This window comes from Paenibacillus sp. strain BS8-2 (genome assembly GCF_054483835.1).
Genome location: NZ_CM137010.1, coordinates 4,406,531 through 4,464,201, shown reverse-complemented (window position 1 = coordinate 4,464,201; position 57,671 = coordinate 4,406,531). Strand labels below are relative to the sequence as shown.

Genomic DNA, 57,671 nt, shown 5'->3' with positions numbered 1-57,671 from the left:
AACGGATGTGTAGCCTCGACTAATCTCACATAAGGTTTGTCGATTAGACGCGTTCGTTTTCCGCCAATGCTTCTGGCAAATTTACCTCTGGCAACAATATAATCGAAGATGGCCATCGCTTGCACGTTCATTTTGAGCTCTGTCGAATGATTATCTGCTTCATCAGAAAGACGCGATAATACGATTGTCCTCTCTCTTTCCTCCGCCGACTTCCACTGTTGCAGCTCCATATGCAGCTCAGCCACTTCCATTGGCTCAATGAAAAGCGTCTGCCCGCTTGCAGATTCATCAAGCACCGAGCCGGGTACATGTTTGCGCAGCTCACGCTTGACAGATAACACGAATCTCCCAGATCGTTTACTGATGACAGACTCCTGCAGGCTGCTCTTATATTTGTTCATCGCTCCCGTCATCCGTTTCTGGATTTGATCTTCTACAGCATAGGTTTGACGGCGAATATAAGCCAGGTCAGGACTCGCTTCATCAGTCAAGCTGCCGAAACGTATACAGCGCTGAAGATCATCCCGCAACTCCCTGCATTCGTACATGGAGTCCGCATATCCGGATATTGTCGGAGCAAGCTGCTCCTTGGCATTCATATATTTTTTCATTTGAGCAACAGAGGTCAGCCATATACCAAGCTGTTCAAGCTCTTGTTCGTTGTATATCCTGCCTTTGCCAAGTAGAGCGAGAAATGGCTCAATCCCTTCCATCGGCGAGATCGGGATGCTAGAGCCGGCGGCAAGAAGGATTGCTGCTTCTTCTGTTTCCTGAAGCCAAGCATGAACACGCCCGTAGTCAGCACTTGGCTTCATCGATTCAGCAAGCTTGCGTCCTGCATTCGAAACCGTCCTATCGGCCACTTGTTCTTTCACTTTATGAAATTCTAATTTGTTCAACGTATTTTCATTCATGTATGGACATCTCCTTTATTTTGGGGTAAAAAAAATAGACAGGAACAGAACGCGTGGGCGCTCCATTCCTGTCTATATAAAGGTGTAATCGAATCACGACTGTGTTCATGCAAGCAAATGACACGTTTCACATCGGGGCCGATGGAGAAACTGTGCGTATTGCTTAATCCATAACCTACATAAACACAAATCGATGAAAAGAAAGGTAGCCTTCATGTAAACAGTCGGATATCCTCAGGTTCTCAACTCTAGGACGGATATCGAAACAAACCATAACGAATGTTAAAAATAACATTCGCTGGCCTATTCTCGAAATATCCGAATATGATCCTATTTATGAGTTAAGAACACCTGCATACATCAAAATTTCCCCTTCCTAATAAACAGCGGTACATCAAAAATCTAACCATATCATACTCAAAATCATGACTATCCGTCAATATTGGAGTAGCCCGAATTAGATGTCAATCACCATTCCAGTATAAGCAAACTTCATACCATTAGGCAACTCGCCGCATCTCCGAATATCGATATCATGGGACAAATGAGTAAGCACCATCCGTCCAGGCTTCCACCTCTGTGAGAGCTGAATAGCTTCCGTTACATCATATACGGAGCGAGTCTCCATCGGATAAGGCTCTTGGAAGAAACTCGTTCCGAATATGATGAGATCAGCTCCAAACATCGGTTCCTGCTGCTCATCCGTCAGCAGAATGGAATCGGAGCAATATATCCAGCGATACCTCGTCTTCTCATTAATGAACGAGAAGGCGTAGGCATAACCGTTTTTGCCATGGTTAACCCTCCAACTGCTAGCCGTCCAATCGCCGATGCTGATTGCATGATCGAATGTTTTGAATTCAATTCCACTACCGATCCATGGAAACCGTTGCAATATCTCCTCAATCACCTCGGAAGGTGCATATGCGATTCCCTTCTTGCCCGTCCATCGACAGACATCATACCACTCTGGTAAACCGCCGATGTGATCGTAATGCGCGTGGGTAATCAACATACGGTCTATATCGCGCAAGCCCGCCATTTCCATCTGACGTCCCCAATCCGGGCCACAGTCAATCCAAGTTGTGCCCCATTCTGGCTCAAGCCACTGAAGAGTGGGACGCAGACGCCGATTGACGTGTTGTGCCTCTCTTGCTTCGCTGCAAACGCCACATTCGCAATAAGTGCGAGGCACGCCTTGAGAATCTCCAGTTCCACGAAAAATTAACTTGCTCATAGCGGAAGCAGACGCACTTCTTTCAAGGTCTTCAGATGCTCGACCATTTCAATCCATTCTTGCGGTTTTTTCGGCAGAGCCGAATAATATGTCGTTAAGAATTGAACAACCAGCTCGGCAGGTATAGCTTCCAGCTCCTCATCCTTCGGTAAGAATCCAAGATCCAGCTCCGAAACCGCTTCGCCTGTTTGTTCCCAAGAAGGATGGACATACTTGAGCTCCAGTCGTTTGTAACCGATATGAGAAAGCACCTCGCGTCGCACATATGGATTCATAGGTGAAACGCCGCCGAAACCGTGATCGGCTGCGCGGTAAGGGTCATAAATCTCGGCGAACATCCCGATTGGCGCAGTCTTCGATTGTTCCGCAAGACGCTGCAAATCCTTTTCTCGATTTACAAGCAAGAAACGGCCAATACCCATTGCGGCCTTACCGATAATCGTAAAGTCCGTCATCGCGACCTGCATATCGGGATAATAACGGTATTCGGTTGCACCAACTACGACTTCACCCTGCAATGCGACATATACATGGATACTGGGATCTTGCAGAGGACCTGCCCAGTCGTCATATGCGAGCACTTCTTCCGGAGGAAAAATGGTGCCTAGCAGCTCATGCAATTGCCGGAAATAAACATCTTCTATTGTTTGAATACGATAATAAGTCAACATAAATTGAAATTCCTCCTGATTCGGACTCCTAGTTATGGATGCGGACGTTAAGTCTTAAAGGGATTCCGCCACTCCATCAATACAGCGTGGTTTAAGGATTGTTCATCCTCCAAATAGTTGGGCGTGATTCCAACTGGCAGCCTTCCACAGCGTAGAAGAAATGATATCACAGGGTCATTCCACTCCCCTGATAGTACCTTTGCCAGATACTCCTCCGGGCTCGCCTCGTGTGTGCGCGCTCCATAACCCGGCATTCGGCCGCCGCCTAACAATCGTTCAAGACCTAGATGTACCACTGTTTCATATAACGTAAGCATCATCCATTTGCCCAAGCCCGACGAACGATACGCCGGGACAACTGCAATATCAACAACATATAGCGTATTGCCTTGCGAATTATGATTGCGGATATATCCATTATCAGTCACCGCCGCCCAGCTATGGTCGGATTCGTAATCCGCCATATCTACGACCAGCCCTGTCATGGAGCCAACGATAACACCATTCACTTCCGCACAGATCGCTCCCTGCGGAAATAAGGAGACATGCAAAGACAGTTGTTCCTCGTTCCAATGCAGCTCCTCGGGAAATGGCGGCGGGAAACATGCCTTCTGCACATCAATTAAACCTTTAAAGTCACTAACTCCGTAGTTCCGAATGGCCGCTTGGACGAGTCCACTGCCAGACCGTATGTATAGCTCCTTCTTCATTCAGATCTCCAATCGGTGTAGAGATCTGTTCTACGATCACGCCAAGTCATAACCGATCCGTTCAGGCGCACTTCTTCCAGCAAGTCGAGATCCAGATCGCCGACGATTAGCATATCGTCGTTAATAACACCTTCTGCGACAATTCCCGCTGGCGGGAACGGAATATCGTTTGGCGCCAGTATAGCCGCTTGTCCATAGTTCGCGCGCATAAAATCAACCTTGCGCAGTGAGCCTACGGTACCAGTCGTTACGATATAAATTTGATTTTCAATCGTTCTAGCATGGCAGCAATACCGAACCCGATAGAAACCATGTCTGTCATCCGTGCACGATGGACAGAAGATGACATCCGCCCCCTTGGCGCGTGCGATTCGCACGATCTCAGGGAATTCAATGTCATAACAAGTCAACATGGCGATGGTGCCGAATGGCGTCTGGAATACTTCTACTCCATCCCCCTTCGACATTTCCCATTCTGTCACTTCGGTAGGTGTCAGATGAATTTTGTCCTGGGTATCGATCCGCCCATCCGGATGGAACAAGAAAGCACGATTGCGCCGTTTCCCGCCCTCAACCTCAACGACATGCGTGCCTCCGATGATATACATCCCATATTGTTGGGCCAATTCACCAAACAGCTCCGTATACGCATCTGTGAAGCTAGGAAGACGGTCAATAGTCAGCGGGTTGCCCTGGTCGTCGCCAATGGAGAGCAATTGAGTCGTCATAAATTCAGGGAACAACAGAAACTGTACACCATATTCCGAAGCGTTGCGAACATAGTGAGTCACCTGATCCCGAAAGGCATCAAAACTGGTGATATCGGATAGCCGATATTGAACGGCAGCTGTACGAAATTTCATAAAGGACCTCCGATGTCATTATTTGCGCTGCTTGAATTGCAAAGTAATTGTCGTCCCAAGATTAGGAAGGCTGAATACGTCGATTTTGCCTTCGTGCAGATCAATGATCCGTTTAGCGATAGACAAGCCAAGTCCAACGCCGCCAGTTGTCCGACTTCTTGCTCCGTCCACACGGTAGAAGCGCTCGAACAGATGCGGGATTTCTTTTTCCGGAATCCCCATACCTTTATCTTTCACTTCGATTTTGACGATGTTTTTGGATTGGGAGATCGATACATCGATCGGTTCCTTGGAATATTTGATGGCATTATCCAATAGGATCACCAGCAACTGTCTGATCTTGTCTTTATCACCAGACATACGAATGACGCGCGTGTGCGGCTTGATTCGGATCTGACGCTGGAAAGTCGTCTGCAGCATCGTCGCAAGCTCTTCTACTATATGTACGACATCGAACATCTCCAGCTTGAGCCAATCTTCCTGCTCCGCTTCAGCGAGCATCAGCATTGATTTGGTCAAATTCTGCAGTCTCGTTGCTTCCTTTGAAATCGCCTCAACGGCTTCATCACGAATGCTTACATCGTCGCGTCCCCACCTCTTTAACAAGCCCGCATAACTGCTAATAACAGTTAAAGGGGTTTTGAGTTCATGCGAGGCGTCAGCTACGAACTGCTTCTGATGCTCAAAGGTACGATCGAGCCGCTCAATCATTTGATTAAATGCCCTAATGAGCTGCTGAAGCTCTGCCGATTCCTCACGTCCGCTAATATCAATTTGCCGGAGCTTACCACTGCGATCGATCTCCCGCATTGTATTAACCATCTGCTGAATTGGAGCCGTAAGCCTGGATGTGAACCAATACGTTCCGAAAATCGCAAACAATATCGCACCTGCGCTCGTCACACTAAGCGCCGCAACTAACACCTGCAGATAATTGTCCAATTCGTCCAGAATGCGATTGATCTCTAACATCGCGATGACATTCCCGTCCGAATACAGCGGTACCCGCATATAAATGATGCGTTCCCCGCTCTTCGTCACCATATCGGTATGATGATAAGCATCGAACTGCGCGGGCAGCTCGAGCAGAATGGCGTTCGTACCGGTTATATTGAGAACGCGGTTATTGGGACCGATAATTCGAATCATTTCGTTCGCGTTATGATATTCCTTTAATAAATCCGGTGAGGACAACCCTCGACCACTCTGGATCCGAGGATTCTCCAGCATAAGATTCATCTTGGTCATAATGACCTCTTCTTCGCTCTCTGTCGTAATTTTGATGACATAGAAATACACGAAGATATTAAAGAAAATTAAAATGAGGATAAGCCAAAAAATCGTAAAAAGCGTAAAACGTTTACGCAGCGTCATGCATCCGGCTCCTTAATCATATAACCTACTCCCCGAACGGTATGGATCAGCTTATGTCTGTACCCTTTATCCAGCTTTTGGCGCAAATAACGGATATAAACGTCGACGAGATTCGTCTCGCCGATAAAGTCATATCCCCATACTTCCGACAAAATGTCTTCACGTGACTTCTCCTCATTGCGGTTCTCCACCAAATAGACAAGCAGCTCAAACTCACGCGGGGTCAGCTCGATCAGGATATCTTTGCGGTACACTTTGCGGGAACGAAGCTCAATGGTGAGATCACCAAGCTTGATGACATCGGAACCCTCAGATTCCTTAGGATTTTGCTGGAATATACGCAGAATGTTGCGTACCCTCGCCAGCAATTCCTCCATGGCAAATGGTTTCGTAATATAATCATTAGCGCCATGCTCGAAGCCGCTCACCTTATCCGGTACTGTATCTCTTGCCGTCAGCAATATAATAGGCACAGGATTACCAGCTTGACGAATTAAACGAAGCACCTCGATACCGCTCATCTCTGGCAGCATAACGTCGAGGAGAATTAACTGCCATTCTCCTGTTGAAGCCATTTCATAGCCTGTCCTGCCATCTGCCGCCACTCCAACCGAGTATCCCTCATGCTCCAATTCCAATTGCAAGATTCGAGAGATTCCCGCTTCGTCTTCTACGACTAGAACGCGTTCATTCATAACGATGGTACACCTTCCTTCTAGCAAAAATAATACTTTCATCATAAAGAAGGCGCCATTAGATTGCAAGCGAACACCATTCAGCTACGATCTGCTTACCCGCGCTTTCATATCCAATACTTCGAGTAATGGCTGTAGAGACCTCGTCAGCTTCTGGTCCAATTGTGCATAATCGGTTGGCCATTTGCCGCTCCACATGATGTTCCATAATTTCTCTTGCGGTAACAAAGGGACGATCGCAATCGGCCAATCCGGCAGCATGGACAGCCATGTACGATCTTCGCCGAATTTCGTATGTTTATTGGCGATCCAGTGCCATTGCTGCTTCACAGTGGCATTCTCTGATTGCAGTTTATGCAGTCTCTCCCACTTAGCAGACTGCCATTTGTATACATTGGGATCGGCAATAACGACAACATGATCTGATGCCCTGATCAAGTAACCCGCTTCCGAAGTATCCCAATTACTGGATAGATCGATGATCTGAATATCATGCCTGCTCGCATCAAACGTTTGTTCAAGGCGTCCTAAAGCTTTGTCTGCACAATCAACCCATTGTGGAGATGCTGGAAGCCACTCAACTGGACAAGATCGGGCATGCTTTACATCCTCTTTTCTTCCCCCATATCCATCATCCCGCAATCTCCAATATTGTTCGGACTCGGATTGTAAGGAGCGCGGCAGAAGCTCCTCCCACTCTCCTTGTTCACCTGCAAACTCAGCCGCGTGCACGGCAAGTCCGCGACGTGCCATTAATAGCGCTAACGTAATCGACAGGAAGGTAACGCCGGTTCCACTGGACAGTCCTAACACGACAACCCTGTGTTGTGAGTTGTCTACAGCCTGTTTTGCATGTTTATTTGGCGCCAATATATCTGTAGCCTGAACTTGCCAGGCAGTCAGAGCCTGCTCTACTTCTTGCATGGATTGAAATCTAAACCGTACATCCGGCTCTAACATCCGTTCCAATATATTGACATAAGCTCGCGGCCATGTTTCCGGGAGTTTCATTCTTGGTTTGGCACGATTTGGATTCCACTCCTGCATCTCTTTTACCGCACTAGTTCCCGCTAAACTGTATAAGACAGCTCCAAGACTATATATGTCGCTTCGGATATCGCTTTGACTCCCGTAATGCCTCTCTGGCGCTGCATATCCTGTCGTCCCAAGCTGCAATGTATCTCCCTGTTTCCCTTCTTTGTAGTAACGAGAGATTCCGAAATCGATGAGCTTTACCATATCGTTTGTGTCAATCATAATATTGGATGGTTTGAGATCACGGTGGATGATGGGACGAGGCTGTTCATGCAAATAAATCAGTGCCGAACACAGCTGCCTAGCGATTCGCAACACTTGTCCGAAAGGCATAGCTTGGCGCGAATATTGCAGCCATTGGGCCAGCGTATGACCATCAATGTACTCCATTACGAGAACTTCTGGCGCTCCTTCAGCTGATGGCGGGTAATAGTCCGTAATTTGTGGCAAATGTGGATGATCCAATCGCATCAACGTAGCGGCTTCCGAAGAATAGACGCCAGGTTCAATCGGAGCAACAGCAGAACTTGTAACCTTCATAGCCAGAATCCGGCCTGCAAGCTTGATATCCTCCACAGCAAATACGGTGCCCATTCCACCTTGACCTATGATGCGCCTAACCCGATATCTACCCTCATATAATTCGCCGATCCTCGGAATAATTTCCATTTGACCCAAAGAAGTTCCCTTTATCATTATACGATCTCCTTTCACATGAACAAGGTGAAATAACATATCACTTCTTAGCATTTAATAAAAAAATCCCGACCAACATCTGACATGTGTCAGACGCGGGTCGGGATTCTTTCCCTCATTATAGGTAATTGCGATCATTATATCATAGAAGAATTTGGTTGCCTACTTCTTCCGCAGGTACAACGTCATCTCTTCACGGTTGTGGAAAAGCTGCCTTGCACCGAGGATGTGGAAGCCGGTACTCAGTCTTTCTTTCACTTCGCGAATCGTTTGCAGCGGTTTCTTATGCATCAGCTTTATGGTCACAATGGCCGTTGCTTCCGGTTTAAGCGCATGTATCAGATCTAATACGAGACGTGACATCAGCATGGGACTCCAGCTCATATCACACACCAGCAGATCAAAGGAGGAAGGGGCAAGCGACACATCCGACGCATTCTGCTTCAGATGTGTGAGCATCGGATTACTTTTGAGGGAGGGATGCATATCCGCTGGGTCTATGGCCGTCACGCGTAAACCGCGCTCAAGCAGCAGCGATGTCCATCCGCCTGGAGCCGCTCCAATATCTAGAGCGTTGCGATAATCGGTATATTCGATGCCGAACGTACGCTCCGCTTCGAGGAGTTTGAATTTGGCACGAGATATTTGACCTTCTTCGCGTTGGAAACGTACCGCGCCGCCTGGCCAATCAGACAGCATTTCCACTGGGGTTCCGAATCCAACGTAGAGACGATCACCCGCTGTATAGACGGAAATTATAATTTCTGGCATCTGCACAACCGGTTCCGCGTCGATCTCCTCTAGAACGGCATCGAGGACCGCCTTGGTATCGGAGGTCGAGTAGTGAAAATTCGAATTGGTGCTTTTACGTATATGCACTGCGGTTCGGCGATCCATGAAGGATAATCTTGCGTTGCGTATCATATCGGAAAGCTGTTCCAGATCGCCCGCATCACCTTGAGCGATAATCTCTCTGTCGATGGGCTGCAAGTGACGCAAGAAGACAGGGGTCTGTTCCGTAATGGCAGCAAACACAGACTCCTTTGACAGGTCACATCTCATACAGAATACTTCGCCCGGGGCGAGTAGGGTGAAGCTGGCGCCAGGAAACAAACGACGTAGTTCCTCCATCGCATAAGGTGCATAATGTTGATTGGCAGTACCGATCCATTCAGTCACGTTTGAATAGCCTCTTTCGTCATTAATCTATCTTCAATCCAACTTTTGCACGGACATTGGACATTTAGAACTTACGGTTGAATTGAATTCGATCCCTTTTCACGATTCAATCCTGCAATCTGATCCAACAGCTGCTGAGGCATCGGACCACCAAATAATTGTGAATCTGCAGGCAGCGATGTGGAGAGTGCATGATACATCATGGTACGACCCGCTGCGCTGGAAGTATGCAAATAAATGCGTTTCGGGAATCTGCCTGAGCTTATAATATGATTGACGACCTCATCACCTGTTGGCTGCCCCCAGCCCAAATCGTAGTCAAGCGACAACACATCGATTGGTCCTGAATCAATCAATAGCTTGCATTCTTCCGCATTTCGAGCAAGTACAAAGCCGTCCGGGCATCTTCGATAGTCATCCAAATAGACATGGATCATGCGATCCCCTCCACGAATAATGGTTTATAGCTGACAATCTGGACAACGATAGTTTTTGCGTCCTGCAACGGATGTTTTTTTGATTGTGCCGCCGCAACGCCTGCATAATTGACCATCAAGGCCATGCACGGCAAGTCGATCGCGGTATCCGCCCGTAAAGCTGTCGCCGCTGAACAACGGCTGTACTTTGACGCCACCATGGGATATCGCGTCACGCAATATATGCCCCATCGCATGATAAAGCTGCTCCCAATCGGCAGGTATCATCTCGTTCAGCTTGCGTTCTGGACGAATTTTCGCTTCGAACAATATTTCGTCCGCATATACCGGTCCAACGCCTACAATCAAGTTCTGATCAAGCAAAGCCGTCTTGATGGTGCTTCTTTTTTTGGCGTATCGTTCGATGAATCTGGACAATGTAAGACGTTTGTCGAAGGGATCGATACCTCGCCCCTTCATCTGCGCTTCCAATTCCTTCACGGACACCAAGCTGAAATCTGACGTCGTTACGCCCGATAGCGCTAAGGATCGATCGCCGAATCTTAGTCGGATGGATACCGTTTCGCCCATGGTTTCATTGGAAGACTCAACAAACAAAGCAGCGTCGTCCGCTAACCGAATGGTCAACCTCTTGCCATTGTCCAAATGGAACACAACTAGGTCGGCTCTCCGTTCTACGAACCACACATATTTGCCCACAATATTGTCTTGCAGAATATGATCTTCTTCTGACGGCTCTCCCGTCAAACATTCGAGTGCTGTTATTGCTGCACCGGCGAATCGCTCCGCGAGTAACGCTCTGTATATTTCCAGTTCCGGAAGCTCCTGCATCTAGCCGTTAAACCTCCCAGCGAATGTAAGTGATATCATACCTATTTATCTCGAAGACAAATCTGACCTCAATTCGTCTAACGTATCATAAATTTTGTCAGGACTGCAGCCGGCAGAGTTTGCGTAATAATCATAATTTTCTTTGGTCGTCAGACCGGTCAACACGAGTGCCGTACCGCAACCTGAAGCTACACCTGCCGCGATATCCGTTGCTAGATTATCTCCAACAACTAACGTTCCATCAGCCGGAAGTCCCATACGCGACAATGCGTAATCCATTAGGATGGATGACGGTTTACCGATGACGATAGGCTCTACACCGCTCGCCGCGCGAATCATTGCTCCGATGGATCCTGCACCAGGCAGCATGCCATCCGTAGACGGCACTAATAAGTCAGGATTGGTCAATATGGACGGAACACCGTTCCGAATATGATGAACAGCTCTCGCCACCTTGCCGTAGCTTAGCTCCCGATCAATGCCTTGCACCACAAAGTCAGGTTCATCATCCGTTATTCGAAGTCCCGCGTCTGTAAGCGCTTCTAGAAGACCATTCTGTCCAATCATATATACGGAAGCATTAGGCTTCAAACCCGCAATAAGAACCGCAGCCGCTTGAGCCGAGGTGCATACGTCGTCGGGACATGCCGGAATATCCATGCCAATCAAACGGCTTGCTACTTCCTCTGGAGTAGCTGACGAGTTGTTGGTAACGAATCGATATGCGAGGCCCGATTGCTGCAAATAATGAATGAGCCTGCTGGCTCCTTCGATAGGTCGTGACCCGTGATACATCGTACCGTCTAGGTCGATTAATAAGCCTTTTACCTGATGCAATGTGTTCTGTTCCATTATTTCCCCATGACTCCTGATTCACGTTTATTTATCTTAAGCTGCAATCTTTGAATTCGCTTGCGGATATTTTCAACAAAAGTGGTCGCTTTAGCGTCCAGCCTTTTCCCCTCGAACAAATGCTGGCATCTCACTAGCGCTTCGGATGCATAGAACAGCGATCGATTCCAATCCTTGATCTTGTGTTCATAATACATGGATAATTCAATACATGCATCCTGTCCGCTAGGAGACTGCGTAAACTCCGTAACATGTACAACCTTCTGCCACAATAACACAGCCCGTTCCCAATTACCAGCCTTCTTATCTCTTGCGGCCAGCTTGGCGAGAGATGACGGAGTAGGCGATTCATGGACTACTGCTCTGTGGTACAGCTCTTCGATCAGCCGGTCCTTGCCCATACGTTCAAGCCATAATCCGGTGCGGACAAGTTCCTCCGTTTCTACGGGATGAGGAATACGCTTAAATATATCTTCTTTGAGCAAATGCCCGAATCGAATCGACAGGCAAGCCAGTGAGAGTAGATCCAGCTCATTATGGATAAAGACGCCTTCTAAGGGGGTAGGATCTCCATCTGCTAGAAACTGAAAATAAAGCTGTGGCGCAAGCGATCCCGGAACATCGTCCGAACGCACAATGCCAAGTCTCTCCTCTTCGATATGGCTAAGCTTGCAAGAAACTAGCGTGTTGCGCCAAATGGACCTTGAAGGATGAAGGAAGTCGAGATGAAGCGGCTGCTTGAGCGGACGTCCCAGCCCGTTCATGATCATCCGATTATATACTAAAGGCCAATCAAAGGTCTTACCATTATATGTCGCCAAATAACGATAATTGCGCAGACGTTGCCCTAAATCGTAGAGCATGGCATACTCTTCGGCGGGATGTCTGATCAGCGTCTGCTCCACAACAAATCGATCTCCTTGCAGATAAGAAAGTCCAACCATAAACGGAACATTGCCTGTCCCTACGCCAAGCCCCGTCGTCTCCAGATCTAGATACAAAATCTGCTCAGGTTCGATGGCTTCGATTCCAACATGAAATTCAGACAATCCTGCTGCAGCTTCCCTAAGCTCTCCAAGCGCGTGCGTACCATGGTGATGGGATAGATCGAATTGGGATATTCGTACCAAATACTCTCCCTTTTCACCTTGCCTCAGTTTAACGCCGAACGATGACCAAGCTGGATGCAGAACTCCTTCTGTTTCCACAGAATCAACAGTCTCGGTCTCGGCGATTGCAAGCGGTTGTTCGTTGGTTTGGGCGCCATTGCCTCTCAGGCGGTTCATTCGATCTCGCATGCTCATATGGATGCACCTGCTTCTCTCAAAAGTGACAAGGCTTGCTCTTTGCCCAATAAGCCGACCTCCTCGATCGGACCAACGCAAGCAGGACAGCCGCTTTGACAAGAACACGATGTAATGAGCCGCTGTGCACGCGCCACTAGCTCATCATGCACGTCATATAATCTCTCGCTGAGACCAATTCCCCCTGGATAACGGTCATAGAAATAGATGGTCGGCTTCTGAGAGTGGATCGCTTTAACCTGCGGAACTACACGTATGTCGAAGGGGTCACACATCAAATAAAGCGGAGCGATATGCACTAATACATTGGCAATGCCAAGCAGCGCGAATTGCATCTCATTTTTCGAACGTTTGGCCGCCGCTTCGTCGCTGAAGGAGAACCAGTAGCTGCTTGTATGCAGTTCTTCTTCTGGCAAATGGATCGGCCCCGAGCCGATGTTTTCATGCGTTCGCAGCCTAATTTTCTTAAAAATAGTCACTTTCGCATTAACGGTCACTTCGCCGTAATTCCTTACTAACTCGCCAGACACCGTCTCTTTGTCCACATGCAGCACCTTCAGCTCTACAGCCAGATTCGCATCGGTGTAATACTCTACATCCACCTCACGGACGAACGCCTTTTTCTCTGGGTAATCAAGCTTCTCGACTTGAAACTGCACGCCTTCATGGATATATATCGCTTCCTCATGGATTAGCGTAGGCGCACTGAAACGATCGACCTCTCCCAATACACGATGCTCGCTTGTTGTTATATCAATAATGACGAAATTTTCTTGTGCTGCTGACCGAAGCGAGATGTTATGTGCCGGGAATGACTGCTCCATCCAGAACCAGCGATCGCCGGCATAATGCAGAACCTTCTCTTCTACGAGAAATTCCATCATATCCTCCAGCTTTTCACCGCCGAACGTATCGCCCCGCTTAAAGGGAAGCTCATATGCGGCACACTTGACGTGGTCGATTAAGATGAGCAGATTGTCCGGATGAATAAGCGCTCGCTCAGGCGGACGGTTGAAGAAAAAGTCAGGATTCTGGATAATATATTGATCCAGCGGGTTGCTGCTGGCTACCATAAAGGTGACGGAGCTCTCCTGCCTACGACCGGCTCGGCCGGATTGCTGCCAAGTGCTTGCAATCGTACCCGGATACCCATTGAGTACGCAGGCCTGTAGTTGTCCGATGTCGATACCAAGCTCAAGCGCATTCGTACTGACAACACCTCTGATTTCGCCGCTGCGAAGACCACGCTCGATCTCGCGTCTAAGCTTGGGCAAATAACCGCCTCTGTACCCTCGTATACTTTTGTCTCCGATCTTGTCTCGTACCAATTCTTGCAGATAAGTTAAGAGCAGCTCGACTCGAACGCGGCTTCGCGCAAATACGATCGTCTGCACGCCTTGCTTGAGAAGCATGGCCGCTAATCTACGAGTTTCCAACACGCTGCTTCTACGAATGCCTAACTGCTGGTTTACCACTGGAGGGTTATAGAAAACGATATGTTTTTCCCCCATCGGCGCTCCGTTATTGTCAACAAGCGTCACCTGTTCTCCGATTAGTTTCTCGGCATGTTCGCGCGGGTTATCAATCGTAGCAGACGCACATATAAATTGCGGATTCGAACCATAAAATTTGCAAATACGTTTGAGCCGGCGAATAACATTGGCAACATGGCTGCCGAAGACGCCGCGATAGGCATGAACTTCATCGATTACGATGAATTTAATATTCTCGAACAGCTTTACCCACTTCGTATGATGAGGCAGAATCGCTGAGTGCAGCATATCAGGATTGGTAACCACGATATGTCCAGCATTACGAATGGCCGTACGTACTGTGGGCGGTGTATCACCATCGTAGGTATGTGTTTTGATATCGACACCCATCAGATCAGCTACCGCTTGTAGCTCTGCCACCTGATCCTGTGCAAGCGCCTTAGTCGGGAACAGATACAGCGCCCTGCCCTCGTCGTTTTCAAGCAGGCTCTGCATCACTGGCAAGTTATAACAAAGCGTCTTACCCGATGCCGTCGGTGTTACCGCCACGACATGATCGCCGCGCCTCGCGGCCCTATACGCGTCTGCCTGATGCACATATAGCTCTGAAACGCCTCGAAGTCTAAGCCCTTCCTTCCAAGTAGCATGAAGATCATCCGGCAATGGTACGCTAACGGACGGACGGGACGGGATAGTACGCCAATGGGTTACATTAGCCATCAGTTCCTCGTCCGCCTTTAGGTTATTGAGCCATTCGCCGAGGCTCTCCGCCCTTCCCGTCCAAGCATTCATCCGCTATCACTCCATTCCTTGAGTTAATTCCGCTTCCATTCTCGTTTAGCCATTTTATCATACTATCAAGCATAAGAATATACGTTCGATCAATGATACAATCTGATGAATGATCAATCACTGGATATGCTTGAGTAATTACTCGGAACAACCGTTCACCGGGCCGCTTCCCTTCCGCTCGATCTCATAGCTTGCAAGATCCAGAGCGGCATAACTATTCGAAAATATTGTCCTCGCCTCAAGCTCTAACAAGGCCAGCTCTTCATTGTTATATCTGCCGCTGAAATGAGTCATCACGAGAAGCTTTGCGCCTGCATCACGTGCCGCCGTTGCCGCTTCGATCGTTGTACTGTGTCCGAACTCATGCGCCTTCGCTTCCATACCGCCAGCGAACGTAGCTTCATGGACGACAAGATCCGCTCCGCGTGCCAGCTGCACGGCATGATCACATGGGCTAGTGTCACCGAGAATAGTCACGATACGGCCAGGTATAACGCCATCCGTCACAGACTCTGGTGTCACGACTCGCCCGTCAGCAAGCGTCACAGCCTCGCCGCGCTTGAGCTTCCCATACATGGGTCCCGCTTCCAATCCGAGCTCCTGCAGTTTTTCGGTGAGTAAGCGCCCCGGTGCATCGCTTTCGGTAATGCGAAAGCCATAACAGGGTACACGGTGGACAAGCGACAGTATTTCCACCTTGAAACATTCATCCTCGAAGACCGGCTGTGTTTGATCATGATCATCCAACTCATGAATGACAAGGTTATAGTCAAGCGTTGTTCCCGTCAAACGGAATACCGTCTCGATGTAAGCCTTAAGACCGGTAGGCCCATACATATCAACCTGGCTAACACCACCGTCAAATGAACGCGTGCTAAGAAGACCAGGCAATCCATATAGATGATCTCCGTGAAGATGAGTGATAAATATTTTTTCCAGTTTGCTCAGCTTAAGCGGCAACTTCATTAATTGATGCTGTGTCGCTTCGCCAGCGTCGAACAACCACCAACCGCAATGTGGATCCGGAAGCTGCAGGGCTACGCCGGTTACATTGCGGTGTTTGTTCGGACGACCAGCGCCTGTGCCCATAAACCAAACCTTCATTTGCATTGCTCCTCACTATATCCCGTTTCGCGATTTCCTGCCGCTTGCAAAGGAGCCCTCCACGCCGCGGTAATGGTGCACCGGTTCGAGGAAGGCTCTCGCTATGGTTATTTGAGATCAACTAAACTTTTTCGACGTTAAAATACTGAGCTTCCGGATGCGCGAACACCATTGCCGACACCGAAGCCTCCGGCTCCATCATAAATCCTTCTGTCAGCTCGATGCCGATATCCTCCGGTTTCATCAGCTCGAAGAGCGGTCCTTGATCTTCCAGGTTAGGACACGCGGGATATCCAAAGGAAACGCGAATCCCTTGATAACGTGCACCATGGCGCTGCTTCATCGTCATCTCAGCTGGATCCGGATAACCGCAAATATCACGCATCATATGATGGACACGTTCTGCAAGTCCTTCCGCCACCTCAAGCGCGACCGATTGGAGCGCGTGGGAACGCAAGTAATCTCCGCTATCCTTCCACTTGCTTGCCAATTCACGGATTCCTTCGCCTGCTGTAACAACCAAGAAGCCGACATAATCCATAACGCCGCTATCCGTCGATTTGAGGAAGTCCGCCAAGCAGAGATAAGGTTCCACTTGCTGGCGCGGGAATGTAAACCGCTTGACTTCCTTCGAATGATCCGCAGGATCATAGATAATAACATCGTTGCCAGAAGATTGTGCCGGGAAGAATCGGTACATACCATGAGCACGCAAGAATCCATCTTGTGTCCCCTCACGGAAGATCCCATCAACAGTCTCCTTCAATTGCACTGCTTTTGCGTTGCCTTCGGCTAGCAGCTTATCAACCGTACCTTTCAGCCCCAAGTGATGACCAAGAAGCATCTGCATATTGACATACGGTACAATTTGCGGAATCGGCACATCACGCAAGACATGACGTTCTGTATCAGGCGGCGCAAACACCGGAGCATCCGGCGAAATTTTGGAACGAACGGCACGCGTCAGTTGTGGCAGCGACTTCTCCGTTTCTTCGAGTGCCGCACCGGATGCTTTGTACGCTGCAAGCTCCTCCTCGAGCCTCGAACGATGCTCGGGGTCCATCAACTTATTCGCGATGTCGAGACCGTCCATGGCATCCTTGGCATACAACACAAGTCCGTCATACTCCGGGCCAATTCTTGTTTTGGTGAATTTCCGCGTAAGAGCCGCTCCGCCTACCAGAATCGGCGCATCGATTCCTGCATTACGCATGTCTTGTGCCGTAATTACCATCTGCTGCGCTGATTTCACAAGCAGGCCTGAAAGCCCGATTGCATCTGCTTTTTCGTTGCGGTAGGCTTCGATCAACTGCTCAGGCGGAACCTTGATCCCGAGATTAATGATCTTGTATCCGTTGTTAGACAATATAATTTCCACCAGGTTTTTGCCGATATCATGAACGTCGCCTTTAACTGTCGCGAGAATGATCTTGCCTTTGACAGAGGATTCATTCTTCTCCATGAACGGCTCCAGATAGGTTACGGAAGCCTTCATTACTTCGGCGCTCTGCAGCACTTCTGCTACGATCAATTCGTTATTGTTGAATAGTCTGCCGACCTCTTCCATGCCTCGCATCAGCGGACCGTTGATCACCTCGAGCGGCGAATATGTTTTGAGTGCTTCTTCCAAATCAGGAATAAGCCCTTCTTTTGTCCCTTCGACAATATAGGAACCCAAGCGTTCTTCTAACGACAGGTTAGAGATCTTTTCCTTTTTCTCGACCTTCTTATTACGGAATGCGGCTACAAACGCTGCCAGTGTCTCGTCGGTCGTATTATAGATTAGATCCTCGGCCAGTTTACGCTCTTCATCCGGGATGGAGGCATAACGCTCCAGCTTCTCCGTATTTACGATCGCGTAGTCTAGTCCCGCCTTTGTCGCATGGTACAGATAAACAGAGTTCAGAACTTCTCGGCCAGCGTCCGGCAATCCGAATGAGATGTTACTCAGACCCAATATCGTCTTCGCTTTCGGGTACTTCTCCTTGATCATCCGGATACCTTCCAGCGTCTCGACCGCAGAACCGATGTATTGCGGGTCGCCGGAGCCAATTGGGAACATATTCGGATCAAAGATAATATCCTCCGGCTTCACACCGTATTTGTCCACCAACAAGCCATAGGAACGATCTGCAACTTCCATCTTTGCTTCTCGGGATACCGCTTGACCACGCTCATCGATCAGAATCATGACAACCGAAGCGCCATACTGGTGAATCAGCGGAATGATCTTCTCGAACTTGGATTCACCATCCTCCAAGTTAATGGAGTTAATGATCGCCTTGCCTTGCGAATATTTGAGACCCAACTCAATAATATGATCATAAGTGGAGTCCAGCATGATCGGAGCCTTGATCTTCTTGACTACCTGAGGTAGAAATTGATGAACGGCGTAAGCTTCATCGATGTCTGTATCCTGCAAGTTAATATCTATGACATGCGCTCCGCCCTTGACCTGCGCACGCGCAATCTCGGAGGCTTCATCGAACTTTTCTTCTTTAATAAGTCGCTTGAACTTACGAGAACCCGAAATATTGGTCCGTTCGCCAATCATATATGGACGGTTGTCCGATTCGATAAATACTGTTTCGATCCCGGAAACGGCATCGGGATGTGTCCCGTTGCATTCACGCGGCGAATAGTTCGCCATCGTGTCGGCAAGCGCACGAATATGAGCAGGCGTCGTGCCGCAGCAGCCGCCGGCGATATTCAGCCAGCCCTGCTCGGCAAATGCGGCCAGCTTCTTGGCAAGCGACTCAGGCGACTCGTGGTAGTGACCATTCTCGTCGGGAAGACCTGCGTTCGGATAGCAGCTGACAGCCGAGCTCGAGATCTCGCTAAGCGTCCGAATATGGTCGCGCATAAACTCCGGACCCGTTGCGCAGTTCAGCCCCATCGAGATGGGATTCAGATGCTCAAGCGAAATATAGAACGACTCAATCGATTGACCGGCAAGTGTCGTACCCATCGGTTCGATCGTTCCGGAAATCATGATTGGCAACGTAATGCCAGTCGAAGCGAAAGCATTGCGAACACCAATGCTGCCCGCTTTGACGTTTAATGTGTCCTGCGATGTTTCCAATAATATGGCGTCAACGCCGCCTTCGATGAGAGCTACAGTCTGCTCGTAATAACTTTCGATCAACTCATCGAATGTCACACCGCCTGTAACCGATAATGTTTTGGTTGTTGGACCCAGCGCGCCAGCAACAAAACGTTGTCTGTCCGGTGTGCTGAATTTGTCCGCGGCATCTCTTGCCAGCTTTGCTGCCGCCAAATTAATTTCCCTAGCCTTCTCAGGGATATCGTAATCCGCAAGTACGACGCTTGTCGCGCCGAACGTGTTTGTTTCGAGAATATCCGCCCCGGCCTCCAGGTATTGCTCATGAATCAACTGAATGACATCAGGACGAGTCAATACAAGCATTTCGTTACAGCCGTCCAGCTCCGCTCCACCGAAATCCTCTTCTGTCAGGTTCGCTTGCTGAATCATTGTGCCCATCGCGCCATCCAATATAAGTATACGTTTCTTAAGTGCTTGTTCTATGCTCTGTCTAGACAATTTGCTACACCCTTCCCAAACTCATTGAGAAATATTATAATCGTAGTCATTCGACAACGAGTGCCAATCATGCCATTCAAGGCAATCCAAATACATTCCTATATTATAAATTATGCTTGCCTCATTCATTCGGACATGGATTCTTTGCAATAACCAATAGTTTAGCAGAATACCTATTAGCTGAAAAGGCTAGTCCATCGACAATCGTTCGCAATTGATTTATAATTATTATATCATTTAATTTCTATTGGAAAAGAGGGAATGCTCATGGCTGAAATTAGAATTCGCAACACGGAGCAACGCATTCAAGGAGAAGAGAACGTACGTGCGTTCCTCGAAAGTCAAGAAGTGTTATACGAACATTGGAACGCAGCCAAGTTGCCGGCGGAACTGCAAGATAAATTTGTATTGAGCGACGAAGAAAAAAGCTCAATCCTCGCAACTTTCGACGAAGAAATTCGCGATCTCGCTTCTCGTCGCGGTTATCAAACATGGGATTTGATTTCCCTGTCCGATGCTACCCCTAATCTCGATGAACTGCTCAAAAAGTTCGAAAACGTTCATACACATACGGAAGATGAGGTTCGTGCGATTACAGCAGGACGCGGTATCTTCATTATTAAAGGCACGGATGATGTTGGCTACTTTGATGTAGAGCTTGAAGCAGGTGACGTTATTTCTGTTCCAGAGCATAAACCACACTTCTTCACGCTGATGGACAACCGTCAAATCGTTGCCGTTCGTTTGTTTATCGAAACAGAAGGCTGGATTGCACATCCTTATGCGGATGCTCAATTCCAATCGAGCAACTAATCCACTTCCAATCATACGTAAGCCCCTCCTGCTACGAAGCAGCCGAGGGGCTTTTGTATAGGTTGCTATAAACTTCAAATCCTTATTGTTCGAGCAAGGTGAACAATTCCTCGAGGTTAGCGATCTCATGCGTAGGCACAATTTCATCATTGCGTACTGCACCGTGACGGTTAATCCAAACCGAAGTCATCCCAATGGTGTTAGCACCAAGAATGTCTGTCGTAAGCTTGTCTCCCACCATGATGCCATGCTCAGGCTCAATGCCGAGACGTTCCAACGCATGACGGAAAATTGGAGCTGCAGGCTTTCCTTGACCGAATTCGCCAGAAATGAGGATATGGTCGAAATAAGGAATAAGCTCAGGGACACCATCCAGCTTTTCTTTCTGTAGGTCAGGCGATCCGTTCGTCAATAGAAGCAGCTTGTATTTGCCTTTGAGCGCATCCAATACTCGGAATGTCTCATCATATACAATTGGACGGGAACGGCGTTCCGCCGGGAACTGCTCGGCTAACTTCGCGCCTAATGCCTCATCGTCTACTCCAAGGGCTTTGAGACCATTCGTCCACGCCGCCTTACGATAACCTGGAGCCAACTCCTGCAGCTGGCGAAACTCCGCTTGTTCGCCTGCCGTAAAGTTTGCCCACAATCCTTCGAATGGATTGATGCCGATCATCTTCGTGAATGTATACGTTTCATAAGACTCATACAGGGATCTTGCTTCTCTCCGTACAGCCTCCTCCAGCTCGTCCGGATTAACGCCGGTTGCAGCAGCGCCGGCCTCGCATGTGGCACGGAATGCTTCCTTTACACTGCGGTCATCCCACAACAATGTGTCGTCCAAATCAAACAATACCGCTTGCTTCGCCATTTCCCCATTCTCTCCCCAAACTCTATTTTTCTTCGAATAAAATACCGTGTGTCTGTGCGAACACTTTCATCTTGGAAGACATCGTTGCAGTGTCAAATCGATTCAGCATACGGGAAAATGTCCATCCGCCGCCCTTCTTGGGCAGAATGGTAACATATCCATCCTGAACTCGAATTGCGCTAATGTCCGCTACATTCAACCTTTTGTCTCCCATCATACGGCGTGATTGCACATAATCTTTGCCGATCTTGAGATAAGGCTTGCGGAAATAAAATAACGCCGCCAACACCAAATATGCGCCGATCGTCAGTAGATTCAGTGAATCCCAAGTGGTATCTGGACCCATCGAGCTCGTAGCAACAAACGCGCCGATGAACAATATCAGTAATATTGGCAACACATAGTTGCGCCCCGTAAGTCTGTCAGCCTTCTCCGCGTTCATCACGAGTTGGCCCGTGCCTTGTTTTTTCCTTTGTTTGTTAATGGTTGTCATATTTTTGCGTACTTTACGCTCCCATGAACGTGACAGATAAACTCCTCCTTCTCTTGCTTTCAATTAATGTTTTGTTCCGTTTCCATCTCCGTTTTCTTCATCTTCTACATATTTGATGGAATCAAGCTGTTGTTTGAAGTTGCTCTTAAAATTGTTTAAATATTGCTGACGCAGAACATCTCGTTCCTTCAGTTCTTCTTCATTTAATCCAACCGTCTTGTTCTTACGCGACAGCTCGTTAATTCGCTCAATCAACTTGTCGATATCCATATCTTTAGCCCCTTTCTCTAGATGCAAACATAATACTCCTACTTTGACATTTTCAACGTTGCATTGTCAAGGTGCAGCAGTCTGTATGGGCATAGTGTCAAAAAAACGACAAAAAGAACAACCACGTAAGCAGTTGCTCTTCATGCAGATATCAAATATATGAAGATACTCATAATTGGAAATACCTTGAGAATCATCTATTCGTACAAGAGCATATACGAGGCCATTGCTCATTGAATGTTAAACAAGTCATTCCTACTAGATCTCAGGAATGATCAATATCTGTCCCGGATGAATAGTCTCAGAACTTAAGCTGTTGCGATCCTTGATAGAAAACACCATATAACCGATATCGTTACCGTCTGTGTGATGACTCGCAATACTCCAAAGCGTGTCACCGCTTCCGACCGTAACCACCTGCTCGTTAACGCCAGCCGCCTCTACTTCCGTCCCCGATGCCTGTGTCACAAAGATTAGAAAGCTGCTAAAAACAAGGATGAATACCATAATACTAGCAACCATCTTAATTAGATGTTTTCGCAGAAACTGAAATCGAGCGGTTTCCTGAACTTCGACACGTCCTGTATATAAGGAACGGTAAGAGCTTGTACTTGGATTCATTATCATCATTATCAGCACCCCAAACATTTGTTCTGTTTTTAATTTAACACGAACAAACGTTTCCGTCAATAATAAATGCGAACATTTGATCCTCAGAACTTATGTTTGTACGAACGGCGGTTCTGTGCTATAATTTGACACAATAAGATGAATGGAGTTGATGAACGTGTCGAAGATTTCCAAACGGCAAAATTCGATCCTTGAATTTATAAAGCAAGAAGTTCGAGATAAAGGTTATCCGCCATCCGTAAGGGAAATTGCCGAAGCAGTCGGCTTGCTGTCCAGCTCGACGGTACACGGTCATCTGGATAGGCTGGAGAAGAAGGGATTTATACGTCGCGATCCTACGAAACCTCGCGCAATCGAAATTTTAAGCCAGGATGATAACGACAATGTCATTCATATGCCTGTCGCGCAAGTGCCGATCGTCGGTAAGGTTACGGCAGGTATTCCTATCACAGCGACGGAGAACATTGAAGATTATTTCCCGCTTCCTGCTCATTACGTCGGCGACAATAATAATGTTTTCATTCTTAATGTAATCGGAGAAAGTATGATCGAAGCCGGCATACATAATGGCGACTACGTCATCGTACGCCAACAGCAGACTGCAAACAATGGCGATATCGTCGTTGCAATGACCGAAGACGACGAAGCAACGGTCAAAACTTTTTATAAAGAGAAGGATCACATCAGGCTTCAACCGGAGAACGACACCATGGAGCCCCTGCGTCTGAGCAATGTTACGATACTCGGTAAAGTCATCGGACTTTTCCGCGATATTCATTAATGTAATTCGTTAGTATCATAATTGAAGGTCGGTAAGGGATGTTATCCCTTGCCGACCTTTTTGATTTAGATGAAATATGAAGGAAATTGCTTCAGTATGCCTCCAGTCATAACATCGGCCATTTCAAGTGCTTGCGGTTCAATCAAATCATTAGTAGCTATGTTCTTCGCATAATCTCCATCTAGCCTCGCGGTAACTTCTTCACTTAACAGTTTTAAATGATCATACATCATATGCTGCCAATCCGCTTTGGACCAGAATGGATTGATGCTGCTGAGCAACTCTGCAATTTGATCCGCGTTTATGAACCATCTTTTCTGAGCGTCCTCGGCCTTCACAGCATCTTGATCTCTTAGAGCGGCAACCAATTCTGCGGCGATCGTTAGATGCTCGGTGAACAATTTAACAAATTGATCTGCGACAACTGTTCCGTAAAGCGGAGCTAATATTTGCCCAAAATCTACAGGATTACGAAGCAATCGCTTGATCGTATCTTCTTGATCGGGATATTGGCCAACGATACTATTTACAGCCAATCTTGTCCAATAAATATGCTGCTCCCATAATGCACGAAGCGTTCTATTTAATTCAACTTTCGCGGGATTCCATACACATCCTACATCCTTTCGGATGAAGTAGTAAGGATAATAAGGGAAAAATCCGTACATGTTGAACACCTACTTTGTTTCTTACAGCATATGGACGCTTCATTACGTCGGTTACATGAGTCCAGGCTATTGATTATCCACCTCCGATTCGGAACAAAGAACAACAAAAAAGAGGCATCCGAAGAAGGATTAGTTCTTCGAATACCTCTTAGTTTCATCTATTTTAGTACAGGCTCAGGTACTGATCTCTTTCCCATTGGTGAACCTGCGTGCGGTACATATCCCATTCGATTTCTTTCAGCTCGTAGAAGTGCGCCAGAGCATGATCTCCAAGTGCTTCGCAGATAATGTCGCTGCGGAGCATCTCGTCGAGCGCTTCCTTAAGATCGACTGGAAGGCTAGGAATGCCAGCATCGATACGCTCTTCTTCTGTCATGATGTAGATATTACGATCCGTTGGAGCCGGAAGCTCGTACTGGTTCTGGATGCCGTCAAGACCTGCTTTAAGCATAACCGCAAGAGCCAAATATGGATTTGCCGCCGGGTCTGGATTACGGACCTCAACGCGTGTCGAAAGACCGCGTGACGCTGGAATACGAATCATCGGCGATCGGTTGCTCGCAGACCATGCAACGTAACAAGGTGCTTCATATCCTGGTACGAGACGTTTGTAAGAGTTGACAGTTGGATTCGTAATGGCTGCCATTGCACGCGCATGCCTCAGGATGCCCGCCATATAGTAACGAGCGGTGTCGCTTAGACCCAGCTTGTCCTTCTCGTCGTAGAACATATTCGTGTTATCTTGGAATAACGACTGGTGACAATGCATGCCGGAGCCATTGACTCCAAACAGCGGCTTAGGCATAAACGATGCATGTAAGCCATGAACACGAGCAATCGTCTTAACAACGAGCTTAAAGGTTTGAATTTGGTCAGCTGCTTTGATTGCATCAGCATATTTAAAGTCAATTTCGTGTTGACCAGGTGCAACCTCATGGTGAGAAGCCTCGATCTCAAAGCCCATCTCTTCCAATGTTAGAACAATCTCGCGGCGGCAATTCTCGCCTAGATCCATTGGGGCAAGATCAAAGTATCCGCCTTGGTCGTTTAATTCCGTCGTTGGTTCACCGCGTTCGTCTGTCTTGAACAAGAAAAATTCCGGCTCCGGACCAACATTCATGGCTGTATAACCAAGATCTTCCGCTTCTTTCAGCGCGCGCTTAAGAATGCCGCGCGGGTCGCCGGCGAATGGAGTGCCGTCTGGCATATAGATGTCACAGATCAATCTAGCAACTCGGTCTTGCGTTACCCAAGGGAATACAACCCATGTATCAAGATCAGGGTATAAATACATGTCAGATTCTTCAATCCGAACATAACCTTCTATAGAAGAACCATCGAACATCATCTTGTTATCGAGCGCCTTATCTAATTGGCTGACTGGGATTTCAACGTTTTTAATCGTGCCTAACAAATCGGTAAATTGCAAACGAATGAATCGCACGTTTTGCTCCAGCGTAATGCGCTTGATGTCCTCTTTTGTGTAACTCACAGAATCATCTCCTTTAGTCATTCTCGTCATTACCGTTTATTAAAGAAACGGGTTAATTGTCCTTCAATCATGGAAGGACGACCCGGTCTCTTCTCCAGCAATTGCTGTTTGAGCAGACGGTGAAGCTGCTGATCTGACAACTCGCGGCGCTTCACTTCGGATTGCTCGCTAACAATGGTGGCGTCGTCCGATTCTTTGGATACCGGATTCATGACCTGCTTGATACCGGCGATATTTACGCCCTTCTCTATCAAGGATTTGATTTCTAGCAGTCTTTCGACGTCATTAAACGAGAACAACCGTTGATTGCCTGCGGTTCTGGCAGGCACGATCAATTCGTGCTGCTCGTAATATCGGATCTGCCTTGCTGTTAAATCGGTCAGCTTCATTACGATGCCGATCGGGAACAAGGCCATATTTCTGCGTATTTCATCTGCCATGTCGCATCAACCTTCCAGTCGATCATTTATAGCTACATTGTATCCTCACGCCACAAATGTGTCAAGTTATGTAAGGTTTAATCACAATTAATCCGCTGTAAACCAGCTTCTCTAGCGCAGTCAGAACCCCATATTTGGCATGTCCGTACGTAAGCCCGCCTTGCATGTAGGCGATATACGGCTCCCTGATCGGAGCGTCTGCTGAAAGCTCGAGACTTCCCCCTTGCATAAACGTTCCTGCTGCCATAATGACAGGATTATCGTAACCAGGCATATCCCACGGCTCAGGAACAACATGAGCATCCACAGCTGCCGCCTGCTGAATTCCTTGTACAAATGCAATAAGCGGCTCGGCTTGTCCGAACTTAACAGCTTGTATCAGATCCGTTCTGGATTCGTTCCAAGCAGGTTTCGTCTCAAACCCTAATCTTTCGAACATCGCCGCGGCAAGAATACTGCCTTTAACCGCTTGTCCAACCATGTGAGGAGAAAGGAACAAGCCTTGATACAATGAACGCAGCGTCCCTAACATGGCGCCTACATCGCCTCCGATCCCTGGCGCGGTGAGACGATAGGATGCAGCTTCAACCAAGTCTTGCCTTCCGGCAATGTAACCTCCGGTCTCCGCAATGCCTCCGCCTGGATTCTTGATCAACGAACCCGCGATAAGATCAGCGCCTACATCGGTCGGCTCTTGCAGTTCTGTGAACTCGCCATAACAATTGTCGACGAAAATAATGAGATCCTTACGAATAGACTTCACTCGCCTAACGATCTCACCAATCTCCGCAACGGTGAAAGAGGCGCGCCAAGCATATCCTCTCGAACGCTGAACCCCGATTACTTTGGTTCGCTCCGAGATAGATGCTTCAATCGCAGCCCAATCGAGCCTGCCATCCGCCAGAAGATCGACTTCACGATAATTTATGCCGAAGTCCGCGAGCGATCCGGTACCGTCTCCTTTCTTGCCGATTACCTTATGCAGCGTATCGTAAGGTTTGCCCGTTACGTACACCAGCTCGTCACCGGGTCGAAGCACGCCGAACAAGGCGCAGCTAATCGTATGTGTTCCTGAAGCGAAGTGTGGCCTTACTAGCGCCGCCTCCGCTCCCATCACATCGGCATACACAAGATCCAGCACTTCGCGTCCTCTATCGTTGTACCCGTATCCGGTGGAACCTGAGAAGTGAAAATCACTGACGCCATGACGCTTGAACGCCTCAATAACTTTCCACTGATTGCGTTCCGCTATCCGTTCTGTCCGTTTGAACGCTTCGACTGCTTGGTCTTCGACTTGCTCAGCCAGACCCAGCAGTTGTTCCCATCTTTGACTATGCTCTAGTTGTTCGTTCATTACTTTATCGTACTCCCTTTTGTCGTCCTTAAACCTTAAACGAATGCGGTATTCATTGTAATTTCAAATCTTCTGGACGTATGGTCATCAGTTCGCCCTTGGCGGGAATCGAGTTTGAGTACTGGCCGATTAATCTCACCGCCTGGTGCCGGATCGCCTTCTCGATCGTATTACGTACAAACCTTGCGTTGCTGAACGAAAACATTTCGTTTTGTTTCTCTTGCATCAAATGCTGGCGCAGCTTAAATACGGTTTGCGGAAGCATGACATAATCACGTTCCTTCACCATTAGCTCGCCAATCTGCAGAAGCTGATCAACCGAATAGTCAGGGAATTCGATTTGAATCGGAAACCGTGACGGGAGTCCTGGATTCGTCATCAGGAACTGTTCGGTCTCAAGTGGATATCCGGCTAGGATCAGAATAAATCCGTTTCTGTGATCCTCCATCGCTTTGACAAGCGTATCAATGGCTTCTTTCCCGAAATCCTTTTCCCCGCCTCGCGCCAAACTATAAGCTTCATCGATAAACAAAACACCGCCTAAGGCTTTTCGAACCAAGTCCCTTGTTTTCTGTGCGGTGTGCCCGATATATTCGCCTACAAGATCGGCCCGTTCCACTTCGATCAAATGCCCTTTGGACAGCACGCCCATCTTCTGGAACAGCTTGGCGATAATTCTAGCAATCGTTGTTTTGCCTGTGCCGGGATTCCCTTTGAAGATCATATGATAAACTTGCGAACCGCCGAATAGACCCGCTTCCGTCCGCATCCGGCTAATGTACAACAATGCATAAATCTCATATACAAGCTGCTTGACGTTCTCCATGCCGATCATAGGCTCAAGTTCCTTCTGGATGTCAGCGAAATGATCAACAGCCGGAAGAGGCTTAACGGTCGGCAGCGGTTCGGCTTCCAGCGTATGTGCCGATGCGACGCTCGCTAATTCATTCGTTCTGAGTACCACGTTAATCTGCCGGGAAGGTCGGGCAGAGCCGTTGCCTGCTCCCGATATGACGTGACCATTCATCTGACGCATCACCTATCCTTTGTACGAAGGCTGTGGCGAATACTACCGCATTACAAGCTTATTCTCTCTTAAGGCGGCATATTAGCAGATTCACAGCAACTACTCAGGAGAGAGAACCCCTATTCGATAGAGAGCATATTCAAGCTTCCACTTAGAGTAGGCTAGCACCTCACGTGTATCATTAAAGAACCGATTGAGGACCCGCGAACGAACGCCAGTCACCATAACGGGATCATAACCGACATATGCGGCTATCTCTTGCGCGCGAGTAGCATGGTAATCATGTGTGATGACCAGGAAGCTCTCTACTCCACTTGCCCCGCCAAGCTCCATACTAAACAATAGATTCTGATAAGTGCTAGTCGATTTATTCTCCAGCAGCAGCTTGTCTTCAGGCAACCCTTTATCCATCAAATAATTACGCATTCCCTCCGCTTCAGACAAAGTCGAAGACAATCCTCCGTGTCCGCCGGACAAAATGAGCACATCAACTGCTCCATCTTCGTACAATTGCAAAGCGTAATCCAATCTTTCCTTAAGCGCAGGACTCGGTCTGTCGTTCCATAAAGCAGCGCCAAGAATGATGCCGGCATCGGCGTGCATGCCAGCCTTGAAGGAAGAGGTATGGTGATTGATTAGCCATGCAACATACCCGCACCATATTAGTAACGCAATCAGCATAACGACGATTAGACGAAACAGGAGCAGCCACGGACGCCTGGAAGACTTCCTCCGGCGCGTGTTGCTCCTACGCTTGACGGCCATCATGATTCGCTTAGTTCCCCCGTTCGCTCCAAGAGACTTTTGCGATGTTTGAGACTTAATGTGAAATAACGGAATCTGCCATTACGGATACTCGACAACAGCCTGCCTGCGGTTTTGCGTGCAAGCGCCGCATCCTTGCCTGACACTGCACCTTGTCTTAATGCATCCTCCAGCTCATCTTCGTCCATCAAATAAACTTCACCACTAGGCAATACGACGACATCCAGATACAAATCATCAAACCAAGGTACCTGCTGATCCGTTAAGCCTTGCGTCTTGCACACGTCGATATACCATTGTACAACGCGGCCCTTATCATCGAACATCGTGGTCACGACAAAATGCTCACCTTTAGGAAAGTGCTGCATCCATAAGTAACCACGGTCAGCCAGGCAGAGCCTCCGTCCGTTATATTCCTTCCAGAGAGGCTCCCGCAGCTCGTGGATCCGATAGAAGGTGACGAGTCCTCTAAATTCGTCTCCGTCAAGCGCCAGGCAAGAGTAGCTTCTTCGCAGTATTCGGCGCCAGTTCGCGCGATCGGAAAATTTTCTCTTCATACGGAACGTACCTTTCCGTTCATTTAGGAATGACTACCGCCCACGATTCGGGACGACTCTGCGTTCACATGGAACACTCCTATAGAAAAAGATTACCATAACTTAACGTCCATCTCCAGCGCACCAGAAAAATAAACCAAGCATTCCCATCTCCCGAGGCCCTCTAAGGCTTATCCTGTCTACCGTAAAGGTAATAAAAAACGGCTCCTGCAAGGTTATTCCCTGCAGAAGCCGCTTCGATTAACTTGATACAATGTTTATCCCTACGATCTTGACTTCTTCTGTTGGCACTCCATTCTTAACTGGTGTTTCCGCGATTGCTTTGACAACCTCCATACCTTTAACGATATTTCCGAATATTGTATAATTCGGCTGCCTGTTCAGGTTTGAGGCATCTGGTCCCGTGCAGATAAAAAATTGACTGCTTCCGGAATCAGGTGTGCCAGTATTAAACATCGCGACGACACCTTCCTTATAGGTCGATTCGATATCGAGCTCATCCGGAATACGATACCCCGCATTTCCCGTCCCGTTTCCTTTGGGATCACCGGTTTGGATCATAAACGCTTCGATGATGGAGTGAAACTTCAAACCTTCGTAGAAACCTTCATTGGCTAAGAAAACAAAGTTATTAACCGTTACTGGCGCCTTCTTCGTCAACAAACGAATTTCGAAGCTGCCTTTCGTTGTTTCGACGACAGCTTTGTAGCTTCGATCAAGGTCAATCGACATCTCAGGCATCCTGCTCCAGCTAATTGTCTTCGGTTTGCCGTCTTGTGCTTGTGCGGCAAGGTTGTTATTACCGGAACCGCAGCCCGTCAATAAAAGGATGATGCATAGCAGCACAATTGCCGCTTCTTGGAGTCTGGTCAATCGTATGAACATTTTCTACCACCTATTCCGTGATGGAGAGGTTCTGAACAAGCTATTACGTTCCCTCGGAAGTGGGTTCAATAGCCGCTTCTCCACCTTGATTGGTATCCGCTGACGGCGTTGGTGTCGTTGTCGGGACCGGCGTTTCTTCGCCGCCCGATCCTGGATCGTCCGTGACTGTACCGCCGTCTTCACCGCCATTGTCCGGTGGAGGCGACGCGCCATCCGGGTCTGGTGTTACGGTAGGAACGGGATCCAGAGGTACATCTGGTGTTCCCAGGTCCACTTCAGGCACTTCAATACGTATCTTCTCGGATGGTTCACTTGACAAGTTGCTCTTGGTGTCGAGGGCAACTACGTAATAATCATACGTCATTCCTGGGAAAATACTCATGTCCGTGACCCCAGTGTTATCGCGCGTGTCAAACAACTGATACTCCGTTTCGTTAAGCTCTTTGCGGAAAATCTCGTACGTAACGTCCGGTTCGGGACTTGCATCCCAGCTTAGATCAACTCGAATTTCATCAGGGTTGTATGTTGCAGTAAAGTTCAAGATTTGTGCTGGTGCTTTATCTTCCTTGGTACCGCTAGGCTGCTTGAAGCTGCCTTGCGACACACCCTTCATAGCCGGCTTCATCACTTTAGCGAACAATTCCGCTGCCTTCGATCCGCCTGTGTGAAGGAAATGCTTCATATCCGTCTTATCGTATCCCATCCAGACAGCTGCTGTCCACTCCGGTGTATAACCTACAAACCAAGCATCCTTAATCCCATCTCCAGAATATCCTTTGATGCCATGCTGGGTCGTACCCGTCTTGCCTGCTACTGGACGGTCGATAGCTGCTTTGCTGCCCGTTCCGCCCTTCTCGACGACTGACAGCATCATCTCAGTCAAATACCATGCCGTCTGCTGTGACATAAGCTGCTTGGATTCAGGCTGCTTGTAGTCATAGTTATAATTTTTCCCTTCAATCTTCGTGATCGAATGCGGATCAACCGACTTGCCGCCGTTCGCCATGACGCTATATGCCGTTGCCATCTGAAGCGGCGATGCACCTTTCGTCAACCCGCCAAGCGCAAGCGCTAGGTTCATATCGTCGTTCTCCAGCTCCAGACCAAGCTTCTTGGCGAAGGCTGCGCCGTTCTTCACGCCAATTTGGTTAAGCATCCAGACGGCGGCGAGATTGCGAGAGTCCTTAATGGCTTGCTGCATCGTAACGGGAGTTGCTCCCCAACGATCCGTTGGGCAATAATTCGAGAAACACTTCTTGTCGTTAGTAAGCTCCGTCCACGGGAAGTAATCGCCGCTCTCAAGCGCCGGGGCATACGAAACGATCGGTTTGATCGCAGAACCCGGTTGACGATATTTGGTTACCCGATTCCAGCCCTTCTTGACGTAATCCCGACCTCCAGCGAGCGCCTGAATCTCGCCATTGCGATGATCGATGATAATCATGGAGCCCTGTACGATTTGTTCATCTTCGCTTTTCTCAAAGTTATCATCATTATCGAATTGTTTGTCTACCGACTGCTGAGCCTGCTGGTTCAATGTCGTATAGATCCGAAGTCCGCTGACGCGCAGCTCTTCTTCTGTCAGCTTGGTCACTTCCATCGCTTCCTCGATAACGAAGTCCACATAAGCTGGATAGGAGCCAGACTTGAATTGTTCCTGGCTTTCCGGAGCCTCATAAACAACCGCTTTGGCCTCGATCATCTGCTCTTCCGTAATGTACTTTTGTTGATACATCAACTGCAGCACGACCGCGCGGCGATTCATCGAATCTTCAGGATTGTTGATAGGGTTATAACGGTTAGGCGCCTTCGGCATTGCCGCAAGCGTCGCAGCCTGCCATAACTCCAGATCCTTAAGCTCTGCATCGAAATAATAATCTGCAGCAGCTTTTATTCCATGTATCCCCTTGCCGAAGTAAATCCGGTTCAAATACATGGCCAATATTTCGTCCTTGGTCATTTGCTGCTCAAGCGCAACGGCAATTGAAGCCTCCGTCGCTTTACGGAAAAACGTTTTGTCAGCGGTCAAAAACACGTTTTTGGCCAGCTGTTGTGTAATGGTGCTGGCTCCTTCAACTGCGCTGCGTGCGATAATATCCTTCACAACGGCACGGCCGATCGCCCAGAAGTCCAGTCCAGAATGACTGTAGAAACGCTCATCCTCCGTTGCTACGATGGCATTAAGCATATTTTCGGGAATTTCGTTAAACTCGGCTACTTCTCGATGATCCATCACATCATAGAGACGCGAAATCTCTTCTCCCTTGGCATCATAAATAATCGAGGCTTCACCGAACTCAAGCTTGCTCCCATGCTCCTCGAGCAGCCTTTCGCCGTTGAGAATGATTAACAGATAACCGATGACTCCGCATACAATTCCGATTACGATAGTAAAAAATAATCCATAGAACCAGGCTCTGCCTGATATCTTTTTGCGTCTCTTACCTTTAGACGTCTTGGCCCTTGTTTTCTTTTGTTCAGCCATGGTGAATCCCTCCTGCACTCCCTTAATACTCTTCTCCCAATACCGCGATGGGAAGCGAACTTTGTTTGATCAACTTCCTTTAGAATGGACAAAAAACGGTAAAATGAAACGACAAGAGCAACCCATGTGAGCGGGTTGCTCTTGCTTGCCGCTATCTAGTTTAACGTACCGTTCTATAAGAAAGTTTCATGCGACTCTGTGAACTAGACCTCGGACTGGGAGTTGTCCTGCTGCATGAGAGATACATTTCGCTGTGGCACAAAGGTTGAAATGGCATGCTTGTACACCATTTGTTGTCTGCCTTCGCTATCGATAATAATCGTAAAATTATCGAATGCTTTGATAACGCCGCGAATTTGGAAGCCGTTCATCAGAAATACGGTAACTGGAATATTGTCTTTGCGCAACTGATTCAGGAATGTATCTTGAATATTGATCGTTTTGTTCATTGGACGTTACCCCCGTCTTTGGAAGATTGGTTAGTATGATATTCAAGATGTTCTTGAAACTTTCCTGCTATTATAGCATGAATTGCATTTAAATTGTTGTGAAAATTTTCCCCTGCGTCGAACCAATGGATATCCTTCATGTGCCTAAACCATGATAATTGCCGTTTCGCGAACCTTCTCGTGTCCCGCTTCAGACGTTCAATAGCCGCTTCGCGCGAGCAATTACCTTCCAAATAATCGAATATTTCCTTATACCCTAGCGCCTGCATGGGTACGGCATGTAAGGAGCTCATCTGATGAAACAGCCTTTTGACCTCATCTTCTAATCCTTGAAGGAGCATTTCGTCGATACGTGCTTCGATACGCTGATATAAGTCAGCCCGATCCAACGACAATCCGATTATACATAATTCGTAAGGTGATTCTTTTTTCTGTCCGGCCTGCTGCTCGGAGAAGGTCTGACCAGTGAGATGATGCACCTCGAGTGCTCGAATTACCCTTCGCACATCGTTGTGATGCAGCCGCTGAGCCGCATCCGGATCAATAACTGCCAATTTGGCATGGAGTGCCTCAGCACCATGATTAGCGGCGTATGCTTCCTGCTCCGCACGAAACGTTTCGTCCCAACCATTATCCGCAAACTCATAGTTATAACATAATGACTCGATATAGAGGCCCGTCCCTCCAACAATAAAGGGCAGCTTCCCTCTCGATGCAATATCATCGATTGCTGCTCGTGCGCCGGCCTGGAAGTCGGCAGCCGAATAAGGCTCTTCTGGACTGCAGATATCGATCAAATGATGCGGAATGCCCTCTCGCTCCTCTAGCGGCAATTTCGCGGTTCCGATATCCATCCCCCGATAAACTTGCATGGAATCCCCAGAAATGATCTCCGCATTCCACGCTTTGGCGAGCGTTAAGCTAAGCGCAGTCTTGCCAACAGCTGTAGGTCCAATCAGCACAAGCAGCGGCTGACGTTTCTGCACAGGCTGCACTTCATTAGGCAGCCCGGACCCTTGTTCCTCATTCAACTTGTATCACTCCATATGCGATTTTCGACGTATTGACATGTCTCCGCTCGAAGCCGAGCCGCGCAAATTCGTCGCTTCTTTGATGTTCCTTCAACATGACGGTTCTCCGAGCGACACGTTTCGCTTGCTCCACAACCTCCGGAGTCAAAGCATCCATATTAGCTATCGAGCGGAATGATCCTATAGCAGATGATTCCATGATTGGGTGTCTGAACATCGGATCGAAATAAACGATATCCGCGCTGTTATCCGGTTGCCCCGCCAGAAAACGACCATGATCGCCGCAAGTCAGCGCGATGCGCCGCATCGCGGCATCTACATCCACTAGTCCGGTCTCATAGGCAGCTAATCCTTCGCGCACAACCGCACATAGGATCGGTTCGCTCTCGATGGCCAAGACCTTTCCAGTAGCGCCAATAGCATACGAGAAAATTAACGAATCCGCCGCCATGCCTGCCGTACAATCAATAATTGTGTCGCCTGGGCGACAGCCAGAGATGTCGATCATGGGGTCACTTTCTCCCTTGCGCAGCCGTTTCACACGTACAAAGGCCATGCTGGGATGGAAGTAGAGCGGCGGTGACTCTTCGTTATCGTAGAATCGAATTTCATTCTCCGTCACAATAAGAGCTCGGTGATCCTCGCTCTGTGCGAGCAGCTTGCGAACAGATGCCCCCCGCCGCGACATGTATACGGCTAACAGCTCGTTCGCTAGCCGTTTAGCTTGTTCGATCGTTCTTCCAGACGGCGAAGGAGCTGTAGTCACAATCATGACATCACCCTTTTGAACATTTTCTCTAGCTGATAGGTGGAGAGATGGACAATAATCGGTCTGCCGTGCGGACAAGTATATGGTTGATTACAACGAGACAGCCTTGCGAGCAGAGCATCCCCTTCTTCACGTGTCAAACGATCATTTGCTTTGATCGAGGCTTTGCACGAGCACATAATGGCCGCTTTCTCGCGCAGCTTCGTAATATTGATAGACTTGCGCTCCTCGATCAGCAGGTCCGCCATCTCTTCCAAGAGCGCTTGTTCATCGCCTTGGGGGAACCATTCCGGATAGGAGCGCACGAGGAACGTCTGGGTTCCAAATGGCTCTACTTCCACGCCTGCTTCGGCAAATAGAGATATACATTCACGCAGTTGAGAGGCCTCACCTGCTGTAAATTCTAACGTCAAAGGCACAATTAACCCTTGGCTTGCAGCTACAGGATTCCCAAATTTATGAAGATAATATTCATAATTTATACGTTCGTGCGCGGCATGCTGATCGATCAAATATAAACCTTCATCCGACTGGGCGACTATATAAGTACCGTGGTGTTGACCGATCCAGTGCAGTTCAGGGAACTTGCCATCGGACAAAAGGCGTTGGCGATCATCGGATACTTGCGAAGCAGCAGCCGGTTCCCGAACGGCCGATACAGAGTCGCCGGAAGCAGACGGTCTCGCGTATAACCGCTCCGTAGCGTCCTTCGGCACATAAGTTGTATCTCGATCATTCCATGTACGTTCTAGTGATCCAGAATCATATCTACCTGCACGTTGCGGCGCAGAAGAACCACCCTGTACATTCGGCAATTTTGCAACATTCGGCTTCGTCAATCCAGTATCATAATGATCTTCGGATGACTCTCCGGATAACAAATGACTTTCTTCGATTATAGCCGCAGGTTGCTCGTTCGGAGTCACCGTAGGATCTAACGGTAATGGTATAGGAGGCGGTTCCGGCAACGGATGTTGTTCAGTTAACTCTTCATTTGACTCCTCTAACCTGTTCTTGATATGGAAGGAGATTGTATCCTGCACATATGCAGGCCCCTCCCGTTCGCGTCTCGCACCGCTCGACGGTCCTGGAATATGGCGCATCCCGCCAAGCTCCGTTTTGACGGCACGCTCGATAAGGGCACGAAGCTCCGTTTCTTTGCTGAATCGGACCTCCATCTTCGAAGGATGCACATTGACATCCAGCAACCCGGGATGCATGCCGATCTCGATGACGGCAAGTGGGAATCTGTTAATCGGCAACAACGTGTGATACCCCTGCAGGAGGGACTGATTGACAGCGTGGCTTCTTATATATCTGCCATTTACAACAACGGTAATGCCATTGCGATTCGCACGGGTTAATTCCGGTTTCGAAATGTAGCCTGTTAACTCATAATCGGCATCCGATGCCGAAATGGGCAGCATAGCCTTCGCGACGCTCGTCCCGTATACAGCCGCAATAACCTGTAAACGATCACCCGTACCAAGTGTTCGCAGCAATACGCTTCCGTTGTGTTTGAGCGTAATCGCAATACCCGGATGAGCTAGCGCGACTCGATTCATATAATCGGATATATGTCCAAGCTCCGTCTGGATGGACTTCATATATTTGAGCCGGGCGGGTGTATTATAAAATAGATCTCGTATCGTCATATCCGTGCCCTGCGGCGCATTGGCAGGCTCGACTGAAGTTGTCGTTCCCCCGTCGATGACAAGACGGCGTGCCAACCCGCTGTCATCTGTCGCCGACACGCAATTTAAGCGTGAAACTGCCGCGATACTTGGCAGCGCCTCGCCTCGAAAGCCTAAGCTGGCAATTCGAAAGAGATCGCTGCTAGTGGCGATTTTACTGGTGGCATGACGCTGAAACGCGGTAGGCAAGTCGTCTCCTTCAATCCCGCCGCCGTTGTCGACAACTCGAATAAGCGACAATCCGCCTTCTTCGATGGTGACGTCGATGGAGGTGCTTCCGGCATCCACCGCATTCTCGACAAGCTCCTTCACGACTGATGAAGGTCGTTCTACCACTTCACCAGCCGCAATCTGGTTGGCTAGCTGCTCGTCCAACACTTTAATTCTGGCCATATGATGTTCCCTCCCTTCGATATGCATAACTGATCTATATCCATAATCGTTATTCTCTCAGCTTGCCTTTCATATCGTTCAACCACTGCATCGCTTGCATTGGCGTCATATTAAACAAGTCGAGCTTCCGGAGCTCTTCTGCAAGTTGTTCGGCTTTGGGCGATCCTTTGCGCTTGTTAGTTTCCTGAGGGGCTGCGGATTCTTCGAACATAGCCAGCTGGACAATCGGCCCGGATTCTCTGACGCTAACCGGTGCTGATTGCTCGACTTGAGCGGCAGAGGCCATCTCCGAATAACCAGCAACAATTGGTGCGGCTGTATGCTGAGCATTAACCGTTTCTTTTCCCGCCGAACGACTCGACTCAGCCATGTTGCTTGACTCTTCAAACTGCTCTGTTTCCTCAAGCAGCTCATACGCTCGTCCAATAATCGATTGCGGCAATCCAGCAAGCTGAGCGCAATAGATCCCGTAACTTGTGCTCGCAGCTCCGGCAACTAGTTTGCGAAGGAACGTCACATCATCTCCGCTTTCTTCGACGGCCATTCTGGCATTGGCAAGTGCCGGGAGCGATTGTTCCAAATGTGCCAGCTCGTGGAAATGTGTCGATACTAGCGCCTTGCAGCCGATATGATGATGGACGTATTCGATAACCGCTTGGGCAATTGCCATGCCTTCGGCTGTCGAAGTGCCGCGACCGAGTTCATCGATAATAACGAGACTGCTCGCCGTCGCTTTTTCGGTCATAATTTGGATGTCTTTCATCTCGACCATAAAGGTACTTTGACCTCCGATGAGATCATCCGCTGCGCCAATCCTCGTAAAGATCCGATCAATTAGCGGAATTGCAGCTGATTTCGCCGGCACAAAGCAACCAATCTGCGCCATGATACAGATCAGTGCCGCTTGACGCATGTAGGTGCTTTTACCTGCCATGTTAGGGCCTGTTATCAAGGTAATCCATTCGGCATCACGGCTAAGACTTGTATCATTACTAATAAACGGCGTACCGTCCATCATGGCCTCTACGACGGGATGACGTCCATCCTTAATCTGCAGATCATACGATTCGGACACGATTGGCCGAGTGTATCTGCGTTCGGCGCTTACTGTTGCCATAGACTGGTACACATCCAGCTCCGCGATCATCTCGGCTGCACGCTGCAGTCGGTGAAGATGCAGAGCGAGTTGATCTCGCAGCTCGATAAATCTAGCATATTCGAGATCGACCATTTTGTCCTCGGCTTCGAGAATGAGCCGCTCCTTCTCCTTAAGCTCAGGCGTCACGAACCGTTCGGCGTTCGCAAGCGTCTGTTTGCGTTCATAACGACCCTCGGGCAACGATATGAGATTAGCTTTGGACACTTCCAAATAATAACCGAACACTTTGTTGTAGCCGATCTTGAGCGACTTAATGCCTGTCGCCTCTCGCTCCTGCCGCTCCAGCTCCGCAAGCCAGCGTTTGCCGTTCGTGCTCGCTTCGCGCAGACTATCCAGATAGTCATCGTAACCAGCCCGGATTAAACCACCTTCCCTGATCGTGACCGGCGGCTCGTCCACCAGCACGGTTTCGATCATCTCCGCCAGATCGGAGCAATCGTCCGCTCCCTCAACCAACTCTTGCAGCACAGTCGAGCCGGAAGATTGGCATAGCTCGGTCAAGCTCGGTATTCGTCGCAGTGACGACTTGAGCGCAATCAGATCGCGACCATTCGCATTGCCATAAGCAACACGGCCGACCAGACGCTCCAGATCGTATATAGGCTGAAGCTCAGCGCGAATATCTTCGCGCAAGATCAGATTGCGATACAGTGTCTCTACCGCATCCAGCCGCCTGTTAATCGTGGTGCTGCTGAGCATCGGCTTATCAATCCAGCGACGCAGCAGGCGCGCTCCCATCGATGTGCCGGTACGGTCGAGCAACCAGAGCAACGAACCGCGTTTACTTCGGTCTCTCACCGTCTCCGTTAGCTCCAGATTACGGCGCGTATAATGATCCAGAATCATATATTGATTCGGCTCATAAGCCCGAATATGTCTAATGTGAGATAAGGAACGTTTCTGTGTTTCCTCCAGATAACCTGTCATTATGCCCAGCGCGATCACTCGTGCATCCGAGCCTGACAAACGCTCCAGCTCCTCGGCCCCGAATTGCTCTATAAGCTGCTCGCGGTTCATCGGAGCACGTTCCGTTAGCGGCACGGTTCTTGTCCATGCAGATGCATCTCCAAGCTGGCTCAAGATTCGTCCTTCGCCTACCACTTCGGCAGGAACGTACACATTAAGTTCGTCCACAAGCGCTTCGAGATTGTCTGGGAACGAAGTGACATACAGCTCGCCGGTTGACAGGTCACAAGCAGCAAGACCAATAACGCCGCGTACGCTCGCGACCGCCGCTATAAAGTTGTTCGTCGAGCCGTCGAGCTGCTTGGATTCCATAACCGTGCCAGGTGTTACGATCCGGACGATCTCTCGCCGTACAACCCCTTTGGCAGCTGCGGGATCTTCGACCTGCTCGCAGATCGCGACCTTGTACCCCTTCTCGATCAAACGGTTAATATAATTATCCGCCGAATGATAGGGAACCCCGCACATCGGTATTTTGGCCGCGCCGCCGCCTTCTCGACCCGTTAATGTAATCTCCAGCTCTCTGGACGCGTTTATAGCATCGTCAAAAAACATCTCATAGAAATCACCTAGTCGGAAAAACAGGAATGCGTCCTTCGCCCCCTCTTTGACCGACAAATATTGCTGAATCATCGGCGTATAACCAGTCACCGCATTCGCCCCCTGCATCTATATTCGTTTCATGAGCCGACTTCGCTCATTCTTGACAGCCTGTTGAACACCAGACCTCTATTATATCAAGAGGAGCAGGGGCGCGCTATAACCTGTCACGCGGCGGTCTGAGGTTGCTCCTTTCGTTCTCGCGTAGAGCTATTATTGAAAACGAATGCGCCACTTTAGGCGTATATCCGCTCCTTCGTCCCATGTTTTGCCTTGACGTATTGCGTCGAACAGCGGATCAATGAAACAAGCTAGTTCCCTGTAGCTGTCCGTTGCGGCAATGCTCCCCGCAACATCGTCCAAACAACCGGCTAGCTCCGTGCGGTCGCCGGTATAATACGCCTCCACGAAGCGCTCGTCGTCTGCGGGCACGCGAGAGAGCGCAAGTGCTTCGCGCGCGCACAGCAGCGCCAGCGCGAAAGCGGCTTTGGCTGCAGCGGGCGAGACGAGCCAGCTCGGCAGCGTCCGATATTCGAACCCGCCATGCGGCTGCAGCCTATAGTCCCCGAGTACACCGTACCGGGGACGCCGGCCGCGCCCGGCGGGGTCCTCCACCAGCGCGAGCGGATACGCCGCGCAGCTGTCGAGTAGGCGGAGCAAGCGCCCGGTAAGCGGCGCTCCGCTGATGTGGATGTGCCCGCCGAGCGCAAGCCCCGGCACGGGCATACCTCCGGCGACCCAGCGCAGCGTGGGGTCGCCGACCTTGGCTGCGGCGCGCGCCAGCAGGCGCCGCACGTTCGCGGCCAGCGCGGCCGGGTCCTCGGCCGGCGCGGGCCGGAGCTCGGCGACGGGGTACAGCACCCGTCGCCCTACGCGCATGGCGTCGGCGCCTGCTGCGCCGCCGACGCCGAAGCCGAAGAACCGCGATGCCTGCGCGACCTTGCCGCTCGGCATCAGCAGCACATACTCCGGGTCGGCGCCAAGCAGCAGCCGCCGAACCGGAGCTGCTGAGTTCGCCGCATGTTCGGCGGCGAACCGCGTCAGAGCCTCCGCTTGCCGGCGCTTGTCGCGCAGCTGCGGATAGACGGCACGGACGGCAATGCGGCCGTCCGAGCCAAGGGCGACATCCGCCTCTCCGAGATCGAGGCGAAGCGCATAGAGAGCCCGCGCTGCGGCCCTTGCGACGGCTCGCATTGGCGCCTCTGCCGGCCAGCCCAGCACGGCGCGTTTGCCGCCGATGATCGGCGGCTCCATCCACTCGCCCATTCGCTCGCCGCTGCGAGGATGCAGCCGTGTTATGCCCAGCGGCTCCAGATGGAACATCAATACGCGATATAGTCGCTCATCGGGCAACACCTCGGCAACGCCGAGTCCTGCTCGGCGAAGTCGACGTTTCATCTCGCCCTCTCCAAGTCCCCTGAGAATCCCCATTCCATCATGAAGCAGCCAGGCACCGCCAACTTCCTCTTGTTTGATGACTCGATCCGAAGTCAACGCAACAACAGCGTCACCCCGCCGAGGATTAACCGAAGCTTGACTCCCTCTTCCCTCCTCTCCTCCAAGCTCGAAATTCGACGATGACCAACCATATAGCTGTCGCTCCACGCCGTCGTCTGCAGCCGAACGAAGCGGATACGCTATCGTATCCGCTTCCAGGCGACGAGGCCGCATGGCGCCGTCCTCCCATACCCATACGCTCCCCATACGCCTCATCACCTTTCGTATAACAGTGTTCAGCCTACCCAGCTTCCACTGCCCCAAACTTGTAAGCCCAAAAAAAAGACGAGGGCTTTCGCCCTCGAATTTGCCGATTAGCCGGCATATAATGACGTATCCGCTAGCACGGATCTTCCTTAAAGCTCGTCGTCCAACAAGTCGGGGTCCAAATCCTCGAAGTCGCCATCATCGTCGCCGAGGCTGAAGTCCAAATCCTTGTCATCCAGGTCGCTGCAACCACCTGGAACTACCGCTACACAAACCTTCGTCTCGGCAATCATCTCCACCGCAAACTCACGCTCTACGCGAACAACGACTCCAGTGCCATTCGTCGAAATATTAGCTTCGATGCAATTAGGCTCTTGCAGCACCTCGGCGGATACTTCCTCAGTCGAGACCCTGTGTTTCGGATCCACATACGAGAGAGGAACATTTTCGACGAATTGTACGGATTCCTTAGCTACGTCAGTTTGCGAGTTTTTGTTGTACGAATACCAAATGTTGATATCGTAAGTACCGATAACCTCAATACCGTCGCCCGAACGAACCGCTTCATACTGATGGTTAATAATCCATGCGCCCAGAATACTGGTCGGATGGTGAGGCGGAGTCACGGTATGGGTTACAGTTGAAAACTTACGACCTTTGCCGCAGACAGCTTTTGTAATGATCTCTCTGCACTGAAGCTGTTTATCTGCAATAGTCATTCAATTAACCTCCTCCATACAATCATTCAATTAAAGTGTATGCAGTTCGTAGGCGTTTGTTGATTAAACGAGTCATAACAAACAAATTTATTTTGTCTGTCTCCTGCCAGGCGCCAATCCCCGCAGGGAACGAGATTAGCCGACCTTCAAGCTGCTGTTTGCTTCATATATATTCGCAAGCCGGACGAAATATGTTCATCATTGGCTTTCACCCGTGACCTGCTCCGATTTTTTCTTGAGTCGCTTCGCGATGACGAGGTAGCGATCCACCTCATGCAGGAGCGTCAGCAGCGCTGCTCGAATTTCGAATTCCTCACGCGTCTTGGGAAGCTCCATCTGACGAAATGATCCCATAAGCGTAAACACCTGCTGCTCAGCAACACCTACATAAACCTCTGCTTTGACATCATCCGATAAGCCGTTGAGCAGCTCAGCAATCAGCTCTCCTTGCGGCCACTTCTCGTACACGAGTGCAAGCTCGGCAATCATCTGCTGGATCGTCTCAAGCTGCTGCCTGCGCATCTCGAAGTACGTCGGCCAATAGGGCACATTATTCCACATTAGCCGGTTCTCCCGATGACGAACAGAAACGCTGGTCCCCGCTTCAATGGATCGATGCGCGATTAATAACTCGCTGCCGTCCCACACATGAGCAGGATCTCGAAGCGTAAGAGCCATCTCCCGAAATATCGCGCTAAAACATTCTTCGACCTCAGAACGTTTGGCCAGAAGCTCTTCTTCTTCCTTCGGCATATAAACAAGATTAATAATGGTTGCCCAGCCTAAGCCAACAAGCAACAGCATAATTTCGTTCCCGATAATTTGAACGTCCACCCGGCTATGATCGAAGAGATGGAATACGATAACAGAGCTCGTGAGCACCCCTTCCTTGAGCTGCACGCGAGCAAGCACAGGGAAGGTCGTCAAGATAAAGATCGCAAGCACCCAATAGTGAAAACCGAGCAATGTAAATATTAATGAAGCGAAAAAAAGACCCAGCACCGAAGCAAGAAAACGGTTAAAGGCGCTTTGCAACCCCCTTTTCCGTGTTACTTCAACGCCGAGTATGGCGAGGATACCTGCCGACAACGGCGGCTGCAGCCCCAAATAATAAGCCGTATAGATAGCAGCAATTGCTGCCAATGCCGTTTTGACCACGCGAATGCCCATAGCATGCCCCTCGAATCCAGTAGAATGATGAATACCATAATCATCCTACCGTTCCCGCCAGCCTTCCGTCAACTTTCGTTCCAGCATCGATACAAGCTGATACATAATGGTAGCAACGACTCCGATTACGATGAGGCTGGACAGCACAAGCGTAAAGTTAAATACTTGGAAGCCATAAATGATCTGATATCCGAGCCCTACCTTTGCCACTAGAAATTCTCCGACGATAACGCCGACCCAAGCCAGCCCTACATTAACCTTAAGCGTAGCGATCATAACAGGAAACGAACCTGGCAGAATAACAAGACGGAACAACTGCGCGCGCGAAGCGCCAAACAAACGCACAACTTTAACAAAACCGCTGTCGATCTCCCTGAAACGGTTATAGATGTTAATCGTCGTAATAATTACCGTCACCATCAGCGTTATGGCTACGATCGACAAGAAACCAGGGCCGAGTGCCACAATGAAGATGGGACCGAGCGCTACCTTCGGCATACTATTGAGCACAACTAGATAAGGATCAAATACGCGGGAAAGAAACGGAAACCACCATAATACGGCGGCTATCGCAATGCCAAGAAGCGTGCCGAGCGCGAAGCCCGCGATCGTCTCTAAGACGGTCGCACCGACATGCGGCCATAAGCTTCCATCCATCGCCATTGAACCTATCAGCTTTATGATTTTGGAAGGATAGCTGAATAATAACGGATCGATCCACTTATTGCGGCCTGCTGCCTCCCAAGATCCGAGAAATACAAATAAAATAACGACTTGCGTCACAAATGCCGACATACTTATTCTTCTGGTCTTCCGCTTGTATTTGTTGTAGAGACCATCCATAAGCGTTCGTCGATCCTCTTGTATACCGGTTACAAAGACGTCAGCTTGCCCTACTTGCATGGTTTCCCCATGTTCTTTCGTAATCTCACTCCGCTGCCACTTTTCCCGGTTCAGGTCATTAGACTCCATCGCTGTTGCCCCCTTCTCCGTCCACGGCATCCAGCTCTGCCCACAGCACGTCGAACAGAGCTTGAAACTGAGGCGATTTTCGGGCTGCCATAGGATCCATTAGGCGGATCGAATCCGGTATGCTCACTTCCTTGCGGATGTGGCCAGGATTGCGACCAAGCACAATGACTCGGTCGCTCATAGCTGCGGCTTCCGCCAAATCATGTGTGACGAGTACCGCCGTTTTGCCCAGCTTGCTCAGCGTATGCTGCACAAGGTCTTCGAGCTGCAGCTTGATATGAAGATCAAGTGCGGAGAAGGGCTCATCGAGGAGTAAGACATCAGGTTCTGTCACCAGTGTCCTCGCAAGCGCAACACGTTGACGCATCCCGCCAGACAGCTCATGCGGATATCGTCCTCCGTACCCGGCGAGCCCCAGCTCCGTTAGCCAATGCTCGACAGCTGCCATCGTGCCTTTGTTTCGTTTGCCCGCAATTTCAAGTCCGATCGCAGCATTATCCCTTATGGTTCGCCATGGAAACAAATAATCTTGTTGGAGCATGTAGCCTATTGTGGGCGACGGTCCCGTCACACGCTTGCCATTGACCATTACCGTGCCAATCGTCGGCTTTAATAAGCCAGCCAAGAGGCTGAGCAAAGTCGTTTTGCCGCAGCCGCTCGGACCAACCAAGCTAATAAATTCACCTTTGGCAACCTGCAGATCAATACCTTCCAGCGCCAGAGAAGCGCCTTTGTCATTCACATATACATGGGACAACCGATGCAGAGACAACACCGGATCACTCACATGTATCGCCTCCTCCCTTCAGGCCTCTCGCCAGAACTTAATTGTCCCCGGCGATAGCCTGTTCGGCAAACTTGGTATTGACGAGTACACCATGTTCCGTGCGCTGCTCAAGCTCGCCAGCAGATGTGATGACATCCAGCAGATTATTCCACTCCGATTCATCCACGATTGGATCCGTCGCGAACGACCCTTGTTGCTTGTAACGATCGATCGAGCTGACCAGTATATCAAGCTCCACGTTCTCGAAGTAAGGTTTCACCACATCGGCAATTTCTGCCGCATCATGCTCTTCCACCCATTGTTGTGCTTTGAATACCGCATTAGTGAACGACTGAACATGTTTTTCGTTACTTTCGATAAAGCTGTTTTTGGTCATAAAGACGGTATAAGGCAAATGCCCGCTCTCCGTTCCGAAGGAAGCAACAACATATCCCTGGCCTTCTTTCTCAAATATCGAAGCTGTTGGCTCGAACAGTTGAACATAATCGCCTGTTCCCGATGCGAATGCCGGCGCGATGTTGGCGAAGTCCACATTCTGAATCATTTCCATGTCGCCATGTGGATCAATCCCGTGTTTTTTCATCGCAAATTCGCCCGCCATTTGCGGCATTCCGCCTACACGTTGTCCAAGGAACGTCGAACCCTTAAGCGAAGACCAATCAAAGGAATCGATTTTCTCTCGCGCAACTAGGAAGGTGCCGTCTGTTTGGGTCAATTGCGCAAAGTTAATGACTGGATCTTCCGCGTCTTGTTGGTACACATAAATGGAAGTTTCAGATCCAACCAGTGCAACATCGATCACATTAGAGAGCAAAGCGGTCATCGTTTTGTCGCCGCCCGGTGTCGTTGTCAGCTCGATATCGAGTCCCTCTTCTGAGAAAAAACCTTTTTCGATTGCCACATATTGAGGCGCATAAAACAGTGACCTCGTCACTTCGCCGATTCGAATCAACTTCTTGTCGCTTGATTCCTTCCCGCAAGCCGACAGCGCCGTCGCTGCTACAAGAACGGCGACAAGAAGCACGGACATAAACATACGTTTCTTCATTTTTCATTCCTCCCGCCACGATGGGCATAATTTGATGTACACCAGCCTATGCGGCATTCGCCCAGACGGTGCGCGAGCAGCCACTGACAAACCATACAAAAAACCGCAAGCACACCATCGGCGCGCTTGCGGTTACGTTTGTCCAGCCTATGTTTCGTACAGCTTACAGCTTGTAGATATCGCTGTACTTCTTCTTCAAATAGTCCATGAGGTATTGTGGATTTAATGATTCGCCAGTCACCGCAAACACGAGCTCAGAAGGTGTACGAAGTTTGCCATATTGGTAAATTCGTTCAGTGAGCCAATCCTTGATGGGATGCAGATTGCCCTCACCTACCTTGGTCCAAAGGCCTTCTATTTGACGCTCCATCGTGTTCGCGAATTGAGCGGCATACATATTGCCAAGCGAATAGGACGGGAAGTAGCCGAATGCGCCGCCAGACCAATGAATGTCTTGCATGACGCCTTCCGCATTGGACGAAGGAACGATGCCGAGATATTCACGATACTTTTCGTTCCACAATTCGGGCAGATCAGCAGCTTTGGCCCCTCCATTAAAGATTAGCTTCTCCATCTCGTAACGAATGATGATATGGAGATTGTACGTTAGTTCGTCCGCCTCGATCCGGATCAGAGACGGCGTTACGATGTTGTTGCCGCGATAGAACTGATCTACGGATACGTCAAGCTGTCCCGGGAAACGCTGCTGTAATTCGCCATAATATCGATTCCAGAATGGGCGGCTTCTCCCGATCACATTTTCCCAGAAGCGGGATTGCGACTCATGGATGCCCATGGATGTGCCCGTGCAGAGCGTCGTGCCTATCAGCTCTTTGCTAATATTTTGTTCGTACAAGGCGTGACCGCCTTCGTGGATCGTCCCGAATAACGCGCTGGTCACATCATCTTCCAAGTAACGAGTGGTTATCCGTACATCACCGGGATTGAGCCCGGTTGCGAAAGGATGTGAGCTCTCGTCAAGTCGTCCTGCATCGAAATCGTAGCCCATCTGCTCCAAGATATAAAGGCTGAACGCTTTTTGAGCGGATTTATCATACGTTTGCTTCAGGAACGAAGCATCCGGTTGATGCGGTGACTCTGCGATGCGAGCGGACAAAGCAACCAACTCTGAACGCAGGCTCCCGAACACACCGTCTAGCTGCTTAACCGTCATTCCAGGCTCGTACTGGTCAAGCAGTGTATCATAACGTGTTTCCTGAACGCCCCAAAGGTCGATAAATTGATTCGTGTAGTCTATTACCTTCTCTAGGTAAGGCTGGAAACCTGCGTAATCGTTTTCCTCCCTGGCTACTTCCCACTTGGATTCCGATTGAGAAGTCAGCACCACATATTCTTGATAGAGCTGTGGAGGAATTTTGACGCTGCGGTCGTATTCCTTTCTTGTCTCGCTTACGAGTCTCCGGTCGATTTCGGAGAGTCCTTGATTGACATCACTTTGCTCGAGCTCACACAACCATTCGCCAAGCTCTGGCGCCGTCGAGAGCTTAAACATGTCGCCGGACAATGAGCCGATTGCGACCGAACGTGTATCCATCCCTTTGCGCGGAGCTCCTGTTCTGAGATCCCAGTAGAGCAAGCCTAACGCTTCATTGTAGCTCGCAACCTTATGTATTCGTTCTTTGAACTTCCCTAATGTACCGACATGTTGTTCTGACATGATAGGCATCCGCCTCTCCAGAAAATATTGAGCACCATCCCCTAGCCTCTGGGATGGCTTGTCATCGGAGATTGATCTCCTTATAATCATCTTAAACCTGCAAGACCGACTTCTGCAACAAAGCTATAAAAACATGACATGTTTAGACCACTGTTTCATCGGTTCGTGTAATCAGTAATCTTAGGGAGGCAACACCAGTGGGGAAAATCGATGAAATCATGAACTTCAACTCCAGCTTCGTTTCGACGAAACAATACGAGCAATATGCGACAAGCAAATTTCCCGACAAACGAATGGTCATCCTGACCTGTATGGACACAAGGTTGACCGAGCTGCTGCCCAAATCCATGAACCTCAAAAATGGCGATGCCAAAATCATCAAAACGGCCGGTGGTATTATCACCCAACCATTCGGCAGTGTCATGCGCAGCGTTCTTGTTGCATTGTACGAGCTCCAGGCCGACGAAGTATTTGTCATCGGCCATCATAATTGCGGGATGACAGGTCTCAATCCCGAGGTGATCATTGAGCATATGAAGGAGCGTGGTGTTCCAGAAGATACGATTGGTATTCTCAAAAACTCCGGCGTCAACTTAATGCGCTGGCTGACCGGATTTGACAACGTCCGTGATAGTGTCGTCAATAGCGTTGGCATTATACGCAATCATCCGCTCTTGCCTGCCGATATTTTGGTACACGGACTTATCATCGATCCCGATACTGGCGAACTCGAGTTGGTAGACAAAGCAGGGTCACCACACAATTAGAATCCCATCGATTCGGCACGAAGGCCGTTAACGTTAGATCTCCGATGCATGTTGCGCAAAGAGGTCGAAATATCGATCTCTTTGCTCCCGCCGCGCCTAAACGGTCAGCAATGGGTGACTATTTAATCTCCCGTCTGTCCTGCTTCATCTTCAGTGACGCAGCTCTCGCCGCAATAACATCCGATCGATCGCGCAGCTTGTGACGATGGATGATTTGCTCGTTATCCATCGGACTTGCGATCGTCCAAACAAGCCCGTGACTGGCACATTGCTCGAGACATAATCGGAGGAGCTCGTCATCTTCGATTTCGAGCTGCATATCCTCATACTTGCCGCTCGGCACCTCGTTTACAGCTGCTAACCTTACTCGCAGCTGCTCCAGCAGCACGTCACTCCTTAGGCCCGTTATATTCCAATCTGCATGCGACAGTCGGTTCAGACTTTCGCTATACATACGGCCTGCGCCACGAAGATTGCCTCTCCGCTCATGGTATTGACCTACCGCTAATTGAATCAGACCAACCCATAGGTCCCCGTGTCCATCGTCCGGATGTTCTTTCCAATATTCCTCGAGCAACTCGTGGCACTCGAAGTAGTCTCTTGTTGCATGAAACTGGACCAAATAGGCAATATAAGATGAAGGATAATAACGCATAAGCGCACCCCCGTCGAAAAATATTTAATGTTCATTAAAAAAATGAAACCCATGTCCATCGTAACCGTATTTCATGATGTTATCAATCTACGCTATGCGGAAAGGAAAGAAAGACAAATGAAAAAGGGAATGCTAGTCATGATCGCTTTGACGTTGCTCTTCACGTTCGGATTCGGACAAGTAGCCGACGCCAAGCGGGGAATCAAATCACCGAAACAAAGCGTCACACAACCGAACAAAACCGACAACGCTTCGCAGACGAACCCTGGCACTAAAACAGGCGCAGCTGCAGGTACAGCCGGAACGGCAGCTAAAGGCGGCTTGTTCGGAGGCAGCGGTTTGATGAAAGGACTCATGATCGGCGGCTTGGCCGGCATGTTGTTCGGCGGTATGTTCGGAAGCATGGGTGCTTTCGGCGAAATCTTCGGATTAATGATTAACCTGCTCGCAATCTTTGCGATCATCATGCTGATCCGTGTTGCCTTTGTTTATCTCAAGAGCAAGAAAAAGAATGATCCAGACCCACGGAGACCTTACTAATTGTGAGAATTCATACGGACGAGATCATTAATGCAGTTTGTTTCCATAACGCGCAACGCCGCGGCTTGCAGCCAAGCGAAGTGGAAGTACAGCTGGCGTGGGACGAGGAGTATGGCTATACAGCAGAGATGTGGATACAAGGCCGCAGCCAATATTTGATCGAAGCGAATCTGCTCGAAGCAATCGAACAGTATGTATTCACACAATACAACGTTCGCGCGTTCAGATCCGACATCAAGTTGGGCGTGGACGAAGATGCCGGCGTATTCTTTGCCGATATTGCCAATTAACGAAATAAATAGCAAGCAGATATACAGAATAAGCGGCTCCCTGAAGAGCCGCTTATTCTTTTGTTGCTTATTATAGACTCGCCCATCAATTTGGTGTCAGTCGTTTCCTGCCTCATGAGTTGAACAATATCAGCACATGTTATTTCAAACCAGAAATACTAAAGTTCTCGATGATATGTTTTTGAAAATAAGTGAATAACACGATGACTGGAGCAACCATAAACGTCGCACCTGCCATCTGTAGTCCAAAGTTCGCCGCATATTGCCCCTTCAGCAACGACAAGCCAACAGACAATGTGTAAAGTCCCTCATCATTAGCGATAATGAGCGGCCATAGAAAGCTGTTCCACCCCGCAATAAAGGTCAATATGGCCTGTACAGCCAAGATCGACTTGGAGATTGGCAATATCATCTGCAAGAAGATTCGAAATTCGTTAGCTCCGTCAATACGGGCTGCTTCAAGCAGTTCCGTTGGAATGGTAGACATGAACTGACGAAACAAAAATATCGCAAAGGCTCCCACAAGACTCGGCAATACAATACCCGTCATCGTGTTGGTGAGACCAAGCGTATTAAGGATCAGATAAACCGGAATCATGGTCACTTGGCTCGGGATCATCATTGTCGCCAGCACAAGTAAAAACAATAAATTGCGCCCTTTAAAGTCATATTTGGCGAATCCAAAACCAGCCATTGCATTAAGCAGGAGGCCTGCAAAAGAGAACAAAACAATGATCAGCGTGTTTCTGAGATAAATGCCAAATTTCATATTCTCAAACAGATATTCGAAGTTGTAAAACGTAAAGGTTTCTGGCCATAATGTCGGCGGAATTTGAACGATTTCGAGCTCAGGCTTTAGGGAGGACATAATCATCCAGAAAAATGGTAATAGAAAAACAACGCCGCCAATCGTTAACACGATGCCCGAAATCCATTGGAATACACGCCTGTTTTCACGTTCCGCCGCTCCTTTGCGTTTAACTATTGTAGTTGTCCTCATCTCGATCTCTCCCTCGCCTTAAGTCATCTCCGCTTCGTCCTTCTGTAATCTCAATTGCACAAGCGTGATCGCAATGATAGATACGAACAACACAAACGAGCCAGCAGCCGCATATCCAAAGTTGTTGAATTGAAAGCCATTCTGGTAGATAAATAACGCAACCGATAAAGTGCCATCAAGCGGTCCGCCTTCGGTCATCACGAATGGCTCTTCAAAGAATTGAAGCCAGCCGATCATCGTTGTGATGGATACAAAAAAGATGGCGAATCGAAGCATCGGAATTGTAATTTGCGTCACCTGCTGCCAAGTATTCGCACCGTCGAGCTGCGCGGCCTCGTAATAGGTTTTCGGAATGCCTTGTAATGCTGCGATGAAAATAATCATATTCAGACCGATCGCCTTCCACAGCGCGAGGAGGATTAACGACAGCTTGGCGATCGTCGGCTCCGTCAGCCACGGCACATCAGGCAATCCAACTGAATTGAGCAAGTAGTTGAACAAGCCTAATGCCGGATTGTAGAGATAACTCCAAACAACCGCAATGGCAACAATATTCGTTACGGACGGAAGATAATATACAACGCGGAAAGCTTTGAAAAGCCTGGATGTACCAAGATTAATCAGCAATGCGATGGTTAACGAAAACAGGATAACAAGCGGTACGCCGATTACTACGTAGAATAACGTATTGAGTATTGCTTTCAGAAATACAGAATCGTTTATTACATCGGTAAAATTGTCAAAGCCGACATACTCGATAGAATCAAAGTTTGCGAGTCCTCCAAGGTCCATATCGGTGAAGCTTATCACTAATGCGACCAGTATCGGGACAATCGAGAACAAAGTGAGCAAAATCAACGTTGGCGCGATAAAAACATATGGAGCTTGCTTATTCAGAAAACGTCTCATCAGGTGCTCTCACTTCCTTCTTTATGCCATAGGCAGATATGGTAACGGGCCGGCCAATACAGCCGACCCATCTCTATGGTATATCCTATTTCATCAGCTTAGCTGCATCTGAGTTAAAAGCTTCCAGCTCTTTTTTCACATCCGCGTTGGTACGGTAGATCACCTCGAAATGCTTCAGATAGCTCTCGCTAATTTGAGCCCACTCCGAAATGACCGGCATCGGCTCAGCAGCGTTGAGCTGCTCGCCAATGACTTGATAGTTCGCATCGTTTTTAAGCTTCTCGTCTTCCCATGCTGCAATTGCTGCAGGTAAGGAGCTTGTGTATTCCATCCATTGAATTTGTGTTTCGGGTTTGCTCATGTAAGCAACAAACTTAGCAGCAGCGTCTTTATTTTTCGAATATTCGAAGATGGACAGGTTGGAGCCGCCTAATAACGAAATATTGTTTTCTTTCTTGGGAAGAACAGCCATCGCCCATTTGTCACTGATCTCAGGTGCTTGATCTTGAATGAGCTTAATCATCCATGGCCCGCTGATGAACATCGGCAGAATACCTTCTTTGAAGGCAGGGATAATATCTAGGCCAAGATCTTTAGGCGCGGATTTGTTCTGGTAGAAGCTATTAATATAGGCTACTGCTTCGACGAACTTGTCATCGCTGAAGTTAGGTTTGCCATCAGTCGTAAACCACGCTGCGCCATTCTGTCTGGACAACATAAAACCTAGCGACTGCTCTTTCGGATCGATGCTGATGCCATACTTGCCATCTCCCCTTGCTGACAGTATCTGAGCTGCATCGGAGAGTTCGTCCCACGTTGCCGGTGCAGCATCATAGCCTGCTTCCTTCAACAAATCGGTACGGTAATACAATACCCGAGTCTCTACATACCAAGGGGAGCTTACGTATTTGTCCTTATAATTACCGGCCTCAACGGCTCCTGGATAGAAATTGTCTGGTTGCAGCTCCGGATATTGTTCTACATAGGGATTTAAGTCAGCAAGCGCACCTGCTTCTGCGAATTCAGGAATCCATGAGGAGCCCATCTGAATCACGTCAGGACCTTTTTTTGATGCAATTGCGGTCAATAACTTCTCGTGGCCTTGATTCCATGGAAGCGCTTGAACCTTTACAGTAATGGTAGGATTCTCTTTCGTAAATGCTTCAGCAAGTTTAGGGAGTGTCTTCGCCTCTTCCCCCATCCCCCAAACATTTATCGTTACCTTAGTGTCCCCTTCGCCGCCTGTGGAGCCGCTACTTCCTGCATGGTTGTCATTCGCACCGCAGCCAGCAAGCAAGCCGGAGCTCAGCGCGGCAACCGTCATTAGTGTGATCGTTTTTTTCATAGTATTAACCCCTCTCGATGAAGAAATTTAGCATCATGAATACCGATGAATACCCTTAAGTACCCTCATATTTGCGATTTCAAGCATATCCATTAATAGACTCATATACGCCAATCCAGTATTTTCATACGAGAAGCAGAGCAACTACTTAACCATTCGAGCGTCTAATTCAATAGATACCGAAAGGAGAGTGATAGATTACCTTATGTGGAAACCAATTAGCCTGCTTACGGCTTTATTGCTGACAGCAGGCACGATCCTGTCACCAGCAATACCTGCAGCAGAAGCCGCGTCGGCCAGTCAGATGACCAAGTACCGCGTTTATCAGAACGACAAGGCGCTTAAGGAATTCGTAACGGAAGCGCAAGCCACTTATTATGCCAAACATTACAGCTACAGCCACGTTGAACAGATCGCGGATCGTAAGTGGATTTGGGACAACTTCCCAAGGTACAAGGTATATCAGAGTGGACGATCTACGAGTAAGATGGAGTTTCAATCCTACAATCAGGCGTTGGCCTATACCAAGACGCTAAGCAATGCGAGTATTCGAGACCTCGAGAATGTGGGCTGGTTGTACGATACATATCCCAATTATCGACTCTATCAAGGCGACAATACGCTTCCGACCTGGAACTTCCGAACGCTCGACGATGCGAAGAAAGAAGCTGCCAAATGGGGCAATGTTCATGTAATTGACCTTTCTTCCGGCAAGTGGGTATGGGACAACCTGACTCCCGCGCAAGTCAACGCTCAAGGTTCGACGCCGGCAGCCTACGATATTATCGTGAATGGAGCAGTTGTCGAAGGAGAAAAACGTTATTCATTCCTGCGAAATGCGGTACATGCAGCCGATGATTATCCAGGCAGCGAGATTCTGAACACATCTACGGGCAAGACGGTACAATCCAATGTTCAAACTTTCGAGTTATGGCAGAACGACAAATTAGTTCGATCTTATTTAGGGCTACGCGATGCTGTGAAAGCAGCTTCTTCACTTGCCAATGCTCAAGTCATTCAATCGGGAGCCACACTTTGGTCCAGCCAGCCCTATCTGGAGGTCTTCCAGGGCAGCAAAAAGATCAATACTTATCACAAACTAAGCTCCGCGCTCTATTATGCCAAACATTATTCCAATAGCTCCGTTCGCACTCTAGATGGACGCATGCTTTGGAGTAATGCGAAAACGCTTCAGTTCCTAGGTTGGAACGGCAGCAGCGCCGTATCCACGATTATGAGCCATGTCGCCAATACACAAGGGCTGACTTATGACTCTCCTACTTGGTTCGAATTAAAGGATGCTAGCGGGGCACTAATCGATTCATCCAATGCCGGTGCAGTGAAAACGCTAAAAGATAAGGGCATCTTGGTCACTCCGCTGGTGCACAACGGCTTCGATCGGAAGATGACCTCCGAATTTTTACGAAGCACGGCAGCTCAATCTACGTTCATCACCAGTCTTGTCAGTAAGCTGACTGCTCTCGGCGTGTATGGCGTCAATCTAGACTTCGAGGAAGTTGCTGGCGCTGATCGTTCGTTATACACGTCATTTGTCAAAGCACTAACTGCTGCCGCGCATGCCAAAGGTCTTAAGGTGTCGATTGATCTTCCACGCGGGGACAAAAGCTGGAACCATCTTACTGCTTATGACCATGCAGCTATAGCAGGTATCGTCGATATGATTATGATCATGGCCTACGACGAACATTGGAAGGGCAGTACAGAACCAGGCTCCGTTGCAGGATTGAAGTGGACCGAAGAAGGGGTCAAGCAGTTCCTTGATTATGGCGTCCCTCGAAACAAGCTGATGCTCGGAATTCCTTTCTATGTACGAGAATGGCGCGTCGACGCATCCGGAAAGCTGGTAGACAATCGTGCGATTCTCATGAAGGAATTGCCTAAGCTCATCGCTGACAACAAAGCAATCGGTGTATGGGATGCAGAATCCGGTCAGACCAAATACACATATGCCAAAGATGGATATACACATATGTTTTGGGCAGAAACCTCTCAAACCGTGCTTGCTCGTATGGATATCGCGAAGAAATACGATTTGGCCGGCGTTGCTGCCTGGAGACTAGGTTATGAAGACGCCGAGCTCTGGACGAAGATGCTGCAAGCCAAATAATACAATCAAAAAGGGGCTGCGCCCAAAGTCATCGAACGATGCCTTCGGGTGACAGCCCCTCCTTTTCCTTATTCCTGCTTCTCTTCTTGCTTCCATGGCGGCTCACCGTTTTTCTTCGTCGTTCGAATTAACCAGTTGAACAACAACGGAATGAGCAGCGTCAGAGCAGCGCATATGAAACTGAGTGAAGTTGGAATTTGTCCGATATCGATAGGTTGATTCATCCCTTATTCCCCCGCTCTCTGTTCACTGTTAATAATGGAACCGCTTCTTCTAATTTCAGGTTCCACGATAACTTCAATATCGCTATGCGCATAATAGTTTTTTCCGCTGTCCCATTCAGAGCTTATTGTTTTCCAAATGTGCGGATGATGTTCCTCCATATAATTTCCAAGTCCCAATATATCCTTTTTCAACGTTTTCTGAGTTTTTTTGATCGTTAGTTCCGATAGTTGAACAATGGCTTGACCAATATTTAATTGCAAGGTGTGCAGAACCTGATTATCCAAATAATTAAGCCGCTCATAGGCTTCAAGAATGTTGCCCTCTACACCTAGCTCAATCGTAAATCGCAAATGATCAAGATCGCTAGTGTCCACTTTGATTCGCCTGCTTATCTCTTCGACCTTATAGACGAGCAGGCTGTCATTCACGTTAACCTCGATGACACCTCCTTTGATGCCTTGGTGCAGGAAGTTATACCCCTCCGTCTCTTGTTCGTTAAGAAATCCGGACAAAAAATTTGATTCCCCATTCATGACAGCCGCTCCAATTAAGGATATGAACCTTTCTTTTTCTGTAACAACCTGAACGATAAAACTCTGTTTCTTAAGCAAATATTCATGGATATCCCCAATCCGTACTTCAGGCACCATCCTGATGCTGTCCTGATTTTTCGAGATGGACTGAATAAACATGACAGGGGTTTTCTCCCCTTGAGGCAATGTTTCGAGGACCTCCTTGGCATTACCTTTCGAAATCATGACAGCTACGCTGCGGCGAGCGTCATTATTACGCAGAAAATAATCAAGCATATTCGCGAAACCAAACTCCGTTCTCGCCACGGACTCGGAGATGACAATAATTTTAAGATGTTCAAAAAACGGTGTTCGGCTTGTCATTGCGGACATCTTGGCGATAATAGACAAAATACTGTTGCCCTCGAGCGTGATATTAAAATAGGATTTCCCCTCGAGCGAACTTCCGGAATTCCCATCTTGCTTCAGACCAGCAGGAATAACTTCTTGAAATGTGACACTCAGGGGCTGCTTTGAGCCCGATTTCTTGTCATCTTCCTGCACAACGGCTGCATCGATTGCGATACCAGTGACAAAACCTCGCTCTTCCAGCTCGATTCGATCCCAACACCCCATTAGCGGCAGCATCGCCAGCAAGAGGGAGAGCAACAAACAAGAACGTTTAATCAACCATTCTCACCTCTCGAATTTTGGCTAACAAATAGACCGCTAAAGGAAAAACAATTGCGCCCAAGAGCCCTAAATAGCTAATAAGTTTTCCAAGATTGGATAGCTGCACAATATTTTGAGGAACCATGGAGAACAGGAAAATAATCGGAGACAACAAATAAAGCATATGCATTTTTTTAAAGGCTCGAAGA

The 57,671-nt window shown here is 48.8% G+C and carries 54 protein-coding genes (2 of these 54 running past the window's edge); 6 read left to right on the top strand and 48 right to left on the bottom strand.

Going from position 1 to position 57,671, the window contains the following annotated elements:
* The 16 genes from ACX1C1_RS19235 to metH form a co-directional block, all read right to left on the bottom strand.
* Window positions 1-914: the start of an endonuclease MutS2 gene (locus ACX1C1_RS19235; protein ID WP_458953786.1), read on the bottom strand. The gene continues 1,075 nt to the left of window position 1, outside the view; the window shows 914 of its 1,989 coding nt (coding positions 1-914); the start codon lies at window positions 912-914; its stop codon lies beyond the left edge, outside the window.
* 457 nt (window positions 915-1,371) lie between these two features.
* Window positions 1,372-2,109, bottom strand: coding sequence for an MBL fold metallo-hydrolase (locus tag ACX1C1_RS19230; RefSeq protein WP_458953785.1), 738 nt, complete (start codon window positions 2,107-2,109; stop codon window positions 1,372-1,374).
* A 38-nt stretch (window positions 2,110-2,147) separates the two neighbouring features.
* A complete protein-coding gene (locus ACX1C1_RS19225; protein ID WP_458957729.1) occupies window positions 2,148-2,819 on the bottom strand; it encodes a GNAT family N-acetyltransferase in 672 nt (223 codons plus the stop codon).
* 50 nt (window positions 2,820-2,869) lie between these two features.
* Window positions 2,870-3,532, bottom strand: coding sequence for a GNAT family N-acetyltransferase (locus ACX1C1_RS19220; protein WP_458953784.1), 663 nt, complete (start codon window positions 3,530-3,532; stop codon window positions 2,870-2,872).
* Window positions 3,529-4,395: a carbon-nitrogen hydrolase family protein gene (locus ACX1C1_RS19215; protein WP_458953783.1), complete on the bottom strand. Its 867-nt coding sequence runs from the start codon at window positions 4,393-4,395 to the stop codon at window positions 3,529-3,531. Before ACX1C1_RS19215 ends, ACX1C1_RS19220 begins: the two co-directional genes overlap by 4 nt.
* Window positions 4,396-4,413: 18 nt before the next feature.
* Window positions 4,414-5,769, bottom strand: a complete 1,356-nt coding sequence (locus tag ACX1C1_RS19210; protein ID WP_458953782.1) for a HAMP domain-containing sensor histidine kinase — start codon at window positions 5,767-5,769, stop codon at window positions 4,414-4,416.
* Window positions 5,766-6,464 carry a response regulator transcription factor gene (locus tag ACX1C1_RS19205; RefSeq protein ID WP_458953781.1) on the bottom strand — a complete coding sequence of 233 codons (699 nt, stop codon included), beginning with the start codon at window positions 6,462-6,464 and terminating at the stop codon, window positions 5,766-5,768. Before ACX1C1_RS19205 ends, ACX1C1_RS19210 begins: the two co-directional genes overlap by 4 nt.
* An 84-nt stretch (window positions 6,465-6,548) precedes the next feature.
* Window positions 6,549-8,195, bottom strand: coding sequence for a protein kinase domain-containing protein (locus ACX1C1_RS19200; protein ID WP_458953780.1), 1,647 nt, complete (start codon window positions 8,193-8,195; stop codon window positions 6,549-6,551).
* A 162-nt stretch (window positions 8,196-8,357) separates the two neighbouring features.
* Window positions 8,358-9,374 carry an SAM-dependent methyltransferase gene (locus tag ACX1C1_RS19195; protein WP_458953779.1) on the bottom strand — a complete coding sequence of 339 codons (1,017 nt, stop codon included), beginning with the start codon at window positions 9,372-9,374 and terminating at the stop codon, window positions 8,358-8,360.
* Window positions 9,375-9,445: 71 nt separating this feature from the next.
* On the bottom strand, window positions 9,446-9,811 hold the full coding sequence (locus tag ACX1C1_RS19190) for a cyclic-phosphate processing receiver domain-containing protein (RefSeq protein WP_458953778.1): 366 nt from the start codon (window positions 9,809-9,811) through the stop codon (window positions 9,446-9,448).
* Between the two features lie 24 nt (window positions 9,812-9,835).
* Entirely contained in the window at window positions 9,836-10,642 is an 807-nt protein-coding gene (locus tag ACX1C1_RS19185; RefSeq protein ID WP_458953777.1) for an Fpg/Nei family DNA glycosylase, read from the bottom strand.
* A 45-nt stretch (window positions 10,643-10,687) separates the two neighbouring features.
* Window positions 10,688-11,494, bottom strand: coding sequence for a TIGR01457 family HAD-type hydrolase (locus ACX1C1_RS19180; RefSeq protein WP_458953776.1), 807 nt, complete (start codon window positions 11,492-11,494; stop codon window positions 10,688-10,690).
* Window positions 11,494-12,798, bottom strand: coding sequence for a ribonuclease H-like domain-containing protein (locus tag ACX1C1_RS19175; RefSeq protein WP_458953775.1), 1,305 nt, complete (start codon window positions 12,796-12,798; stop codon window positions 11,494-11,496). Before ACX1C1_RS19175 ends, ACX1C1_RS19180 begins: the two co-directional genes overlap by 1 nt.
* The gene (locus ACX1C1_RS19170) at window positions 12,795-15,083 is read right to left on the bottom strand and encodes a DEAD/DEAH box helicase (protein ID WP_458953774.1); all 2,289 of its coding nucleotides are present in this window, start codon (window positions 15,081-15,083) and stop codon (window positions 12,795-12,797) included. Before ACX1C1_RS19170 ends, ACX1C1_RS19175 begins: the two co-directional genes overlap by 4 nt.
* 138 nt (window positions 15,084-15,221) lie before the next feature.
* Window positions 15,222-16,187 (bottom strand): ribonuclease Z, encoded by a 966-nt coding sequence (rnz, locus tag ACX1C1_RS19165; RefSeq protein ID WP_458953773.1) that lies wholly within the window; start codon window positions 16,185-16,187, stop codon window positions 15,222-15,224.
* A 121-nt stretch (window positions 16,188-16,308) separates the two neighbouring features.
* Window positions 16,309-19,689, bottom strand: a complete 3,381-nt coding sequence (gene metH, locus ACX1C1_RS19160; protein WP_458957728.1) for a methionine synthase — start codon at window positions 19,687-19,689, stop codon at window positions 16,309-16,311.
* A gap of 327 nt (window positions 19,690-20,016) precedes the next feature.
* Between metH and ACX1C1_RS19155 the strand changes: the two genes are divergently transcribed.
* The gene (locus ACX1C1_RS19155) at window positions 20,017-20,562 is read left to right on the top strand and encodes a 1,2-dihydroxy-3-keto-5-methylthiopentene dioxygenase (protein WP_458953772.1); all 546 of its coding nucleotides are present in this window, start codon (window positions 20,017-20,019) and stop codon (window positions 20,560-20,562) included.
* Window positions 20,563-20,644: 82 nt separating this feature from the next.
* Here the strand turns inward: ACX1C1_RS19155 and ACX1C1_RS19150 are convergent, their stop codons facing one another.
* The 4 genes from ACX1C1_RS19150 to ACX1C1_RS19135 form a co-directional block, all read right to left on the bottom strand.
* Window positions 20,645-21,433 carry an HAD family hydrolase gene (locus ACX1C1_RS19150; RefSeq protein ID WP_458953771.1) on the bottom strand — a complete coding sequence of 263 codons (789 nt, stop codon included), beginning with the start codon at window positions 21,431-21,433 and terminating at the stop codon, window positions 20,645-20,647.
* Window positions 21,434-21,455: 22 nt separating this feature from the next.
* Window positions 21,456-21,989, bottom strand: a complete 534-nt coding sequence (locus ACX1C1_RS19145) for a hypothetical protein (protein WP_458953770.1) — start codon at window positions 21,987-21,989, stop codon at window positions 21,456-21,458.
* The gene (locus tag ACX1C1_RS19140) at window positions 21,990-22,196 is read right to left on the bottom strand and encodes a DUF896 domain-containing protein (protein ID WP_458957727.1); all 207 of its coding nucleotides are present in this window, start codon (window positions 22,194-22,196) and stop codon (window positions 21,990-21,992) included.
* A 258-nt stretch (window positions 22,197-22,454) separates the two neighbouring features.
* Entirely contained in the window at window positions 22,455-22,826 is a 372-nt protein-coding gene (locus ACX1C1_RS19135; protein WP_458953769.1) for a LysM peptidoglycan-binding domain-containing protein, read from the bottom strand.
* Window positions 22,827-22,983: 157 nt separating this feature from the next.
* Here ACX1C1_RS19135 and lexA point away from each other — a divergent pair, with 157 nt between their 5' ends.
* Window positions 22,984-23,607 (top strand): transcriptional repressor LexA, encoded by a 624-nt coding sequence (lexA, locus tag ACX1C1_RS19130; RefSeq protein WP_458953768.1) that lies wholly within the window; start codon window positions 22,984-22,986, stop codon window positions 23,605-23,607.
* A 65-nt stretch (window positions 23,608-23,672) separates the two neighbouring features.
* Here the strand turns inward: lexA and ACX1C1_RS19125 are convergent, their stop codons facing one another.
* The 21 genes from ACX1C1_RS19125 to ACX1C1_RS19025 all read right to left on the bottom strand — a co-directional run bounded on the left by ACX1C1_RS19125 (window position 23,673) and on the right by ACX1C1_RS19025 (window position 48,419).
* Complete coding sequence (locus tag ACX1C1_RS19125; RefSeq protein WP_458953767.1) at window positions 23,673-24,275, bottom strand: acetylglutamate kinase; 603 nt, start codon at window positions 24,273-24,275, stop codon at window positions 23,673-23,675.
* Window positions 24,276-24,438: 163 nt separating this feature from the next.
* Window positions 24,439-25,767, bottom strand: coding sequence for a type I glutamate--ammonia ligase (glnA, locus tag ACX1C1_RS19120; protein WP_458953766.1), 1,329 nt, complete (start codon window positions 25,765-25,767; stop codon window positions 24,439-24,441).
* Between the two features lie 29 nt (window positions 25,768-25,796).
* Window positions 25,797-26,207 (bottom strand): MerR family transcriptional regulator, encoded by a 411-nt coding sequence (locus ACX1C1_RS19115; RefSeq protein ID WP_458953765.1) that lies wholly within the window; start codon window positions 26,205-26,207, stop codon window positions 25,797-25,799.
* Window positions 26,208-26,268: 61 nt separating this feature from the next.
* The gene (locus ACX1C1_RS19110; RefSeq protein ID WP_458953764.1) at window positions 26,269-27,561 is read right to left on the bottom strand and encodes a methionine gamma-lyase family protein; all 1,293 of its coding nucleotides are present in this window, start codon (window positions 27,559-27,561) and stop codon (window positions 26,269-26,271) included.
* A 52-nt stretch (window positions 27,562-27,613) separates the two neighbouring features.
* Entirely contained in the window at window positions 27,614-28,588 is a 975-nt protein-coding gene (locus tag ACX1C1_RS19105; protein WP_458953763.1) for an AAA family ATPase, read from the bottom strand.
* A 99-nt stretch (window positions 28,589-28,687) separates the two neighbouring features.
* The gene (locus tag ACX1C1_RS19100) at window positions 28,688-29,356 is read right to left on the bottom strand and encodes a YdcF family protein (protein WP_458953762.1); all 669 of its coding nucleotides are present in this window, start codon (window positions 29,354-29,356) and stop codon (window positions 28,688-28,690) included.
* Window positions 29,353-29,910 carry a DUF402 domain-containing protein gene (locus tag ACX1C1_RS19095; protein WP_458953761.1) on the bottom strand — a complete coding sequence of 186 codons (558 nt, stop codon included), beginning with the start codon at window positions 29,908-29,910 and terminating at the stop codon, window positions 29,353-29,355. Before ACX1C1_RS19095 ends, ACX1C1_RS19100 begins: the two co-directional genes overlap by 4 nt.
* Window positions 29,911-30,150: 240 nt before the next feature.
* Window positions 30,151-30,795 (bottom strand): peptidylprolyl isomerase, encoded by a 645-nt coding sequence (locus ACX1C1_RS19090; RefSeq protein WP_458953760.1) that lies wholly within the window; start codon window positions 30,793-30,795, stop codon window positions 30,151-30,153.
* A 43-nt stretch (window positions 30,796-30,838) separates the two neighbouring features.
* The gene (locus ACX1C1_RS19085; protein ID WP_458953759.1) at window positions 30,839-33,280 is read right to left on the bottom strand and encodes a transglycosylase domain-containing protein; all 2,442 of its coding nucleotides are present in this window, start codon (window positions 33,278-33,280) and stop codon (window positions 30,839-30,841) included.
* A gap of 203 nt (window positions 33,281-33,483) precedes the next feature.
* Window positions 33,484-33,729 (bottom strand): RNA chaperone Hfq, encoded by a 246-nt coding sequence (hfq, locus tag ACX1C1_RS19080; protein ID WP_458953758.1) that lies wholly within the window; start codon window positions 33,727-33,729, stop codon window positions 33,484-33,486.
* Window positions 33,726-34,760 (bottom strand): tRNA (adenosine(37)-N6)-dimethylallyltransferase MiaA, encoded by a 1,035-nt coding sequence (miaA, locus tag ACX1C1_RS19075; protein WP_458953757.1) that lies wholly within the window; start codon window positions 34,758-34,760, stop codon window positions 33,726-33,728. The genes hfq and miaA overlap by 4 nt, the downstream gene beginning before the upstream one ends.
* Window positions 34,753-35,532, bottom strand: a complete 780-nt coding sequence (locus tag ACX1C1_RS19070; RefSeq protein ID WP_458953756.1) for a class I SAM-dependent methyltransferase — start codon at window positions 35,530-35,532, stop codon at window positions 34,753-34,755. The genes miaA and ACX1C1_RS19070 overlap by 8 nt, the downstream gene beginning before the upstream one ends.
* A complete protein-coding gene (gene mutL, locus ACX1C1_RS19065; RefSeq protein ID WP_458953755.1) occupies window positions 35,529-37,616 on the bottom strand; it encodes a DNA mismatch repair endonuclease MutL in 2,088 nt (695 codons plus the stop codon). The genes ACX1C1_RS19070 and mutL overlap by 4 nt, the downstream gene beginning before the upstream one ends.
* Window positions 37,617-37,665: 49 nt before the next feature.
* Window positions 37,666-40,392 carry a DNA mismatch repair protein MutS gene (mutS, locus tag ACX1C1_RS19060; RefSeq protein ID WP_458953754.1) on the bottom strand — a complete coding sequence of 909 codons (2,727 nt, stop codon included), beginning with the start codon at window positions 40,390-40,392 and terminating at the stop codon, window positions 37,666-37,668.
* Between the two features lie 162 nt (window positions 40,393-40,554).
* On the bottom strand, window positions 40,555-41,739 hold the full coding sequence (locus ACX1C1_RS19055; RefSeq protein WP_458953753.1) for a putative amidoligase domain-containing protein: 1,185 nt from the start codon (window positions 41,737-41,739) through the stop codon (window positions 40,555-40,557).
* Window positions 41,740-42,194: 455 nt separating this feature from the next.
* Window positions 42,195-42,764 carry an outer spore coat protein CotE gene (locus ACX1C1_RS19050; RefSeq protein WP_458953752.1) on the bottom strand — a complete coding sequence of 190 codons (570 nt, stop codon included), beginning with the start codon at window positions 42,762-42,764 and terminating at the stop codon, window positions 42,195-42,197.
* Window positions 42,765-42,962: 198 nt separating this feature from the next.
* Complete coding sequence (locus tag ACX1C1_RS19045; protein ID WP_458953751.1) at window positions 42,963-43,934, bottom strand: aromatic acid exporter family protein; 972 nt, start codon at window positions 43,932-43,934, stop codon at window positions 42,963-42,965.
* A gap of 45 nt (window positions 43,935-43,979) precedes the next feature.
* Window positions 43,980-44,777 carry an ABC transporter permease gene (locus ACX1C1_RS19040; protein WP_458957726.1) on the bottom strand — a complete coding sequence of 266 codons (798 nt, stop codon included), beginning with the start codon at window positions 44,775-44,777 and terminating at the stop codon, window positions 43,980-43,982.
* Window positions 44,778-44,895: 118 nt separating this feature from the next.
* Window positions 44,896-45,699 carry an ABC transporter ATP-binding protein gene (locus ACX1C1_RS19035; protein WP_458957725.1) on the bottom strand — a complete coding sequence of 268 codons (804 nt, stop codon included), beginning with the start codon at window positions 45,697-45,699 and terminating at the stop codon, window positions 44,896-44,898.
* A gap of 31 nt (window positions 45,700-45,730) precedes the next feature.
* Complete coding sequence (locus ACX1C1_RS19030; RefSeq protein WP_458953750.1) at window positions 45,731-46,741, bottom strand: ABC transporter substrate-binding protein; 1,011 nt, start codon at window positions 46,739-46,741, stop codon at window positions 45,731-45,733.
* Window positions 46,742-46,904: 163 nt separating this feature from the next.
* Window positions 46,905-48,419: a carboxypeptidase M32 gene (locus ACX1C1_RS19025; protein WP_458953749.1), complete on the bottom strand. Its 1,515-nt coding sequence runs from the start codon at window positions 48,417-48,419 to the stop codon at window positions 46,905-46,907.
* Window positions 48,420-48,616: 197 nt separating this feature from the next.
* Here ACX1C1_RS19025 and ACX1C1_RS19020 point away from each other — a divergent pair, with 197 nt between their 5' ends.
* The gene (locus ACX1C1_RS19020) at window positions 48,617-49,186 is read left to right on the top strand and encodes a beta-class carbonic anhydrase (protein ID WP_458953748.1); all 570 of its coding nucleotides are present in this window, start codon (window positions 48,617-48,619) and stop codon (window positions 49,184-49,186) included.
* A gap of 118 nt (window positions 49,187-49,304) precedes the next feature.
* Here the strand turns inward: ACX1C1_RS19020 and ACX1C1_RS19015 are convergent, their stop codons facing one another.
* Complete coding sequence (locus tag ACX1C1_RS19015; protein WP_458953747.1) at window positions 49,305-49,841, bottom strand: DUF309 domain-containing protein; 537 nt, start codon at window positions 49,839-49,841, stop codon at window positions 49,305-49,307.
* A gap of 117 nt (window positions 49,842-49,958) precedes the next feature.
* On the opposite strand from ACX1C1_RS19015, the gene ACX1C1_RS19010 reads away from it, so the two are divergent.
* Both ACX1C1_RS19010 and ACX1C1_RS19005 read left to right on the top strand, forming a co-directional pair.
* Window positions 49,959-50,381, top strand: a complete 423-nt coding sequence (locus ACX1C1_RS19010; RefSeq protein WP_458953746.1) for a hypothetical protein — start codon at window positions 49,959-49,961, stop codon at window positions 50,379-50,381.
* Window positions 50,382-50,383: 2 nt separating this feature from the next.
* Window positions 50,384-50,671: a YxcD family protein gene (locus ACX1C1_RS19005; protein ID WP_458953745.1), complete on the top strand. Its 288-nt coding sequence runs from the start codon at window positions 50,384-50,386 to the stop codon at window positions 50,669-50,671.
* Between the two features lie 139 nt (window positions 50,672-50,810).
* On the opposite strand, the gene ACX1C1_RS19000 is transcribed toward ACX1C1_RS19005, so the two are convergent.
* The 3 genes from ACX1C1_RS19000 to ACX1C1_RS18990 all read right to left on the bottom strand — a co-directional run bounded on the left by ACX1C1_RS19000 (window position 50,811) and on the right by ACX1C1_RS18990 (window position 53,925).
* Entirely contained in the window at window positions 50,811-51,671 is an 861-nt protein-coding gene (locus ACX1C1_RS19000; protein ID WP_458953744.1) for a carbohydrate ABC transporter permease, read from the bottom strand.
* An 18-nt stretch (window positions 51,672-51,689) separates the two neighbouring features.
* Entirely contained in the window at window positions 51,690-52,580 is an 891-nt protein-coding gene (locus ACX1C1_RS18995; RefSeq protein ID WP_458953743.1) for a carbohydrate ABC transporter permease, read from the bottom strand.
* An 85-nt stretch (window positions 52,581-52,665) separates the two neighbouring features.
* A complete protein-coding gene (locus ACX1C1_RS18990; protein ID WP_458953742.1) occupies window positions 52,666-53,925 on the bottom strand; it encodes a sugar ABC transporter substrate-binding protein in 1,260 nt (419 codons plus the stop codon).
* Between the two features lie 190 nt (window positions 53,926-54,115).
* On the opposite strand from ACX1C1_RS18990, the gene ACX1C1_RS18985 reads away from it, so the two are divergent.
* Window positions 54,116-56,053: a glycosyl hydrolase family 18 protein gene (locus tag ACX1C1_RS18985; RefSeq protein ID WP_458953741.1), complete on the top strand. Its 1,938-nt coding sequence runs from the start codon at window positions 54,116-54,118 to the stop codon at window positions 56,051-56,053.
* Between the two features lie 68 nt (window positions 56,054-56,121).
* Here ACX1C1_RS18985 and ACX1C1_RS18980 read toward each other — a convergent pair whose 3' ends face one another.
* The 3 genes in view from ACX1C1_RS18980 to ACX1C1_RS18970 are tightly spaced (at most 3 nt apart) and all read right to left on the bottom strand, a layout consistent with a single transcriptional unit that may run on beyond the window.
* Window positions 56,122-56,277: a hypothetical protein gene (locus ACX1C1_RS18980; RefSeq protein WP_458953740.1), complete on the bottom strand. Its 156-nt coding sequence runs from the start codon at window positions 56,275-56,277 to the stop codon at window positions 56,122-56,124.
* A 3-nt stretch (window positions 56,278-56,280) separates the two neighbouring features.
* On the bottom strand, window positions 56,281-57,480 hold the full coding sequence (locus ACX1C1_RS18975; RefSeq protein ID WP_458953739.1) for a Ger(x)C family spore germination protein: 1,200 nt from the start codon (window positions 57,478-57,480) through the stop codon (window positions 56,281-56,283).
* Window positions 57,473-57,671 carry the final stretch of a GerAB/ArcD/ProY family transporter gene (locus ACX1C1_RS18970; RefSeq protein ID WP_458953738.1) on the bottom strand. It continues 911 nt past the right edge of the window, so 199 of the gene's 1,110 nt are visible here — the last part of the coding sequence; the start codon falls outside the window, past its right edge; it ends in the stop codon at window positions 57,473-57,475. The genes ACX1C1_RS18975 and ACX1C1_RS18970 overlap by 8 nt, the downstream gene beginning before the upstream one ends.

Bases quoted from the DNA above. Each gene is read 5' to 3' on its own strand.
- ACX1C1_RS19170 (WP_458953774.1), bottom strand. From the start codon at position 15,083: ATGAATGCTTGGACGGGAAGGGCGGAGAGCCTCGGCGAATGGCTCAAT.
- ACX1C1_RS19135 (WP_458953769.1), bottom strand. From the start codon at position 22,826: ATGATGATAATGAATCCAAGTACAAGCTCTTACCGTTCCTTATATACA.
- ACX1C1_RS19015 (WP_458953747.1), bottom strand. From the start codon at position 49,841: ATGCGTTATTATCCTTCATCTTATATTGCCTATTTGGTCCAGTTTCAT.
- ACX1C1_RS19025 (WP_458953749.1), bottom strand. From the start codon at position 48,419: ATGTCAGAACAACATGTCGGTACATTAGGGAAGTTCAAAGAACGAATA.
- ACX1C1_RS19070 (WP_458953756.1), bottom strand. From the start codon at position 35,532: ATGATTGTGACTACAGCTCCTTCGCCGTCTGGAAGAACGATCGAACAA.
- ACX1C1_RS19095 (WP_458953761.1), bottom strand. From the start codon at position 29,910: ATGAAGAGAAAATTTTCCGATCGCGCGAACTGGCGCCGAATACTGCGA.
- ACX1C1_RS19215 (WP_458953783.1), bottom strand. From the start codon at position 4,395: ATGAAATTTCGTACAGCTGCCGTTCAATATCGGCTATCCGATATCACC.
- ACX1C1_RS19190 (WP_458953778.1), bottom strand. From the start codon at position 9,811: ATGATCCATGTCTATTTGGATGACTATCGAAGATGCCCGGACGGCTTT.
- ACX1C1_RS19155 (WP_458953772.1), top strand. From the start codon at position 20,017: ATGGCTGAAATTAGAATTCGCAACACGGAGCAACGCATTCAAGGAGAA.
- ACX1C1_RS19210 (WP_458953782.1), bottom strand. From the start codon at position 5,769: ATGACGCTGCGTAAACGTTTTACGCTTTTTACGATTTTTTGGCTTATC.
- ACX1C1_RS19185 (WP_458953777.1), bottom strand. From the start codon at position 10,642: ATGCAGGAGCTTCCGGAACTGGAAATATACAGAGCGTTACTCGCGGAG.
- ACX1C1_RS19115 (WP_458953765.1), bottom strand. From the start codon at position 26,207: ATGGCAGATGAAATACGCAGAAATATGGCCTTGTTCCCGATCGGCATC.
- ACX1C1_RS19055 (WP_458953753.1), bottom strand. From the start codon at position 41,739: ATGAAACGTCGACTTCGCCGAGCAGGACTCGGCGTTGCCGAGGTGTTG.
- ACX1C1_RS19150 (WP_458953771.1), bottom strand. From the start codon at position 21,433: ATGGCGAAGCAAGCGGTATTGTTTGATTTGGACGACACATTGTTGTGG.
- ACX1C1_RS19200 (WP_458953780.1), bottom strand. From the start codon at position 8,195: ATGATAAAGGGAACTTCTTTGGGTCAAATGGAAATTATTCCGAGGATC.
- ACX1C1_RS19030 (WP_458953750.1), bottom strand. From the start codon at position 46,741: ATGAAGAAACGTATGTTTATGTCCGTGCTTCTTGTCGCCGTTCTTGTA.
- ACX1C1_RS19085 (WP_458953759.1), bottom strand. From the start codon at position 33,280: ATGGCTGAACAAAAGAAAACAAGGGCCAAGACGTCTAAAGGTAAGAGA.
- ACX1C1_RS19180 (WP_458953776.1), bottom strand. From the start codon at position 11,494: ATGGAACAGAACACATTGCATCAGGTAAAAGGCTTATTAATCGACCTA.
- ACX1C1_RS19205 (WP_458953781.1), bottom strand. From the start codon at position 6,464: ATGAATGAACGCGTTCTAGTCGTAGAAGACGAAGCGGGAATCTCTCGA.
- mutL (WP_458953755.1), bottom strand. From the start codon at position 37,616: ATGGCCAGAATTAAAGTGTTGGACGAGCAGCTAGCCAACCAGATTGCG.
- ACX1C1_RS19175 (WP_458953775.1), bottom strand. From the start codon at position 12,798: ATGAGCATGCGAGATCGAATGAACCGCCTGAGAGGCAATGGCGCCCAA.
- ACX1C1_RS19220 (WP_458953784.1), bottom strand. From the start codon at position 3,532: ATGAAGAAGGAGCTATACATACGGTCTGGCAGTGGACTCGTCCAAGCG.
- metH (WP_458957728.1), bottom strand. From the start codon at position 19,689: ATGGGCACAATGATTCAGCAAGCGAACCTGACAGAAGAGGATTTCGGT.
- ACX1C1_RS19000 (WP_458953744.1), bottom strand. From the start codon at position 51,671: ATGAGGACAACTACAATAGTTAAACGCAAAGGAGCGGCGGAACGTGAA.
- ACX1C1_RS19105 (WP_458953763.1), bottom strand. From the start codon at position 28,588: ATGAATGGTCACGTCATATCGGGAGCAGGCAACGGCTCTGCCCGACCT.
- ACX1C1_RS18980 (WP_458953740.1), bottom strand. From the start codon at position 56,277: ATGAATCAACCTATCGATATCGGACAAATTCCAACTTCACTCAGTTTC.
- rnz (WP_458953773.1), bottom strand. From the start codon at position 16,187: ATGAAGGTTTGGTTTATGGGCACAGGCGCTGGTCGTCCGAACAAACAC.
- ACX1C1_RS19140 (WP_458957727.1), bottom strand. From the start codon at position 22,196: ATGGATATCGACAAGTTGATTGAGCGAATTAACGAGCTGTCGCGTAAG.
- ACX1C1_RS19040 (WP_458957726.1), bottom strand. From the start codon at position 44,777: ATGGATGGTCTCTACAACAAATACAAGCGGAAGACCAGAAGAATAAGT.
- ACX1C1_RS18990 (WP_458953742.1), bottom strand. From the start codon at position 53,925: ATGAAAAAAACGATCACACTAATGACGGTTGCCGCGCTGAGCTCCGGC.
- ACX1C1_RS19110 (WP_458953764.1), bottom strand. From the start codon at position 27,561: ATGAACGAACAACTAGAGCATAGTCAAAGATGGGAACAACTGCTGGGT.
- hfq (WP_458953758.1), bottom strand. From the start codon at position 33,729: ATGAACAAAACGATCAATATTCAAGATACATTCCTGAATCAGTTGCGC.
- ACX1C1_RS19050 (WP_458953752.1), bottom strand. From the start codon at position 42,764: ATGACTATTGCAGATAAACAGCTTCAGTGCAGAGAGATCATTACAAAA.
- ACX1C1_RS19100 (WP_458953762.1), bottom strand. From the start codon at position 29,356: ATGATGGCCGTCAAGCGTAGGAGCAACACGCGCCGGAGGAAGTCTTCC.
- ACX1C1_RS18995 (WP_458953743.1), bottom strand. From the start codon at position 52,580: ATGAGACGTTTTCTGAATAAGCAAGCTCCATATGTTTTTATCGCGCCA.
- ACX1C1_RS19010 (WP_458953746.1), top strand. From the start codon at position 49,959: ATGAAAAAGGGAATGCTAGTCATGATCGCTTTGACGTTGCTCTTCACG.
- ACX1C1_RS19090 (WP_458953760.1), bottom strand. From the start codon at position 30,795: ATGTTCATACGATTGACCAGACTCCAAGAAGCGGCAATTGTGCTGCTA.
- ACX1C1_RS19125 (WP_458953767.1), bottom strand. From the start codon at position 24,275: ATGTACGGATTTTTCCCTTATTATCCTTACTACTTCATCCGAAAGGAT.
- ACX1C1_RS19045 (WP_458953751.1), bottom strand. From the start codon at position 43,934: ATGGGCATTCGCGTGGTCAAAACGGCATTGGCAGCAATTGCTGCTATC.